The 54,748-nt window shown below is 71.4% G+C and carries 45 protein-coding genes, 3 tRNA genes and 1 pseudogene; 25 read left to right on the top strand and 24 right to left on the bottom strand.

Features of this window, described 5'->3' with window-relative positions; genetic code table 11:
- The first annotated feature begins 69 nt into the window (after positions 1-69).
- On the top strand, positions 70-2,220 hold the full coding sequence (locus ACFWSK_RS28940) for a discoidin domain-containing protein (RefSeq protein ID WP_383792300.1): 2,151 nt from the start codon (positions 70-72) through the stop codon (positions 2,218-2,220).
- 36 nt (positions 2,221-2,256) lie between these two features.
- Positions 2,257-3,345: a DUF1996 domain-containing protein gene (locus tag ACFWSK_RS28935; protein ID WP_383792297.1), complete on the top strand. Its 1,089-nt coding sequence runs from the start codon at positions 2,257-2,259 to the stop codon at positions 3,343-3,345.
- Positions 3,346-3,398: 53 nt separating this feature from the next.
- Here ACFWSK_RS28935 and ACFWSK_RS28930 read toward each other — a convergent pair whose 3' ends face one another.
- Positions 3,399-4,721: an ROK family protein gene (locus tag ACFWSK_RS28930; RefSeq protein ID WP_383792294.1), complete on the bottom strand. Its 1,323-nt coding sequence runs from the start codon at positions 4,719-4,721 to the stop codon at positions 3,399-3,401.
- A 187-nt stretch (positions 4,722-4,908) separates the two neighbouring features.
- Between ACFWSK_RS28930 and ACFWSK_RS28925 the strand changes: the two genes are divergently transcribed.
- From ACFWSK_RS28925 to ACFWSK_RS28910, 4 genes are read left to right on the top strand one after another with little or no spacing between them, the layout of a single operon-like run.
- Positions 4,909-6,225, top strand: coding sequence for an ABC transporter substrate-binding protein (locus tag ACFWSK_RS28925; protein WP_383792291.1), 1,317 nt, complete (start codon positions 4,909-4,911; stop codon positions 6,223-6,225).
- A 14-nt stretch (positions 6,226-6,239) separates the two neighbouring features.
- A complete protein-coding gene (locus ACFWSK_RS28920; RefSeq protein WP_383792288.1) occupies positions 6,240-7,238 on the top strand; it encodes a carbohydrate ABC transporter permease in 999 nt (332 codons plus the stop codon).
- Positions 7,239-7,266: 28 nt separating this feature from the next.
- Positions 7,267-8,106: a carbohydrate ABC transporter permease gene (locus ACFWSK_RS28915; RefSeq protein ID WP_383792303.1), complete on the top strand. Its 840-nt coding sequence runs from the start codon at positions 7,267-7,269 to the stop codon at positions 8,104-8,106.
- A gap of 54 nt (positions 8,107-8,160) precedes the next feature.
- Positions 8,161-9,516, top strand: a complete 1,356-nt coding sequence (locus ACFWSK_RS28910) for a GH1 family beta-glucosidase (protein WP_383792286.1) — start codon at positions 8,161-8,163, stop codon at positions 9,514-9,516.
- Positions 9,517-9,541: 25 nt separating this feature from the next.
- Here ACFWSK_RS28910 and ACFWSK_RS28905 read toward each other — a convergent pair whose 3' ends face one another.
- A complete protein-coding gene (locus ACFWSK_RS28905; protein WP_383792284.1) occupies positions 9,542-10,561 on the bottom strand; it encodes a LacI family DNA-binding transcriptional regulator in 1,020 nt (339 codons plus the stop codon).
- Between the two features lie 134 nt (positions 10,562-10,695).
- Here ACFWSK_RS28905 and ACFWSK_RS28900 point away from each other — a divergent pair, with 134 nt between their 5' ends.
- The 3 genes from ACFWSK_RS28900 (at position 10,696) to ACFWSK_RS28890 (ending at position 12,904) form a co-directional block, all read left to right on the top strand.
- Complete coding sequence (locus ACFWSK_RS28900; RefSeq protein WP_383792281.1) at positions 10,696-11,025, top strand: DUF6412 domain-containing protein; 330 nt, start codon at positions 10,696-10,698, stop codon at positions 11,023-11,025.
- A 113-nt stretch (positions 11,026-11,138) separates the two neighbouring features.
- Complete coding sequence (locus tag ACFWSK_RS28895; protein WP_383792279.1) at positions 11,139-11,909, top strand: YidC/Oxa1 family membrane protein insertase; 771 nt, start codon at positions 11,139-11,141, stop codon at positions 11,907-11,909.
- A gap of 137 nt (positions 11,910-12,046) precedes the next feature.
- Positions 12,047-12,904 carry a fumarylacetoacetate hydrolase family protein gene (locus tag ACFWSK_RS28890; protein WP_383792276.1) on the top strand — a complete coding sequence of 286 codons (858 nt, stop codon included), beginning with the start codon at positions 12,047-12,049 and terminating at the stop codon, positions 12,902-12,904.
- 331 nt (positions 12,905-13,235) lie between these two features.
- On the opposite strand, the gene ACFWSK_RS28885 is transcribed toward ACFWSK_RS28890, so the two are convergent.
- Both ACFWSK_RS28885 and ACFWSK_RS28880 read right to left on the bottom strand, forming a co-directional pair.
- Positions 13,236-13,715 (bottom strand): heme-degrading domain-containing protein, encoded by a 480-nt coding sequence (locus ACFWSK_RS28885; protein WP_383792273.1) that lies wholly within the window; start codon positions 13,713-13,715, stop codon positions 13,236-13,238.
- Positions 13,712-14,824 carry a Gfo/Idh/MocA family oxidoreductase gene (locus tag ACFWSK_RS28880; RefSeq protein ID WP_383792270.1) on the bottom strand — a complete coding sequence of 371 codons (1,113 nt, stop codon included), beginning with the start codon at positions 14,822-14,824 and terminating at the stop codon, positions 13,712-13,714. The genes ACFWSK_RS28885 and ACFWSK_RS28880 overlap by 4 nt, the downstream gene beginning before the upstream one ends.
- A gap of 56 nt (positions 14,825-14,880) precedes the next feature.
- On the opposite strand from ACFWSK_RS28880, the gene ACFWSK_RS28875 reads away from it, so the two are divergent.
- The 7 genes and pseudogenes from ACFWSK_RS28875 (at position 14,881) to ACFWSK_RS28845 (ending at position 21,880) form a co-directional block, all read left to right on the top strand.
- Entirely contained in the window at positions 14,881-16,023 is a 1,143-nt protein-coding gene (locus tag ACFWSK_RS28875; protein ID WP_383792266.1) for an ROK family protein, read from the top strand.
- A 316-nt stretch (positions 16,024-16,339) separates the two neighbouring features.
- On the top strand, positions 16,340-17,452 hold the full coding sequence (locus ACFWSK_RS28870) for a hypothetical protein (RefSeq protein WP_383792263.1): 1,113 nt from the start codon (positions 16,340-16,342) through the stop codon (positions 17,450-17,452).
- Between the two features lie 63 nt (positions 17,453-17,515).
- Positions 17,516-18,217, top strand: a pseudogene (locus ACFWSK_RS28865) (GntR family transcriptional regulator); the annotation flags it as partial.
- Between the two features lie 188 nt (positions 18,218-18,405).
- Positions 18,406-19,194: an HAD-IIA family hydrolase gene (locus tag ACFWSK_RS28860; protein ID WP_383792260.1), complete on the top strand. Its 789-nt coding sequence runs from the start codon at positions 18,406-18,408 to the stop codon at positions 19,192-19,194.
- A 104-nt stretch (positions 19,195-19,298) separates the two neighbouring features.
- Complete coding sequence (locus ACFWSK_RS28855; RefSeq protein WP_383792257.1) at positions 19,299-19,838, top strand: hypothetical protein; 540 nt, start codon at positions 19,299-19,301, stop codon at positions 19,836-19,838.
- A 1-nt stretch (position 19,839) separates the two neighbouring features.
- The gene (locus tag ACFWSK_RS28850) at positions 19,840-20,526 is read left to right on the top strand and encodes a class F sortase (RefSeq protein WP_383792254.1); all 687 of its coding nucleotides are present in this window, start codon (positions 19,840-19,842) and stop codon (positions 20,524-20,526) included.
- Between the two features lie 313 nt (positions 20,527-20,839).
- On the top strand, positions 20,840-21,880 hold the full coding sequence (locus tag ACFWSK_RS28845; RefSeq protein ID WP_383792252.1) for a glycoside hydrolase family 6 protein: 1,041 nt from the start codon (positions 20,840-20,842) through the stop codon (positions 21,878-21,880).
- Positions 21,881-21,947: 67 nt separating this feature from the next.
- Here ACFWSK_RS28845 and ACFWSK_RS28840 read toward each other — a convergent pair whose 3' ends face one another.
- The 3 genes from ACFWSK_RS28840 to ACFWSK_RS28830 form a co-directional block, all read right to left on the bottom strand.
- Entirely contained in the window at positions 21,948-23,882 is a 1,935-nt protein-coding gene (locus ACFWSK_RS28840) for a galactose oxidase-like domain-containing protein (RefSeq protein WP_383792249.1), read from the bottom strand.
- On the bottom strand, positions 23,879-25,801 hold the full coding sequence (locus tag ACFWSK_RS28835) for a glycosyltransferase family 2 protein (RefSeq protein ID WP_383792246.1): 1,923 nt from the start codon (positions 25,799-25,801) through the stop codon (positions 23,879-23,881). Before ACFWSK_RS28835 ends, ACFWSK_RS28840 begins: the two co-directional genes overlap by 4 nt.
- Positions 25,802-26,315: 514 nt before the next feature.
- Positions 26,316-26,389 (bottom strand) — tRNA-Lys (locus tag ACFWSK_RS28830).
- Between the two features lie 185 nt (positions 26,390-26,574).
- Between ACFWSK_RS28830 and ACFWSK_RS28825 the strand changes: the two genes are divergently transcribed.
- The 3 genes from ACFWSK_RS28825 (at position 26,575) to ACFWSK_RS28815 (ending at position 30,466) form a co-directional block, all read left to right on the top strand.
- Complete coding sequence (locus ACFWSK_RS28825; protein WP_383792243.1) at positions 26,575-27,867, top strand: peptidoglycan-binding protein; 1,293 nt, start codon at positions 26,575-26,577, stop codon at positions 27,865-27,867.
- Between the two features lie 25 nt (positions 27,868-27,892).
- On the top strand, positions 27,893-29,716 hold the full coding sequence (locus ACFWSK_RS28820; protein ID WP_383792241.1) for an SPFH domain-containing protein: 1,824 nt from the start codon (positions 27,893-27,895) through the stop codon (positions 29,714-29,716).
- 159 nt (positions 29,717-29,875) lie between these two features.
- Positions 29,876-30,466: a lytic polysaccharide monooxygenase gene (locus ACFWSK_RS28815; RefSeq protein ID WP_383792238.1), complete on the top strand. Its 591-nt coding sequence runs from the start codon at positions 29,876-29,878 to the stop codon at positions 30,464-30,466.
- A gap of 116 nt (positions 30,467-30,582) precedes the next feature.
- Here the strand turns inward: ACFWSK_RS28815 and ACFWSK_RS28810 are convergent, their stop codons facing one another.
- The 8 genes from ACFWSK_RS28810 to ACFWSK_RS28775 all read right to left on the bottom strand — a co-directional run bounded on the left by ACFWSK_RS28810 (position 30,583) and on the right by ACFWSK_RS28775 (position 38,472).
- Positions 30,583-32,547 carry a HelD family protein gene (locus ACFWSK_RS28810; RefSeq protein WP_383792236.1) on the bottom strand — a complete coding sequence of 655 codons (1,965 nt, stop codon included), beginning with the start codon at positions 32,545-32,547 and terminating at the stop codon, positions 30,583-30,585.
- Between the two features lie 494 nt (positions 32,548-33,041).
- Positions 33,042-33,115 (bottom strand) — tRNA-Lys (locus tag ACFWSK_RS28805).
- Between the two features lie 119 nt (positions 33,116-33,234).
- Positions 33,235-33,993: an IclR family transcriptional regulator gene (locus ACFWSK_RS28800; protein WP_383792234.1), complete on the bottom strand. Its 759-nt coding sequence runs from the start codon at positions 33,991-33,993 to the stop codon at positions 33,235-33,237.
- Between the two features lie 167 nt (positions 33,994-34,160).
- Complete coding sequence (gene ehuA, locus ACFWSK_RS28795) at positions 34,161-34,994, bottom strand: ectoine/hydroxyectoine ABC transporter ATP-binding protein EhuA (RefSeq protein ID WP_383792231.1); 834 nt, start codon at positions 34,992-34,994, stop codon at positions 34,161-34,163.
- Positions 34,984-35,625: an ectoine/hydroxyectoine ABC transporter permease subunit EhuD gene (gene ehuD / locus ACFWSK_RS28790; protein ID WP_383792228.1), complete on the bottom strand. Its 642-nt coding sequence runs from the start codon at positions 35,623-35,625 to the stop codon at positions 34,984-34,986. The genes ehuA and ehuD overlap by 11 nt, the downstream gene beginning before the upstream one ends.
- Positions 35,622-36,353 carry an ectoine/hydroxyectoine ABC transporter permease subunit EhuC gene (gene ehuC / locus ACFWSK_RS28785; RefSeq protein ID WP_383792225.1) on the bottom strand — a complete coding sequence of 244 codons (732 nt, stop codon included), beginning with the start codon at positions 36,351-36,353 and terminating at the stop codon, positions 35,622-35,624. Before ehuC ends, ehuD begins: the two co-directional genes overlap by 4 nt.
- Positions 36,354-36,372: 19 nt before the next feature.
- The gene (ehuB, locus tag ACFWSK_RS28780) at positions 36,373-37,275 is read right to left on the bottom strand and encodes an ectoine/hydroxyectoine ABC transporter substrate-binding protein EhuB (RefSeq protein ID WP_383792222.1); all 903 of its coding nucleotides are present in this window, start codon (positions 37,273-37,275) and stop codon (positions 36,373-36,375) included.
- A 195-nt stretch (positions 37,276-37,470) separates the two neighbouring features.
- On the bottom strand, positions 37,471-38,472 hold the full coding sequence (locus tag ACFWSK_RS28775; RefSeq protein WP_383792219.1) for a D-2-hydroxyacid dehydrogenase: 1,002 nt from the start codon (positions 38,470-38,472) through the stop codon (positions 37,471-37,473).
- A 192-nt stretch (positions 38,473-38,664) separates the two neighbouring features.
- Here ACFWSK_RS28775 and ACFWSK_RS28770 point away from each other — a divergent pair, with 192 nt between their 5' ends.
- Positions 38,665-39,429: a decarboxylase gene (locus tag ACFWSK_RS28770; RefSeq protein ID WP_383792216.1), complete on the top strand. Its 765-nt coding sequence runs from the start codon at positions 38,665-38,667 to the stop codon at positions 39,427-39,429.
- Positions 39,430-39,490: 61 nt separating this feature from the next.
- Entirely contained in the window at positions 39,491-40,585 is a 1,095-nt protein-coding gene (locus ACFWSK_RS28765) for an LLM class flavin-dependent oxidoreductase (protein ID WP_383792212.1), read from the top strand.
- Positions 40,586-40,615: 30 nt separating this feature from the next.
- Here ACFWSK_RS28765 and ACFWSK_RS28760 read toward each other — a convergent pair whose 3' ends face one another.
- The gene (locus tag ACFWSK_RS28760) at positions 40,616-42,490 is read right to left on the bottom strand and encodes a putative bifunctional diguanylate cyclase/phosphodiesterase (RefSeq protein ID WP_383792209.1); all 1,875 of its coding nucleotides are present in this window, start codon (positions 42,488-42,490) and stop codon (positions 40,616-40,618) included.
- A gap of 384 nt (positions 42,491-42,874) precedes the next feature.
- On the opposite strand from ACFWSK_RS28760, the gene ACFWSK_RS28755 reads away from it, so the two are divergent.
- Positions 42,875-44,116, top strand: coding sequence for a M6 family metalloprotease domain-containing protein (locus ACFWSK_RS28755; protein WP_383792206.1), 1,242 nt, complete (start codon positions 42,875-42,877; stop codon positions 44,114-44,116).
- A 57-nt stretch (positions 44,117-44,173) separates the two neighbouring features.
- On the opposite strand, the gene ACFWSK_RS28750 is transcribed toward ACFWSK_RS28755, so the two are convergent.
- From ACFWSK_RS28750 to ACFWSK_RS28720, 7 genes are all read right to left on the bottom strand, one after another.
- Positions 44,174-44,247 (bottom strand) — tRNA-Lys (locus tag ACFWSK_RS28750).
- On the bottom strand, positions 44,238-44,927 hold the full coding sequence (locus ACFWSK_RS28745; protein ID WP_383792203.1) for a hypothetical protein: 690 nt from the start codon (positions 44,925-44,927) through the stop codon (positions 44,238-44,240). The genes ACFWSK_RS28750 and ACFWSK_RS28745 overlap by 10 nt, the downstream gene beginning before the upstream one ends.
- 138 nt (positions 44,928-45,065) lie before the next feature.
- The gene (locus ACFWSK_RS28740) at positions 45,066-45,407 is read right to left on the bottom strand and encodes a hypothetical protein (protein ID WP_383792201.1); all 342 of its coding nucleotides are present in this window, start codon (positions 45,405-45,407) and stop codon (positions 45,066-45,068) included.
- Between the two features lie 105 nt (positions 45,408-45,512).
- On the bottom strand, positions 45,513-46,856 hold the full coding sequence (locus tag ACFWSK_RS28735) for an AAA domain-containing protein (RefSeq protein WP_383792198.1): 1,344 nt from the start codon (positions 46,854-46,856) through the stop codon (positions 45,513-45,515).
- Positions 46,853-48,472, bottom strand: coding sequence for a hypothetical protein (locus tag ACFWSK_RS28730; protein ID WP_383792195.1), 1,620 nt, complete (start codon positions 48,470-48,472; stop codon positions 46,853-46,855). The genes ACFWSK_RS28735 and ACFWSK_RS28730 overlap by 4 nt, the downstream gene beginning before the upstream one ends.
- Positions 48,463-49,626: a hypothetical protein gene (locus ACFWSK_RS28725; protein ID WP_383792193.1), complete on the bottom strand. Its 1,164-nt coding sequence runs from the start codon at positions 49,624-49,626 to the stop codon at positions 48,463-48,465. Before ACFWSK_RS28725 ends, ACFWSK_RS28730 begins: the two co-directional genes overlap by 10 nt.
- Positions 49,535-50,467: a phosphatase PAP2 family protein gene (locus tag ACFWSK_RS28720; RefSeq protein WP_383792190.1), complete on the bottom strand. Its 933-nt coding sequence runs from the start codon at positions 50,465-50,467 to the stop codon at positions 49,535-49,537. Before ACFWSK_RS28720 ends, ACFWSK_RS28725 begins: the two co-directional genes overlap by 92 nt.
- Positions 50,468-50,796: 329 nt before the next feature.
- On the opposite strand from ACFWSK_RS28720, the gene ACFWSK_RS28715 reads away from it, so the two are divergent.
- Positions 50,797-51,393 carry a histidine phosphatase family protein gene (locus ACFWSK_RS28715; RefSeq protein WP_383792188.1) on the top strand — a complete coding sequence of 199 codons (597 nt, stop codon included), beginning with the start codon at positions 50,797-50,799 and terminating at the stop codon, positions 51,391-51,393.
- A gap of 20 nt (positions 51,394-51,413) precedes the next feature.
- Here the strand turns inward: ACFWSK_RS28715 and ACFWSK_RS28710 are convergent, their stop codons facing one another.
- Positions 51,414-52,826, bottom strand: a complete 1,413-nt coding sequence (locus tag ACFWSK_RS28710; RefSeq protein WP_383792185.1) for a tetratricopeptide repeat protein — start codon at positions 52,824-52,826, stop codon at positions 51,414-51,416.
- Positions 52,827-53,048: 222 nt separating this feature from the next.
- Between ACFWSK_RS28710 and ACFWSK_RS28705 the strand changes: the two genes are divergently transcribed.
- Together ACFWSK_RS28705 and ACFWSK_RS28700 are read left to right on the top strand one after the other, a co-directional pair.
- Positions 53,049-53,516, top strand: coding sequence for a hypothetical protein (locus tag ACFWSK_RS28705; protein WP_383792182.1), 468 nt, complete (start codon positions 53,049-53,051; stop codon positions 53,514-53,516).
- 83 nt (positions 53,517-53,599) lie between these two features.
- A complete protein-coding gene (locus ACFWSK_RS28700) occupies positions 53,600-54,490 on the top strand; it encodes a spermidine synthase (RefSeq protein ID WP_383792180.1) in 891 nt (296 codons plus the stop codon).
- Positions 54,491-54,748: the final 258 nt, after the last annotated feature.

The raw sequence follows: 54,748 nt of genomic DNA, 5'->3' as shown, positions 1-54,748 counted from the left end.
GCGGGGGGGGGCCCCCCCCCCCCCCGCGCCGCCCCCCCCCCGGCCCCCCCACCCCCCACTGGAGCCGCCATGCTCTCCCTGCGCAGACCCGCTCTCACCCTCACCCTCGCCGCGCTGCTGGCCACCTCCCTCGCCGTCGTCGCCCAGCCGACCGAGGCCCGCGCCGCCGACCAGCTCCTCTCCCAGGGCAAGGCCGTCACCGCCTCCTCCTCCGAGGGCGACGGATACTCCGCCGCGCTGGCCGTGGACGGCAACCTCACCGGCACCCGCTGGGCCAGCCAGTGGTCCGACCCCCAGTGGATACGCGTGGACCTGGGGAAGAAGGCCAACCTCAGCCGTGCCGTGCTCAGTTGGGAGGGCGCCTACGGCAAGGCGTACGAGATCCAGGTCTCGGACAACGGCACCGACTGGACCACCGCCAGGAAGGTCACCGACTCCGACGGCGGCACCGACGACCTCGCCCTCACCGGCTCCGGCCGCTACGTCCGGATGCTCGGCACCACCCGCTCCGGCGGTTACGGCTACTCCCTGTGGGAGTTCCAGGTCTACGGCAGCGAGGGCACCACCCCGCCACCCACCGGCGGCGCCGTGCGCGTGGCCGGTTCCCAGGGGAACTGGCAGCTCACCGTCGGCGGTGCGCCCTACACCGTCAAAGGGCTGACCTGGGGGCCCGCCATCGCCGACGCCCCGAAGTACCTCCCCGACGTACGGTCGATGGGCGTCAACACCATCCGTACGTGGGGCACGGACGCCGGCACGAAGCCGCTCCTCGACTCGGCGGCGGTGAACGGCCTCCGGGTCGTCAACGGCTTCTGGCTCCAGCCCGGCGGTGGCCCCGGCAGCGGCGGCTGCGCGAACTACGTCACCGACACGGCGTACAAGAACACCATGCTCACCGAGATCGCGAAGTGGGTGGAGGCCTACCGCAGCCACCCCGCGACCCTCATGTGGAACGTCGGCAACGAGTCGGTCCTCGGGCTCCAGAACTGCTACGGCGGTACGGAGCTCGAAGCGCAGCGCAACGCGTACACCACCTTCGTCAACGACGTCGCTAAGAAGATCCACACGATCGACCCGGACCACCCGGTCACCTCGACCGACGCCTGGACCGGTGCCTGGCCGTACTACAAGCGCAACGCGCCGGACCTCGACCTGTACTCCATGAACGCCTACGGCGACATCTGCGGAGTGCGGCAGGACTGGATCGACGGCGGTTACACCAAGCCCTACCTGATCACCGAGGCGGGCCCGGCCGGTGAGTGGGAGGTCCCCGACGACGCGAACGGTGTGCCCGCCGAGCCGACCGACGTGCAGAAGGCCGCCGGATACACGCAGGCGTGGAACTGTGTCACCGGCCACCAGGGAGTCGCCCTGGGCGCCACGCTCTTCCACTACGGGACCGAGCACGACTTCGGCGGTGTCTGGTTCAACCTCGTCCCCGACGGGCTCAAGAGGCTCTCGTACTACGCGGTGAAGAAGGCGTACACGGGCACGAACGCCGGTGACAACCTCCCGCCGGTGATCAACGACATGACGGTCACGCCGGCCGGATCGGCCCCGACGGGCAAGGAGTTCACGGTCCGCGCGAACGTCGCCGACCCGGACAACGACCGGATCACGTACAAGATCTTCCTCAGCGGGAACTACGCCGGCGGCGACAAGCGGCTCGTCGAGGCCCAGTGGAGGTCCACCGGCAACGGGACCTTCGCGGTGACCGCGCCCGAGAAGCTCGGCGTGTGGAAGGTCTACATCCAGGCCGAGGACGGCCGGGGCAACGCGGGCATCGAGACCAAGTCGGTGAAGGTCGTCGCCCCGCCGATGACCGGCACCAACGTGGCCCTGAACAAGCCCACCACCGCATCCAGCGCGCAGGCTTCGTACGGCGACTGCCCGTGCCCCGCCTCTAAGGCCACCGACGGCGACACCGGCACTCGGTGGGCCGGCGACTGGAGCGACCCGCAGTGGATCTCGGTCGACCTGGGCGCACGCGTCCCGGTACGAACCCTCCAGCTCGTCTGGGACCCGGCGTACGCGAAGGCGTACGAGGTCCGGGTCTCGGACGACGGCACCACCTGGCGGACGGTCCACACCACGACGACCGGCAACGGTGACGTGGACACGATCGCGCTGAACGAGACGGCCCGCCACGTACGGCTCCACCTCACCGCACGCGGCACCGGCTGGGGCTACTCCCTCTACGAGTTCGGTGTCTACGGCTGACCGCACCGACCCGACCGAAAGGCAGGAGAACCTTCCATGACATCACGTACGAGACGACTCCCCGCACTCCTCCTGGGCACCGCACTCGTCGCGGGCGTCCTCGGCATCGGCACGATCGCGACCGCCGCGGGTCCGGGCGACGGCGCGGGCCCGCGCACGACCGCGGCAGCCGGGGTCCACGCCGGGCACACCATGGCGGTGTCCACCCGGGCATCGGGTGCCGACGCCGACGGGGACGGCTACATACCGGCCGTTCCCCCGGTCACCGGGGTGACACCGTCCACGGCGACACCTCCGCCGCGCTACTTCCACGAGTTCCAGGCCAACTGCGCGGTCACGCACACCGCACCGGACGACCCGATCGTCTACCCGGGCCAGCCGGGGAGGTCCCACGACCACACGTTCATGGGGAACAGGTCGACGAACGCGCACAGCACCACCGATTCGCTCCACGGCACCGCCACCACCTGCAAGGCACCGGCCGACGCGTCCGCGTACTGGATGCCCTCCCTCTACAAGGGCGAGCGGAAGATCCTGCCCGTCGGACCGCAGGTCATCTACTACAAGGCGGGCGTCACCGACTACACCAGCGTGCGGCCCTTCCCCAAGGGGCTGCGGTTCGTGGTCGGCAACCCGGCGCAGAGCGCGCAGCAGTTCCGCGAGCACCGGGGCTGGGTCGAGGGCTGGGAGTGCGGGGAGAGCTTCAGGAACGTCGACTTCCCGTCGAACTGTCCGTCCGGCTCGCAGCTCAACCTGCGTATGCAGGCGCCCAGTTGCTGGAACGGCCAGTACCTGGACACTCCCGATCACCAGAGCCACATGGCCTATCCGGTGATCAAGCCGGGGACCAACGACAACGTGTGCCCCACCAGCCATCCGGTCGCCCTGCCCATGGTCGAGTTCAAGATGGCGTTCCCGGTAGACGGTGACATGTCACAGGTCAGGCTGGCGAGCGGGCGCGGCTACTCCTTCCACTACGACTTCTTCAACGCCTGGGAGGAGCGCACCCTGAAGGCCATGGTCGACCACTGCGTCGTGGGCGGCCTCCAGTGCGACCCGCGCGGCTACGACCAGTCGCATCCGGAGAGGGGCGCGGTCCTGAACGCGGAGTACCGGCTGCCCTGATCCGCCATGAGCCCGGCCGTCCCCTCCTTCACCTCGGGAGGGGACGGCCGCCGTCAGTGGGCCGCCCGCTGCTGGAGGGTGGCCCGCCAGGCGGGGGCCGGCTCCTCCGGGCCGGTCTCCTGCGCCCGGCCGCCGCGTGCGAAGAAGTCGGCGAGCGGCAGGATCGCCGCCCCGACGGTCACGGCGTCCGGTCCCAGGGTGCCGAGGTCGATGCGCACGTGGGAGGCCGGGTACGACAGGGCGTACGAGGTGGCGTGGGTCCGTACGGACTCCAGGAAGCGCGCACCGAGCTGGAGCCCCGCCCAGCCGCCGACGAGGATCCGCTCGGGCTGGAACAGGTTGATGAGGTCGGAGAAGCCCGCGCCGAGGTACTCCGCGGTCTCCTCCAGGACGGCCAGTGCCGTGGCATCGGCCTCGGGGGGCGTGCCCACGTCGTCCGCGGCGGGATAGGCGGCGGCGAGCATCGCGGTGAGCGCCGTCTCCTCGTCCGCGCCCTCGGGCGGCTGCCCGCCCGCCTCCGCCCAGCGCTGGAGGAGCGCCTCGGCTCCCGCGTACGCCTCCAGGCAGCCCTGGGCTCCGCAACGGCATCGGCGTCCGCGGACGCGTACCGTCAGGTGCCCCCACTCCACGGCCCGTCCCGGCCGCATGGAGTCGGAGACCACGCAGGCGCCCACGCCGGAGCCGAAGAGCACGACCACCGCGCTCTGCGCGCCGCGGCCGGCCCCGAACCACATCTCGGCCTGGCCGAGCGTCTTGGCGCCGTTGTCGATGTAGTACGGCACGGTCTCGGGCAGCAGACCGGACTCGCGCAGCAGCCGCTCCAGCGGCACGGCGTCCCAGCCGATGGTCTGGCCGTGCACCACGGCCCCGTCCTCGGGGGTCCGCGCGACGATGCCGGGCACCCCGATGCCGACCCCGAGCAGCCGGTCCGTGGGGATGTCGGCCCGCTCCAGGACCTCGGCGATGCCGTCGAGGAGGTGGCCGACGACGACGTCGACGTCGTAACGGGTGTTGCGGCCGACGCGGTCGCCCGTGAGCGGCTTCTCGACCCGGGCGAGCTCGGTGAGGGCGAGGTCGAAGAGTTCGATCCGTACGCGGGTCTCCCCGACGTCGACGCCGATCATGTAGCCGCACCGGGGACTGATGCGCACCAGGATGCGCGGACGTCCGCCGCCGGAGTCGACGCTCCCGGCCTCCTCCACGAGCCCTTCCGCGACCAGCTCCGCCACCACGTTGCTGACCGAGCCGGAGCTGAGGCCGGTGGCGGGACCGAGCGAGAAGCGGCTCAGGGGCCCGTCGAAATACAACCGTTGCAGAACGGCGGTGCGGTTTTCCCGCCGCAGGTCACGCACCGTACGGCCACTGCGCACTTTCACCCTGCCCCCTCTTCCTGAAGTTCCTACCCGCAACCTACAGGTGCCAAGACCCTTGACGCGACCTTCGCTTGAGGTTTAACTCACATCCTAAATTAAGTCGTGGGGGCCTTCAGGGTCCGAACGCGGGGCGCTGCTCCGACCCAACTCCCCGACGACACACGCCACTTCCCGAAAGGCCCCTGTCGTCATGCGCAGAAGCCGAGCCGCGGCCGTCGGTGCCGTCACCCTCTCGCTCGTTCTCACCGCGGCTGCCTGTGGCGGCGGATCGGCCGGTGCGGGCGGCTCCAACGAACAGCCCAAGACCCTCACCTACTGGGCCTCCAACCAGGGTGCCAGCCTCGAAGTCGACAAGAAGGTCCTCCAGCCGGAGCTCGACAAGTTCGAGAAGGAGACCGGCATCAAGGTGAAGCTGGAGGTGGTGCCCTGGGGTGACCTGCTCAACCGCATCCTCACGGCGACCACCTCGGGCCAGGGCCCCGACGTCCTCAACATCGGCAACACCTGGAGCGCCTCGCTCCAGGCCAGCGGTGCGCTGCTGCCCTGGGACGCGAAGAACTTCGACAAGATCGGCGGCAAGGACCGCTTCGTCGAGTCGGCGCTCGGCTCGACCGGCGTCCAGGGCCAGGACCCCGCGGCCGTACCGCTCTACTCCATGGCGTACGCGCTCTACTACAACAAGAAGATGTTCGAGGACGCGGGCATCGCCAAGCCGCCCGCGACCTGGGACGAGGTCGCCGCAGCGGGCAAGGAGCTGTCCGAGGACGGCAAGTGGGGCCTCGGCGCCGAGGGGTCGAACCTCTCCAACAACATCCACCAGGTCTTCGTCCTCGGCAAGCAGCACGGCGCCGACTTCTTCACCCCCGACGGCAAGGCGGACTTCACCTCGGACGGGGCCGTCGCCGCCGTCAAGCAGTACGTCGACCTGATGGCCAAGGACAAGATCATCGCGCCCGGCAACGCCGAGTACGCCCAGAACCAGTCCCTCAGCGACTTCGCCACCGACAAGACCGCGATGGTGCTGTGGCAGACCGCGTCCGCCACCTTCGAGTCCCAGGGCATGAACGAGGACGAGTGGGGAGTCGCGCCCGCACCGGTCCAGTCCGGCGCACCCGGCCAGGGCACCGCCGTCAACTCCATGGTGGCCGGCATCAACATGGCCGTCTTCAAGAACACCAAGAACATCGACGGCGCCACGAAGTTCGTGAAGTTCATGACCGGTGACGAGGAGCAGACGATCCTCAACAAGGCGTACGGCTCCATTCCGCCGGTCAAGGCCGCTCAGGAAGACCCCGCGTTCAACGGCCCCGCGCTCTCGGTGCTCAGGGAGACCCTCGCCACCAGTGCCGCCGCGCTGCCCCAGGTCCCCGAGGAGTCACAGTTCGAGACCGTCGTCGGGACCGTGGTCAAGGAGCTCTTCGCCGACGCCGCCGCCGGACGCCCGGTGACCGAGGCATCGGTCAGGGCCAAGCTCGACAAGGCCCAGCAGCAGATGCCCAAGAAGTGAACGCGGACACCACCATGACCACCACCGCTGCCCCCGACCACACGGGCGCGCGGACAGCGCCGAAGGACCACCCCGGAGCGGAGCCCCGCAGGCGCCGCTCCGGGCGGCTGCGCCGCATCGGCCTGCCCTACCTGCTGCTGCTTCCCGCCGTCCTGCTGGAACTCCTCGTCCACCTGGTGCCGATGGTCATCGGCATCGTCGTCAGCTTCAGGGAACTCACCCAGTTCTACCTCCGCGACTGGACCACCGCGCCCTGGGCCGGCCTGGACAACTACGCCCTCGCGGTCGACTTCGACGCCCCCGTTGGCGAGGCGCTGCTCAAGTCCTTCGTCACCACCTGCGTCTTCACCGTGGCCTCGGTCGCCCTCTGCTGGCTCCTCGGCACGGCCGCCGCGATCTTCATGCAGGAGAGCTTCCGCGGCCGGGGCTTCCTGCGCACCCTGTTCCTCGTGCCGTACGCGCTGCCCGTCTACGCGGCGGTCATCACCTGGGCGTTCATGTTCCAGCGGGACAACGGCCTGATCAACCACGTGATCCACGACCAGCTGGGGCTCACCGACAGCCCGCCGTTCTGGCTGATCGGTGAGAACAGCTTCGTCACCCTGCTCGTCGTGGCGGTGTGGAAGGGCTGGCCGTTCGCCTTCCTCATCATGATGGCCGGGCTCCAGAACATCCCCCGGGAGATCTACGAGGCCGCCGCACTCGACGGGGCGGGCGTCTGGCAGCAGATCCGCCGCATCACGCTGCCCTCGCTGCGCCCGGTCAACCAGGTCCTGGTCCTCGTCCTGTTCCTGTGGACCTTCAACGACTTCAATACGCCGTTCGTGCTCTTCGGCAAGTCGGCGCCCGAGTCGGCGGACCTGATCTCGATCCACATCTACCAGTCCTCGTTCCAGACCTGGAACTTCGGCACGGGCTCCGCCATGTCGGTCCTGCTGCTCCTGTTCCTGCTGGTCGTCACGGGGCTCTACCTCCTCTTCACCTCACGGGGAAGGAAGGCCACCGATGTCTAGCCACTCCCGGCAGCGGCCCCGCTCGCCCATGGCGCCACCGCAGTCGTTCCTGTGGAGCCGGCGGATCTTCCTGTCGCTCCTCACCGTGTTCGTGGTGCTGCCGGTCTTCGTGATGGTCTCCAGCTCGCTCAAGCCGCTCCAGGACGTCTCGGGGAAGTTCCAGTGGGTCCCCTCGGGGCTCACCGTGCGCCCCTACTTCGACATCTGGGAGACCGTCCCGCTCGCCGACTACTTCGTGAACTCGCTGATCGTGGCCGGCTCCGCGACCGTCCTGTCCGTGGTCATCGCCGTCTTCGCGGCCTACGCCGTCAGCCGCTACACCTTCCGCGGCAAACGCGTCTTCACCGTGACCGTGCTGTCGACCCAGATGTTCCCCGGCATCCTCTTCCTGCTGCCGCTCTTCCTCATCTACGTCAACATCGGCAACGCCACCGGCATCGCGCTCTTCGGTTCACGGGCCGGGCTGATCCTCACCTACCTGACCTTCTCGCTGCCGTTCTCCATCTGGATGCTCATCGGGTACTTCGACTCCGTACCCCGGGATCTCGACGAGGCGGCCAAGGTCGACGGATGCGGACCGCTCGGGGCGCTGTTCCGCGTCATCGTGCCCGCCGCGATCCCTGGCATCGTCGCCGTCGCCGTCTACGCGTTCATGACCGCCTGGGGCGAAGTGCTCTTCGCCTCCGTCATGACCAACGACGCCACCCGGACGCTCGCCGTCGGCCTCCAGGGCTACTCCACCCAGAACGACGTGTACTGGAACCAGATCATGGCCGCCTCCCTCGTCGTGAGCGTGCCCGTCGTCGCCGGATTCCTCCTCCTCCAGCGCTACCTCGTCTCCGGCCTGACCGCCGGCGCCGTCAAGTAGCCGCAGCGGTCCCGCGCCCCTGCCTCCCGCCTGAACAACCCAGAGAGGTCCTCTGTGTCCGCACCCATCGACCTTGCCGCTTTCCCCCGCGACTTCGCCTGGGGGACCGCCACCTCCGCCTACCAGATCGAGGGCGCCGTCACGGCGGACGGCCGGGGCCCCTCCATCTGGGACACGTTCTCCCACACCCCCGGGAAGACCGGCAACGGCGACCACGGGGACGAGGCATGTGACCACTACCACCGGTGGCCCGAGGACATCTCCCTCATGAAACGGCTCGGCACCGACACCTACCGCCTCTCCCTCGCCTGGCCCCGGGTCCTCCCCGGCGGGGACGGGCCGGTCAACGACGCCGGACTCGACTTCTACGACCGCCTCGTCGACGGGCTCCTCGACGCCGGCATCACCCCGTCGGTCACCGTCTACCACTGGGACCTTCCCCAGGCGCTCCAGGACCGGGGCGGCTGGGCGGAACGCGACACGGCCGAACACCTCGGCGCGTACGCCTCCGTCGTCGCCGGACGCCTCGGCGACCGGGTCACCCAGTGGGCCACCCTGAACGAGCCGCTCTGCTCCGCCTGGATCGGCCACCTCGAAGGCCGGATGGCCCCGGGCATCACCGACCTCACGACCGCCGTCCGGTCCTCGTACCACCTGCTGCTCGCCCACGGCCTCGCCACCCAGGCGATCCGCGCGGCGGCCCCCGGCGCGCAGATCGGCCTCGTCACCAACCACTCGACGGTGGCCGCGGCCTCCACCCGCTCCGAGGACATCGCGGCGGCCGTCCGCATGGACGGGCACACCAACCGCTGGTGGCTGGACCCCGTGTACGGCAGGGGCTTCCCCGCGGACATGCGCGAGGTGTACGGGGTCGACCTCCCCGAGCGCCCCGGGGACCTCGGCACGATCGCCGAGCCCCTCGACTGGCACGGACTCAACTACTACTTCCCCGCGACCGTCACCGACGACCCCGAGGGGCCCGCCCCGTACGCCCGGGAGATCCGCCTGCCGGACGTGCCGCGCACCGGGCTCGACTGGCAGATCGACGCCGACGGCCTGGAGGCGCTGCTGATGCGCCTCACGGACGACTACGGAGCCGGCCGGATCTACGTCACCGAGAACGGCTCGGCCTTCCCGGACAGCCGGAGCCCCGACGGCGCCGTCCACGACCCCGAAAGGACCCACTACCTGGAGCAGCACGTGGCCGCCTGCGCCCGTGCCGTCCGCAAGGGGGCGCCGCTGGCCGGGTACTACGCCTGGTCCCTGCTCGACAACTTCGAGTGGGCGTACGGCTACGAGCCGCGCTTCGGTCTCGTCCACGTCGACTACCCCACGCAGACCCGCACCATCAAGAGCAGCGGTCACCGGTACGCCGAGCTCATCCGCGCCCACCGGCAGGCGCACGCCTGACAGCCGCCGGGCGGGCCGGCCGGGTTCAGGCGGACTCGCGGACGACCAGTTCCGGGGCGAAGACCGTGGACGTGGGCTCGCCGCGCAGACCCCGTACATGCTCTTCGAGCAGCTGGGCCATGGTCGCCGCCATCCGCTCGACCGGCTGGCGCACCGTGGTCAGCGGCGGCCGGCACGTCACGGCGATGCTCGAATCGTCGAAGCCGATGACCGCCACGTCCTGCGGGATGCGCCTGCCCTGCTCCCGCAGGACCTGGCAGGCGCCCTGCGCCATCAGATCGTTGGCCGCGAACACCCCGTCGATGCCGGGGTGTTCCGCCAGCAGCCGGGCCATCGCCACGGCGCCGCTGTCGAGGGTGAAGCTGCCCTCGGCGACCGGAGGGTGCTGCTGCCCGGCCAGGGCCAATGTGTCCCGGAAGCCGTCGAGCCGGGCGCGCGCGGCCGGGATGTCCAGGGGAGCGCGGATCGTGGCGATCCGGCGGCACCCCCTGGCCAGCAGGTGCTCGGCCGCCAGCCGGGCGCCGGCGTAGTGGTCCAGGTCGACGAAGCTGACCGGCTGCGGCCGGTCCGGACGGGCGAACAGGACGGTGGGCACCCCGGCGGCGGTCAACAGGTGCGGCAGGGGATCGGCGGTCTGGATGGAGACCACCAGCGCGCCGTCCGCGCCGCCCTGCCGCAGATAGTCGACGGCCTGCTCCCGGGCCTGCTCCGACTCGGCGAACATCAGCACCGGATGCGTGCCGTGGGCCCGCAGGTGTCCCAGGACCCCGCTGACGACCCGGCCGAAGAACGGGTCGGCGAAGACCCGGGCGGCGAACGCGTCCCCCGCGCCCGAGACGATGAGCGCCACGGTCCCGGCGCGCCGGGTGACCAGGGCCCTGGCCGCCCGGTTGGGGGCGTATCCCGTCCGGTCGATCGCGTGCCGGACCAGATCCTGGATGCCGGGGTCGACGTTGCGTACCCCGTTCACGACCCGCGACACCGTCGCCCGGGACACCCCCGCCTCCCGCGCGACGTCTTCGAGCGTCGGGCCCCGTCTGCTCATGGCTTGAACCTTAAAGGGCTCGCGGGAGCGGCCGGGCCCGGCCGCGGCATCGTGTATAACGGCGTGAGGGGCGAACGCGTGTGCGCGCGCCCCACAGGACCGTGACCGTGGTGACTGTGGTGAGGGAGGGGCCGATGGGCGACGCGAACCGTCTCCGTGGCGCCTTCGCCCGGCTGCTCCGGCCCCTCGGTCTGATCGTGCTCTTCCTCACCGAGGTCCTCCTCGCCGAAGGCGGCAGCCTCTCCGCCGCGGTCGCGCTCGCCGCGACCGCCGCAGCCGGTACCGCCCTCCTCGCCTCCGCCGTCATCAGCGCGCGCTGCGCCGCCCCCGTGCCCCGCACCCGGGTCCGCACAGCCATCCGCGACCGGGAGAAACGCACCGCGTTCCTGCCCCAGCGGGACCCCGACGCACGGGGCCGCACCAGGCCCCGGGCGCCCGGCCGCGCCCTCCTGACGGCCACGTAGGGGCTTCACCGCACCAAGAAGTCGCACCGAGCACCACACGTGCACCCCACGTGGGCCGTCCTGCCGAGTCCGTACGTACTCCCGGCACGACGAGACCCCCGGAGGGCTCACCCATGTCCGCATTCATGTCCGCCTTCGCGAGCCTGGTCGGCTCGCTCGCCGACCTGCTCCAGCCGTTCTTCCAGACGGCGTCCACCGCCGCCGCGATCGTCCTGTTCACCGCGCTCGTACGGCTGGCCGTGCACCCCCTGTCCCGGGCGGCCGCCCGTGGGCAGAAGGCGCGGACCAGGCTCCAGCCGCAGATCACCGCACTGCGCAAGAAGCACGCCAAGAACCCCGAGCGGATGCAGAAGGCGCTCATGGAACTGCACGCCGCGGAGAAGGTCTCCCCGCTCTCCGGATGCCTCCCGAGCCTGCTCCAGGCGCCCGCGTTCTTCCTGCTCTACCACCTGTTCTCCAGCGCGCGGATCGGCGGCGAGCCCAACGCCCTCCTCGGGCACCGGCTCTTCGAGTCCCCGCTCGGCGCCCGCTGGCACGACGCGCTCGGCGAGGGCGGTGTGTTCGGTGCGCAGGGGCTCGTCTACCTGGCGCTCTTCGTGATCGTCGCGGCCGTCGCCACCTTCAGCTACGGACGTACGAAGCGTCAGTTGGCCGCCACCCCGATGATGCCCGCCACGGGCCCCGACGGGCAGCCGGTGCCGGGCGTGGCCGCGATGACGAAGCTGATGCCGCTGATGTCCTTCATGACGCTCTTCACCGTGGCCTTCGTACCGCTCGCCGCCGCCCTCTACGTGGTGACCAGCACCACCTGGACCGCGATCGAACGGGCCTGCCTGTACCGCGACATGACGGCTCCGGGCACCGCCGTCACGACCGCGGCGTGAGTAGCCGGGGCGGCTGCGCCGGTCCAGTGTGTGAACAGGGTCTTGCCAGGTGATCCGATGTCTTGGAGGATCGGCCAAGCCCATTCGATGGCCGCAACCACCGGCGGGCTCGATCTCGACCAAGGGGAGATGGACCGTTGAAGCTGCTTCGTGTCGGTACGGCGGGCGCGGAACGCCCTGCGCTGCTTGACCAGGACGGAACCCTGCGCGACCTGTCGGGCCTCGTCGGCGACATCGACGGCGGGCTGCTCGCCGACGCGCCGGCGCTCGCCCGGATACGGGCCGCGGCCGGGGCGGGCGAGCTGCCCGTGCTCGCCGCGGAGGGGCTGCGGGTCGGACCACCGCTCGCCCGGATCGGCAAGATCGTGTGCATCGGGCTGAACTACCACGACCACGCCACGGAGACCGGTGCGGCGATCCCGTCGGAGCCGATCCTGTTCTTCAAGGCGCCGGACACCGTCGTGGGTCCGCAGGACACGGTGCTGGTGCCGCGCGGCTCCCGCAAGACCGACTGGGAGGTCGAGCTCGCGGTCGTCATCGGACGGACCGCCCGCTACCTGGAGTCGGCCGAGGAGGGGCTCGCGCACGTGGCCGGGTACGCGACGGCGCACGACGTCTCCGAGCGCGAGTTCCAGATCGAGCGCGGCGGCACCTGGGACAAGGGCAAGAACTGCGAGACGTTCAACCCGCTGGGTCCCTGGCTGGTGACCGCCGACGAGGTGCCGGACCCGCAGGCGCTGTCGCTGAGGCTCTGGGTCAACGGAGAGCTGAAGCAGGACGGCAGCACCGCCGACCAGATCTTCCCGGTGGGGGAGGTCGTCCGCTATCTCAGCCACTTCATGACGCTGTACCCGGGTGACGTCATCAACACCGGTACGCCGGCGGGGGTCGCCATGGGGCAGCCCGAGCCCAAGCCGTATCTGAAGGCGGGCGACGTCGTCGAGCTGGAGATCGAGGGGCTCGGACGGCAGCGGCAGGAACTGAAGGACGCCTGACGGCCCTTGTGGGCAGTCGCGTGAGCAAGGAAAGATCGGAGGGGTGAGGGCCTCTTCGTATGCAGGTGGGCGGGCCGGGAAGCGCACAGGCTTCCGGCCCGCCCGCCGGTCCGCCGACTGGGGTGTCGACCCACCCAGGCCGTTGTTGCAAGTTGCTTGCAACAACAATCACGATGCAACACTATGGATTCGGGCGGGGCCGGCCCGTCAGCTTTCGCGAGGCCGGCGCCTCGGCGTGCTGTCCTTCCGACAGGTGATCGTCTTCCACCGGCGCCCGCCGGCCCGGTCGGCCCCGCCCACCGCTCTCCCGGTTCCTGCTCTCCCGCGCGGGTCAGCCGCCGAGCTTCGTGGCGAACTGCTCCAGTGCCTCGACGACCAGCGCGTGATCCTCGGCCTGCGGCAGACCGGAGACCGTGACCGAGCCGATCACACCCGCGCCCTCGACCGCGATCGGGAACGAACCGCCGTGCGCGGCGTAGACGTCCGGGTCCAGGCGCGAGGACTCCTCGAACGTGGTGCCCTTCGCCCGGAAGCGGGTGCCGACCAGGTACGAACTCTCCGCGTACCGCTCGACGACCCGGCGCTTACGGTCGATCCAGGCGTCGTTGTCAGCGGTCGAACCGGGCAGTGCCGCATGGAACAGCTGCTGCGCGCCGCGCCGGATGTCGATCGCGACCGGGGCGTGCCGGGCGCGCGCCAGCGCGACGAGCAGACCGCCGAGTGCGTACGCGTCGTCGTAACCGAAGTGCGGCAGCGTCAGGCTGCGCTCCTGGGCGATGAGCTCGGAGATGGTCGGAGCGGTGGGGTTCATACGGAGTGCTCCTCGTCGGGGTGGGGGAGAAGGGTCACGGAGGTGCCCTCGCGCGCGGAGCGGCGGGCGGCCTCCAGGACGTCCAGGGCGGCCGCGGCCTGGAGAGCGGTCACCGGATTCTCGCCGGTGCCGCGCAGGGCGGCGGTCACCGCCGCGTAGTACGCGGGGTAGTCGCCCGGGAGGGAACGGACCGGGTCGCCGCCGTCGGTCAGGGGCGACTCGCCCGAACCGAGCCGGCCCCACAGCTCCTGCGGCTCCTCGCCCCAGGGCTCGCCCGCGGCGGGGCGCAGGCCCTCGCGGAGGGCGGCCTCCTGCGGGTCCAGGCCGTACTTCACGTACCCGGCCCTGGAGCCGAGCACGCGGAAGCGGGGACCGAGCTGGGCCGTGGTGGCGCTGACGTAGAGATGCGAGCGCACCCCGTTGGCGTGCGTGATCGCGACGAAGGTGTCGTCGTCGGCCGAAGCACCCGGACGGCGTACGTCGCACTCCGCGTACACCTGCACCGCGGGCCCGAACAGGGTGAGCGCCTGGTCGACGACATGGCTGCCCAGGTCGTACAGCAGCCCGCCGATCTCCAACGGGTCGCCGGACTCGCGCCAGCCGCCCTTGGTCTGCGGGCGCCACCGCTCGAACCGGGACTCGAAGCGCTGCACGTCGCCGAGCTCACCGTCGGCGATCAGGCGGGCGAGGGTGCGGAAGTCGTTGTCCCAGCGGCGGTTCTGGAAGACCGAGAGCAGCAGGCCGCGTTCGTCGGCGAGCGCGGCGAGCTCCCGCGCCTCGGCGGCGGTGCCCGCGATCGGCTTGTCCACCACCACTGGCAGACCGGCCTGGAGCGCGGCCTTCGCGAGCGCGACGTGGGTCTTGTTGGGAGAGGCGATCACGATCAGGTCGAGCTCGTCCGCGCGCGGCCAGAGCTCGTCGGGCGAGGCGGCGAACCGTACGTCAGGGAACTCGGCGCGGGCCTGTGCCCGCCGCTCCTCGTTCGACGTGACGACCGTGTCCAGGACGAGACCCTCGGTCGTGGCGATCAGCGGGGCGTGGAAGACGGAGCCGGCCAGGCCGTATCCGACGAGTGCGACCCGGAGTGGGGCATTGGGGTTCCCAGTCATGCCTGCCACTTAAGCAACGCTGTTGCCAAAGTGCAAGCGGCGGGGACAATGGGGCCGTGAACAGAAGCAATACCAGGAGCGGCAGCGGAGCCAACCTCCCGACACTGCGCCACCACAACGCCGCGCTCGTGCTGGATCTGCTGCGCGCGGCGGGCGAGCGCGGGATCAGCCGGCTGGAACTGGCCGAGCGGACGGGGCTCACCCCGCAGGCCGTCAGCAAGATCACCACCCGGCTGCGGGCGGAGGGGATGGCGGCGGAGGCGGGCCACCGCGCGTCCACGGGCGGCAAACCGCGCACGGTGCTCCGGCTGGTCCCGGACGCGGGGTACGCGGTGGGGCTCCACCTGGACCGCGACGAGCTGACGGCCGTCCTGGTCGACCTGGCCGGCACGCCGGTGGCCGCCCGGACGTCACCCCTCGACCTCGGCGCCCCGGCGGACGAGGTGGTCGCGGACGCGGCGGAGGCGGCGGACGCGGTACGGGGGCAGCGGCCGGTGTTCGGGCTGGGTGTCGCCATGCCGGGGCCGCTGGACCACCGGGGCGGGGTGCTGCACCGGGTGACGGGGTTTCCGCAGTGGGACGGCTATCCGCTGCGGGACGCGCTGGCCGCGCGGACCGGACTGCCGGTCGTCGTCGACAAGGACACCAACGCGGCGGCGCTCGGGCTGGCCCTGCGGGAGCCGGGCGGAAGCGACTTCGCGTACCTCCACCTGGGGACCGGCCTCGGCGCGGGGCTCGTCCTGGGCGGCGCACTGCACCGGGGGGCGCGTACGGGGGCGGGGGAGTTCGGCCACCAGACGCTGCAACTGGACGGACCGCTGTGCGAGTGCGGGGGCCGCGGCTGCATCGAGGCCCTGTGCCTGGCCGCGGTGGCACGCGGCGATGTCGCGGAGGCGGTGCGGGTGCTGGGGGCGGGTGCGGCGAACCTGGTCGGGCTGCTCGACATCGACCGGGTGGTCCTGGGCGGGCGGATCGTGGCGGCGGACGAGGAGGCGTACGTACGGGGCGTCCGGGCGGTGATCGAGGACCGGGCCCGCCGCGAGGGAACCGGCCGCCCGACTCCGGTGGCCGTCGCCGGCGGGGGTGACCGTCCGGTCGCGGAGGGAGCAGCCCAGTTGGTGCTGGCACCGGTGTTCGGCCGGGTGAACGAGGCGGGGGCCCCGCCGGAGGCCGTGTCCTCGATCGCTGGACGGGCTTGATCTTGCTGGTCGTGTGGGAAAAGGGTGGGTGCTGCGGCCCCGCGGTGCCCTCTCGGCCCGTCCGGCGTCCGAGGACCGAAGCGTTGCCATGAGGGGGCGGCGCGATGAAAGTCCAGCCCGTCCGCGAAGACCTCGGCCCGTCCGGCCGGAGGCCGACGCGGGGCCGGACGCGGGGCCGGACGAGGGGCGCAAGGGCTCCGTACGGACGACCGCACCGGCATGTCGGCCCGCTTCGCCCGCGCGCGCGTGGCAGCGTCGCCGACCACAGCCGAGGCCCCCGCCCCGGTCGTTCGCGAGCAGCAAAGGGTGACCCCCTATGCCCCCCAAGCCCCCCGCACGGCTGCGCGACGGCCGTGCCCTCATCACTCTCGGGACCTTCGGCCCCGCGGCCGGCATCGCCGCGGCGGCCGTCCTCCTCGTCGGAGCCGCCCCCGCCGGCGCCGCCGCGTCCTCCGTCAGTGCCGGCCGGCAACCCGGCTGCGGCGACCCGAACGCCGACGAGTTCCCCATCGAGACCCGGATCCACGGCGGCCCCGACACGTACGCCTCCGGCGGCGGATACGGGATCTGGTTCCTCGACCTCACCAACACCACGTCCGAGCCGTGCCGGGCCGTCCACCCGGTCCTCGTGCTGACCGATCAGGACCGGAAGCTCGCCGCCGACCAGATCCGGCTGGAGTTCTCCGAGCGGACCAAGCGCGCCGACCCCGACGCGGAGTACCGCGTCACGTGGGAGACCACGGACCGGGACGAGCAGATCGGCGTCTTCGGAGGGGGCGAGGAGGACGAGGACTTCCCCGGCTTCACCGTGCCCGCCGGACGTACGGTCACCGTCCAGGTCCGGATGGCCTTCACCTCCGACACCGAACCGGGCAAGGTCACCGTCAACGCCGCCGTCGTCCACCGGCACAAGGGCGGCGACGGCAGGGACGGCGAATGGGTCGGGGAGTCCGGCGGATACCCCTTCGTCATCGTCGACGGAGACGTGGACGGAGACGGAGAGGCGGACGTGGGCGAGGACGTGGGCGAGGACGTGGACGTGGACGTGGACGCCGGAAGCGACAGCGGCACCGACGACGACCGGGAAGCCGGCACCGACGACGACCGGGAAGCCGGCACCGACACCGGCACCGGCACCGGCACCGACACCGGCACGGGCACCGACACCGGCACCGGCACCGCCCCCGACACCGACACCCGCACCGCCCCCGGCACCGACACTGACACCGGCACCGGCACCCGCACCGCCCCCGATCCCGACCCAGGCACCGGAACAGCCCCCCGCGACGTCGCGGGCAACCCCCTCCCCGAGCTGGCCCGCACCGGACAGGACCCGGTCCTGCCGCTCGGATTCGTCACCGGCGTGCTGATCATCGGCGGGGCCGCCGTCGTGACCCGGGCGGAACGCGCCCGCCGCGAGCAGGACTGACCCCGGGACCGGCCCCCGTCCGTCCGCACCGTCGCGTTCATATGCGTCTGCCACCATCGGGCCGTGGACTATCCGAACGACCAGGCACCTGGCGCACCGATCCGCTCCGGTATTCCGGAGCACGGCCGTATCCCCAAGTGCTACGCCGTCAAAGCTCATGTCTCCGTCCTGATCGACGAGTTGGGCGAAGGCGGTTCGCTGCCCACCGAGCGCGACCTGGCCCTGCGCTACGAGGTATCGCGCGAGACCGTGCGGCAGGCACTGCGCGAACTGCTGCTGGAGGGGCGGCTGCGCCGCCGCGGCCGCGGCACCGTCGTCGCCGGGCCCAAGCTGGAGCAGCCGCTGTCGCTCGCCAGCTACACCGAGGGCGTCCGCCGTCAGGGCCGCAGGCCCGGCCGTACGCTCATCGGCCTCGACCGGTTCCCCTGCCCCGAGGCGCTCGCCGCCGAAATCGGAGTCACCCGCGGCGAACCGGTCTGGCATCTGGAGCGCGTCCTGCTCGCCGACGACGAACGGGTCGGCCTGGAGAGCACCTACGTCTCCGTCGCCCGTGTCCCGCGCCTGGACTCGGAGTTCGACCCCGACTCCTCCTTCTACGCCTACCTCCACGACTGCCTGGGCATCTCCTTCGGCGACGGTGACGAGCGCATCGAGACCGTACTGGCCACCCCGCGCGAGGCCCTGCTGATCGGCACCCCGCCCGCGCTGCCGATGCTCCTGATCCACCGGGTCTCCCGGGACACCTCGGGCCTGCCGCTGGAGCGGGGTTCCGCTACACGGCGGGCAACAACTGGTACTGGGTGGTGGACGGAGTCAAGATCAGTTCCTCGTGACCCGCCCGTTCCGCCCGGTCGCACGGGCGGCCTAAAATCGGGACGTCGGCGCTGCACAGCGCGGTGCCGCCGGCGTCCCCGCACATCGCGTGCACAGTACGTACGGCAGGAGCCCGTCACATGGCAGAGCGCAAGCCGATCGAATCCTGGCTGACCGACATGGACGGCGTCCTCATTCATGAGGGCACACCGATTCCCGGCGCGGACGCCTTCATCAAGCGGTTGCGGGACTCCGGGCTGCCCTTCCTGGTCCTCACCAACAACTCCATCTACACGGCACGCGACCTGCACGCCCGGCTCAAGCGCATGGGCCTGGACGTCCCCGTGGCGAACATCTGGACCTCGGCCCTGGCCACCGCCCAGTTCCTGGACGACCAGCGGCCGGGCGGCACGGCGTACGTCATCGGCGAGGCCGGGCTCACCACCGCCCTGCACGACATCGGCTACGTCCTCACGGACCACGCACCCGATTACGTAGTGCTCGGAGAGACGCGTACGTACAGCTTCGAGGCGCTCACCAAGGCGATCCGGCTGATCAACGGCGGCGCCCGCTTCATCTGCACGAACCCGGACGAGACCGGCCCCTCCGCCGAGGGCCCGCTGCCCGCCACCGGCTCGGTCGCCGCCCTGATCACCAAGGCCACCGGCAAGGAGCCGTACTTCGCGGGCAAGCCCAACCCGCTGATGATGCGGACCGGGCTCAACGCCATCGGCGCCCACTCCGAGACCAGCGCCATGATCGGCGACCGGATGGACACCGACGTCCTGGCGGGCCTGGAGGCGGGCATGCAGACCTTCCTCGTCCTCACCGGCCTCACCACCCTGGCCGACATCGACCGGTACCCCTTCCGGCCCTCCACCGTCGTCGACTCCATCGCCGACCTGGTCGACCTCGTCGACCTGCCCTGACACCGGTCCGCGGGGGCCGCGGCGACTCGTGTCGCGACCGGCCTCCGCGTCCTGCGGATGCGAAATGCCGACGCACGGGCGAACCTGCCTTAAGGAGGTTCACCATGCGTTCACTACCCCTCACGTTCTGTGCCGCAGCGGCGGCCGCGGCGACTCTGCTGCCCACGACCGCCGCGCTGGCCGACTCCGAGCCCCAGGGAAGGGTCTCGGTGACCCCGTCCGCCATAGCCCCCGGCGGGGAGGTGGAGCTCTGGGTCGACATCTGCGGCAGAGGCAGGGAGGCCAAGGGCAACTCGGACGCCTTCGTCTCGGAGGCCCACTTCGCCCCCGCCGACGACAAGGGTCTGTTCGCCAAGGCCAAGATCCGCTCCGACGCCGAACCCGGCGACTACGACGTCTGGGTCAACTGCAAGGGCGGCAAGGGCAAGGCGACCGGCAAGCTCACGGTCGTCCACCACCGGCAGCCCTCGCCCATCGCACCCGTCAGGGCCGGCGGCGGTGGCACCGCCAACCTCGCCGACCAGGCAGCCGAGCAGGACGGCCCCGGCACACGGCACGCCGTGACCGGGCTGGTCCTGGGGGCCGTCGCGGTCGTCGCCGTCGCCTTCCGCAGCGTACGGCGCCGTCGCTCGGCCGCGGACTGACGTGTCCGCCTCGGACCGCCCGGCAGGCACCGGGCGGTTGCTCACCGGAGTCGCCTGGGCCGTTCTCCTGCTGGGCCTGTGGCTCTGGGGCCGCGAGATCACGGACGGTCCGGGCGGCAGTTCCGCACCGACGACCGGTGACGTCGCGGCGGTCGGGCGCCCCCTGGGCGTACCGCTGCCCCCGGCGCACAAGCCGCTCGACGGCGCCGAGCCCGAGCGGGTCGAGATCCCCTCGATAGGGGTCGAGGCCCCCGTCGTCCGGCGCGGTCTGGACGAGGGCGGGGGAATCGACCCGCCGCCGTACGCGAAGCCGCAGACCGTCGGCTGGTACGGCAGCGGCACCGAGCCGGGCACCGAGGGCGCCGCGCTCTTCGTCGGCCATGTCGACACGGAGACGAAGCCCGCCGTGTTCTACGGGCTCAGCGCGGCGCGCCCCGGCGAGAAGGTCAGGGTGACCAGGGCCGACGGCACGATCGCGGTGTTCACCATCGACGACGTCCAGGTCTTCACCCGGGAGCGTTTCGACGCCCGTAAGGCGTACGGTCCCCGCGAGGACGGCCGGGCGGAGCTCCGGCTGATCACCTGCGGCGGCACGTACGACCGGAAGTCGCGGTCCTACACGGCCAATGTGGTCGTCTCGGCCTATCTGACGGGCCAGGACAGCGAGGGCGCGAAGCGCCCCGCCTGACGAACGGCACACCGTGAACACCGGGCCCGGCCGGCATCCCCGCTCCCCCTCGGAGCCGTCGGCCGGGCCGGTCCTCGACCGCTGGTGCCCGGGCTGCGGGAGAAGCCGGGCACGGCACGGGAGGTTCGGATGCCTGCCCGACACTGTAGGCACGGAGCTGCCTGCTTACCACGGAACTTGTGACGGGATGTCCTGATATCGAGGTCGCGGCGGGCGCCCGTGCCGCTGTGTCAGGATGGACGGGACCGGGAGTACATCGGCGCGGCCGGAAACGGGCGCGACCAGTGCGACCAGTGCAGCCGAGGGGGAGTGGATGTACGGCAGTTACACCGGCCGGTCCGGCGCGCGCACGCGCCCGGGAACCGGTCTGCGGACCGGTACGGCGGCCGCGATCGGCGCCGTCCTGCTCCTGGCGGGATGCTCCTCGTCCGACGACGGGGAGAAGGACGGCCCGTCCGCCGCCATCGGCCAGCAGCCCAAGGGCGGCGCCCCGTTCTGGGTCGACCCCGACGGCACCGCGGCCCGGCAGGCCGCCGGCTACGCGGAGTACGGCGACGACAGGAACGCCGAGCTGATCAGGAAGATCGCCCGGCAGCCCGTCGGCGAGTGGATCGGCCCGGACAACGCCGAGGACGAGGTGAAGGGCGTCACCGAGGCGGCCGAGAAGGCCGACCGGGAGGCCCTGCTGGTCCTCTACAACATCCCGCACCGCGACTGCGGGCAGTTCTCCAAGGGGGGAGCCTCCGACGGGAACACCTACCGGGCCTGGCTGGAGAACGTGGCCAAGGGCATCGGCGACCGCCGGGCCACGGTGATCCTGGAACCGGACGCGCTGCTGCACCTGGTCGACGGCTGCACACCGCAGGAGTTCCACGAGGAGCGCTACGACCTGCTCAAGGGCGCGGTGCAGCGGCTGAAGCAGCAGCCGGGGACCACGGTCTACGTGGACGCGGGCAACGCGGGCTGGCAGAGCCCCGACGCGCTGTTCGAGCCGCTCCAGCGGGCGGGCGTGGGGGAGGCCGACGGCTTCGCGGTCAATGTGTCCAACTTCCAGACCACGGCGGCCAGTACGGACTTCGGCAAGCGGCTGTCGGCGAAGGTCGGCAACAAGCCCTTCGTGATCGACACCAGCCGCAACGGCAACGGCCCCTACGACGGCGGCGACCCGGCGGAGAACTGGTGCAACCCACCGGGCCGCGCCCTGGGTGAGACGCCGACGACGCGGACCGGTGACGACCTGATCGACGCCTACCTCTGGATCAAGCGCCCCGGCGAATCGGACGGCAATTGCAAGGGCGGCCCGAACGCGGGCGAATGGTGGCCGGAGTACGCGCTCGGCCTGGCCGGCCAGTAGGACGGCCAGGGCACCTTCGAGCCCGCCCGGCGATCGGATGCGGACCGACCGCCGGGCGGCCGGGTGCCTACGGCACCTCCACCCACGTGCCCTCGGACGGTGTGCCCCGGTCGTCGGTCACGAAGAGCATGTACCACCCCGAGGGAACCAGCGCCCGGTTCTTCGGCACCGTCACCGTGACCCCGTCCGCCGACGTCCTGAGATCCAGCGCGACCGTCCGCTGGTCCGTGTCCGTGACGTGCGTGACCGCGCTCGGCCGCATCAGCTTCGCCGACTTCAGGGACGAAGCCTGCCGCGTCGTGAACGTCCCCGTACCGCCGCGCGAGATCCGCTTCGGCCCGCCCGTCAGCTCCGGGCGGCCCGCGCGGTACAGATACGGCGGCGTGTAGATCTCGATGCGCTGCTCGAACGTACCCGGCCGCGTGTTGCCCCGGTCCGAGTACAGCGAGTCCGAGCCGAAGATCATGACCCGGCCGTCCGGCAGCAGGACCGAGCCCGAGTGGTAGTTGCGGCCCACAGCGGGGTCCGCCACCCGCTCGTACGTGTCCGACTTCGCGTCGTACAGCCGCGCCTGGAGCACGTCGGAGCCGTCGCGCCCGCGGTAGTCCTCGGAGCCGCCGGTGACGAGCAGGGAGTCGTCGGGCAGCAGCGAGGCGCTCGGATAGCGGGTGCCGTCCGACAGGGCCGCGCCGTCCACGAACCGCGGCTTCTCGGCCCCGAGGTCGACCAGCCGGGACTTCTCGCTGGACTTCTCGGACTCGCCGACGCCGCCCCCGCCGATGACCATGAACTTCTCGTCCTGGGCGGGTGGCAGCCGTACGGTCGCCGAGGTCTCCATCCTGTCCGGGTCGCTGAGCCCGGGAATCTTCTTGAACGTGTTCGTCCCCAGGTCCCAGACGCCGGGGGCGCGGCCCACGCTCGCGGGCCCGTACCCGGCGTTGGAGCCGGAGTAGAAGAGCTTGCCGTCGTTGAGGAGGAAGACCGCCGGGTAGGTGGGGAACTTCCGGACGATGCCCGTGTACTCCCACTTCTTGGTCTCGGGGTCGTAGATCTCGTCCTTGCCGGGCACGATCTGCCCGATCTCGTCCAGTCCGGAGAGCGCGAGGACCTTGCCGTCCTTCAGGGTGGTCAGCGTGGGGTACCAGCGGGCCTCGTTCATCGGGTCGACGGTGATGTACTTCTCCGCGACCGGGTCGAACTCGTAGGCTTCCCTGATGCCCTGGAAGTCCTTCTTGTCCAGGGCGAGTTTCTGCGCGATCCCGTACACGTTACGGGTGTCGGAGCCGGACAGACCGGCGATCCGGTAGTTGTCCTCGGTGCCCGTCTCGTACTTCATGCCGGACTTCCGGGCCTCGACGTAGATCCGCCCGCGGCCGGGTTCGTTGCGCACGAAGGCCCCGGTGCGCTTGTCGAAGACCTTGGTGGCCTTCTCGACCAGCACGGGGTCCTTGGAGACGAACGTCCTGCCGTTCTCCTTGCCCGTGAACCGGGTGCCGGCCGGCAGGGTGACGGGCTTGTCCGGGTCCTCGTTGTGGACGATCATCAGGCCGCCGGCCTTGGTGACGTCGCCCTCCAGCTTCTCGTACCGCTTGGTGCCGCCGGCTATCAGGAGCTTGCCGTCGGGCAGCTGGGTGTGACCGGCGCAGAACATGTCCTTGGGCGTGGGTATGTTCTTGAACCCGTTCGTCTTCGGGTCCCACAGCACCGACCGGAAGCTCTTCGCGTCGAAGTTCTTCTGGTTGTTGCCCGAGCCCGCGACGAGCAGCACCTTGCCGGTGTGCAGCAGTGCCGCGTGGATCGTGTTGATCCGGAACTCGGCGGGGACGTCGAGGAAGTCCCAGTGACCGTTCGCGGCCTTGTACTCCGCGGTGTTGATCTCGTACGTGTGATAGCGCTCGGTGCCGAAGCGGTACAGCCACGGTCCGTTCGCTCCCGCGAGTGCGAGAACCACCGCCGTACTGATCGCCAGTCGGCGGGTACGGCGGCTCGGACGGTACTTCATTTCTTACGTCCCCCAAGGGCGATCTGCATGGTCTGTTCGTTGTCGGCCGCGCCGGGCCGCTCCTGCGGCAGGGGTCCCGGCCGCGGGGCGGGCGCCCCTCCGTCCGGCGGTCCCGCCCGGCGCTTCCTCCGCTCGGCGCGGACGGTGTGCCGCCACCCGAAGATCGGCGCCGCGGTGATGAGCAGGGCGAGGCAGGCCCAGGTCAGCATCGCGGGATGGCTGTGGCCGAGGAAGAAGGAGGCGGCGATGGAGCCGCCGAAGACGAGAAGGAAGAAGAGGTGGATGCGGAAGGTGCCGAAGAGGGTGTCGGGGCTCGACGAGTCGCCCTTGGGCGTCACCACGAAGGAGCTCTTACGGCGCAGGACGGCGTCCAGCAGGGAGCGTGCGTAGATCGGCGCGGAGAGCGCCGACATCATCATCCCGGCGAGTCCGCCGGAGCCCTCGGGCTCGTGGGGCGAGACGTTGTGGCGGCGGTTCCAGATGTAGAGACCGATCTGGAGAGCGGAGGCGTTGCCGTAGAGCATCATCCAGATCGTCGGGTCGATCTGCACACCGGAGGCGCCCATGCCGAGGAACAGCGCACAACTGAGTGCGGCGAGGATCCAGTTCAGCGCCGACATCGGGTAGAAGATGATCATCATCGTGTAGTTGAAGAGCTTGCCCGCGGGGAGCGAGAACCAGCCCTTCCAGTACTGCTTGAGGATCGTCTCGTACGTCCCGCGCGACCAGCGCAGCTGCTGCGTGAAGAAGTCCGTCCAGGCGGTGGGGCCCTCGCCGACGGCCAGTACGTCGGGGGTGTAGACCGAGCGCCACTTCTTGCCTGTCAGGGGGTTGCGGGCGCGGTGGATCTCGAAGCCGGTCGCCATGTCCTCGGTGATCGAGTCGTAGAGACCGCCGATCTGCTTGAGGGTCGAGATCCGCACGGCGTTGCTCGTGCCGACGAACATGGGGGCGCCGTAGCGGTTGCCGGCGCGCTGGATCAGCGCGTGGAAGAGGAACTGCTGCGACTCGGCGGCCTTCGTGACGAACGTGTCGTAGTTGCCGTAGACCTGCGGACCGATGACGAAACCGACGTCCGGGTCGCGGAAGTAGCCGAGCATCCGCTCCAGATAGTTGGGCAGCGGTACGTGGTCGGTGTCGACGGAGGCGAAGAAGTCGTAGTCCCCGCCGTGCGCGTCGAGCCAGGCGTTGTAGTTGCCGTGCTTCGTCTTCGCGCGGTGCGGGCCCTTCGCCTGGTTCCAGCGCGCGACGCCCTTGCGGGAGAAGTGGTGCACACCGAGCCGCGCGCACACCTCCTTCACCGCGGGATCGTCGCCCTCGTCGAGCAGCCAGACGTGCAGGAGCCCGCGGTGCCGGATGCGCACTGCCGCCTCCAGCGTCTTCGTCACCATCTCCAGGGGCTCCTTGCCCGGCACGAAGGAGGTGAGGAAAGCGACCTTGGTGCCCGTCTCCGGCACCACGGGCACCGGGTCACGGGCCACCAGCGTCGCGTGCGCGTTGGAGAGGACGTTCATCGTGCGGAAGAGCTCGATCAGACCGATCGAGACCAGCATGACGATGTCGAGGATCAGCAGTGTGTCGTTCTCGAGGTTCGGATCGCGCTCCGTCCAGTGCGCCGGCTGCATCAGCCAGGCGAAGAGGCCGAGTGAAACCAGAGGAGCCGCGCCGAGGAGCAGCGCGGCCCTGAAGCGGTGCGGTTCCTGCGAGAGGAGGGAGCGGTAGCGGACCGTGTAGGGACGGCCCGGGTCGGGCTGGGTCAGGGGCCCGGCGAGCCGGCTGTAGTGCTCGTAGTCGTAGCGCGGCAGCGCCTTGTTCGTCTGGCGCCGTCGCTGGCCGGTCCGTAGCTGCGGGGGTATCCGTAGCTGGGTGGTCCGGGACGAGTCGTTGTCCTGCCGGGCGCCTGGCGGCGTCGACGTCATGGGTCATCCCCCCGCACGCATGGTCAGTGCGCGATTGATCGGTCAGTCGTGTGCGGTGGAGCCCCCTGGATCACCGCGCACGCACACAGTGGCGGGCCACCCTCCCACAGACACGGAAAGGAGTCCCTCCGGTTGCATGATGCCCCCTCGGCATTTGTCCGTGAGCGGGACCCCCATCCCGCGGTACACGCAACCGGTCCATCACGCTCCGCCGCCCAACTGCCTGGGTGCGGCGGCCCCCTTGGAGTTGACGGCTCCAGGACAGGTTGTCCGACTTGTCGTGTGATCGCAAGGGTGAAACACGGTGTTTAGCAGGCATGCGCACGGTTTGGCCGATGTGTGCGGAGTGAGAGGGTGGGGCGTGAGGGCGGGGCGTGAGGGGCGCCCGCGCGGGCGCTCGCGAACCGCCCGCCCGCCGCCTCCGTGACGATCCGAAGGGTGCGGGGCGCCGCGCGGGTGCCCGCGCGCACGAACAAGACCCCCTCACGCTCGGTGAGGGGGTCTTGACTCTGCGTGCGCCGTCAGGGACTCGAACCCCGGACCCGCTGATTAAGAGTCAGCTGCTCTAACCAACTGAGCTAACGGCGCCTGCTGACCTGGAGAACTCTACCCGATGGGACACGGTGCCTCTGACCAATTCCGCCGCGCCACGCCCTGTGGGATGGTCGTTTTTTCTCTTTGATCCGTCAAAATGCGTTATGTCAGGAGAGTTGAGACACTGACGCCCGTTGCGGATGCGCCCAAAGATCTTGACGAGCGCGGAGGGGAATCGCATGACTGTGCTGGTCTTCGAGGAGTACGAACCCGCTGTCGACTGCACCTGTGCGGGGTGTGCCGCGCAGCGGCGTACCGCTGCCAGGGCCCTGCCGACGAGGGACGGCGGACATCCGGCAGCGCACGGCGCGCGCCGTGCGCTGGTGCTGGTGACGGCCGCCGGAGTGGTCCTGTCCAGCGGGGCCGCCGAGGCGGCGACCGCGACGGGACACGCCGCGGGACCCGCGCGGACGGACGCGCCGGCCGATCCCGAACCGGCCACCCCGCAGGGGGAGAGAGGTCCGCTCAACGGGGTCGGGTCCTCGGGCCCACCGACCTCGGCGCCGACGTACCGTGCGACGACGCGGGCCGCCATCATCAACCGGGCCAAGGTCTGGGTCTCCGCGCAGGTCCCGTACGGCATGGGGAAGTACTGGTCGGACGGCTATCGACAGGACTGTTCGGGCTACGTCTCGATGGCGTGGGACCTGGGCCGCAACGAGTGGACGGGCAGCCTCGCCCAGTTCGGAACGCGGATCGCCCGGGCGGAGCTGCAGCCCGGCGACATCCTGCTCTTCCACAATACGGCGGACCCGGCCAAGGGCTCGCACGTCACGATCTTCGGCGGCTGGACCGATTACCGGCACACCCACTACACCGCCTACGAGCTCACACGTCCGCGTACGCGCAAGCAGGCGACGCCCATGGCGTACTGGAGCAACTCCGCCCGGTACGTGGCATACCGCTACCGGGGTCTCACGGGCGGGGCGGCCGGCAGCGGCTCATCGACGGCCTTCCCCGGGGCGGGGAAGTTCGGGCCCGGAGCCAACAACACGTACGTCACCCGGCTCGGCAAGTTGCTCGTGGCACGGGGCGGCAAGCGCTTCTACACCCAGGGGCCGGGGCCGCGCTGGGGCGAGGCGGACAGGCGTGCGACCCAGGCGTTCCAGGCGGCCCAGGGCTGGAAGGGCAGGGAGGCCGACGGCATCCCCGGCCCGGACACCTGGCGCCTTCTGGTCACCGGCACGGGGCGCAGCATCCCCGCAGCCGGTACGGGCGGCAGTCCGAATACGGCCCCGGCCTTCCCGGGCCGCGGCTATTTCAAGCCGGGTCAGTACAACAGGCATGTCGCACGGCTCGGCACGCGGTTGGTGAGAAAGGGATACGGCAAGCACTACGTGTCGGGCCCCGGCCCCAGGTGGACCGAGGCGGACCGCCGCAATGTCGAGGCATTCCAGCGGTCCCTGGGCTGGCGCGGCGGCGCGGCCGACGGCTATCCGGGGCCGGAAACCTGGCGGCGGCTCTTCACGTGACGGCACGGACATGACGGAGGCAGGAATGAGACCCACGGTGTCGGACAGCTCCGGATCCCCGGAGAACGGAAAGGCAGGGCAGCCGGTGAACGGACACGAGGACGCGACCGAGGTCCCCGTCATGAGTACCCCGGGCGGGGCCGGTCCGGTTCCGGGCACCCCGTCGGGGGGACCGGAACCCGGCCGCGCGGCAGGGACGGCCTCGCTCCGGGGCGCGTCTCCGCAGGAGCCGGCCCCGGGCCGGCCGGTGCGGGGGGAGGAGTCCGGGGCCGCTGCGGACCGGGCCGGCCTGTCGCCGGAGCCGGTCCCGGAGCCGGGCTTCCGTGCGGCGCCGGACGAGGGTCCGCGTGCGGCGAAGGACGCGGACGGGCGGGACGGGCGCGGGTCCGGCGCCGGTGCCGGGGTGAGCGAAGTGCCGGCCGGCGCGCGATCGGAGCAGTGCGCCGACACAGTGGTGAACCTGGTGCTCGACCTGGCCCCGGCGGACGCCGTCGTCGGGGCGTCCGTCCCGGTGCCGGTCCAAGGGTCGGACGGTGCCTCCATGTCGGGTGACGGCGTCGTGTCGAACGGCTCGCCCGCATCCGTGCACACGACCGGAGTCGTCAGCCCGCCGGGGCCGGGAGGCAAGGGCGGGACCGCCGAGCCCGAAGGCCGGTGGGACACCAGGCGGCGGCACTCCGTCATCGCCAACGAGGCCACGGCCTCCATCCCCGTACACCTGCTCTTCCGCGACGACCGCGACGCACATGACGCGCGTGAAGGGCGCGAGGCACTCGACGTACGCGACGCGCGAGAGGCGCCTGACCCCGGCAAGGGACCGGAGCACGGCGATCCGGGTGCGCTTCCCGACTTCGTGACCCGGCGCACGCGGCCCGCCCGACGGACGCCCATGCCGCGCTCCCCGCAGACCGAGGTACGGGCGCCGACCAGGCCGGCCCCGCTCGGCGACCCCCGGCTGTCCGAGCGTCCCGGGCCCGCTCTGCCCGGCTGGGCCGCGCTGCTCACCGGGGCGGTCGGAACCCTGGCCGGTCTCGCCACCCTCTGGTGGTGCGGGGCGCTCCCCGCCACCGTGCTCGGCCCCATCGGGATGGGCTCCCGCCCGTACGACGGCATCGGCGTCGGGGCCTGGGCGCTCCTCGCCTTCCTGGTCACGGTGGTCCTGTTCGCGCTCGGCGGTCTCGGCCGGGGCCGGGTCGGGCACGCCTGGGTACTCACCCTCTTCGGCGACTACCGGGGGAGCGTCCGCCGCACCGGCCTGGTCTGGGTCTCCCCGCTCCTGCTGCGCCGCCGCGTCGACGTACGGCTGCGGCACTGGCGCAGCGAACCGCTGCCCTCCGTGGACTCCAACGGCACGGCACTGCGCGTGGTCGTCCTCGTCGTGTGGCGGACCAAGGACACCGTGCGGGCCACCCTCGGCGTCGCCGACCACGAGGAGTACCTGCGCCGGCAGGTCGAGGCCGCGACGGCCCGGGTGCTCTCGCAGCTGCCGGCCGACGCCTTCGACGAGGACACACACACCCTGCGCAACGCCGAGGCGGTCGGTGACGCGCTGACCCGGATGCTGAAGGCGGACTGCGAACCCGTGGGCATCGAGGTGTACTCGGCGCAGCCGACCGGTATCGAGTACGCCCCCGAGGTCGCCGCCGCGATGCAGCGGCGCAGGATCGCCGCGATCGACGCCAAGCACCGGGACAGCGTGCTGACATCCGTGGTCGACGCCGTGGACGACACCGTGCACCGGCTCACCTCGCGCGGCATCGTGGAGCTCGACGACTACGAGCGAAAGGCACTGGTGAAGGACCTGACGGTGGCCTTCTACACCGGTCGCAGCGGTACGGACGGCGCCTGACAGGCGCCCCGCGGCACCCGCCGGTGAACCGGAATCGGACGCTCATTGGTCTGGACATGTTCATGCCCCGTCAATAACCTATGACTTGGTCTAGACCGCACAACACGCGCGCAGAGCAGAGCTCATGGAACCTCCCCCACGTTCTCGAGGAGCAAAAGCATGCGGAAAAGGGCAAGCGCGGCCGTGATCGGCCTGGCGATAGCGGGCGCGTCCATGTTCGCGACCAGCAGCGCCAGCAGTCACGGCTACACCGACTCCCCGATCAGCCGTCAGAAACTGTGTGCCAACGGCACGGTGACCGGCTGCGGCGCCATCCAGTGGGAGCCGCAGAGCGTCGAGGGCCCGAAGGGCTTCCCGGCGGCCGGTCCGGCGGACGGCAAGATCTGCTCCGCCGGAAACGGCAGCTTCGCGGCGCTGGACGACCCGCGCGGCGGCAACTGGCCCGCGACCAAGGTCACCGGCGGCCAGGGCTACAGCTTCCGCTGGCAGTTCACCGCCCGGCACTCCACCAGCGACTTCCGGTACTACATCACCAAGAACGGCTGGAACACCACCCAGCCGCTCACCCGGGCCGCCCTGGAGTCCCAGCCGTTCATGACGGTGCCGTACGGGAACCAGCAGCCCCCGTCGACGCTGACCCATCAGGGCACCATCCCCACCCAGAAGACCGGTAAGCACATCATCCTCGCCGTCTGGAACGTCGCGGACACCGGCAACGCGTTCTACGCCTGCTCGGACGTGCAGTTCTGACCTTCGGTCAGTACAGCGGTGCGGCGGCGGCCCGGGCGGGGGCCGCCGTTGTGCGCGCGGGCCGGTGTCTGTACCGCGCAGGGTGCGCCCGCGGCGACGACGCGGGCGCCGAGTCGTCAGGCGGGCTGGACGGTGATTGTGCAGAGGCGCTTGGTGGCCCGGGTCAGGGCTACGTACAAGTCCCTTTCCCCACCGGGGCGGGCCGTGATGATTTCCTCGGGGTTCATGACGACGACCCCGTCGAATTCCAGGCCGCGTGTTTCGGACGCCGGCACGATGCGTGCGTGGTGAGCGATGCCCTGGGCCGTCAGCTCGCTCACCCTGGTGTCCGCGCAGATCACTCCCAGAAGCTCGCCCGGGTGCGCGGTGCCCTGGGCGCGGAGTTCCTGGACGACGGCGGTGACCAACCCGTCCGGAGGTGTGGTCACGGTGCGAGGGCTCTCACCGCTTCGCAGTGACCGTGTGGGCTTCTGGTCCGGAGCGATCCGCGTGAGCAGGTCCCGGACGCTCTCCAGGATCTCCTGCGTGGTGCGGTAGCTGACGGTCAGGTTGTGCAGTCTGAACCGCGGTCCGACGTGGGGGCTCAGTGCTTCCTTCCAGTCGCGTGCTGTCGCGACCGGGCCTGCCTGGGCGAAGTCACCCACCAGCGTCATCGCCCTTGCCGGGCAGCGGCGGACGATCATCCGCCACTGCATGGCGGTCAGTTCCTGCGCCTCGTCGACGACGACGTGCCCGTACGTCTGCCCGGGGGGGCCGTCGACCAGGTTCGCCGCCTCGTCCAGCAACGGCACATCGGCATCGGTCCACGGGTCGTCCGGACCTCGCAGCAGAAGGGACCGCTCCTGCGCGGTCAGGCGGGGCAGGCGCTCGGCGAGAGCGCCGGCGTTCGTCAGGAGCGCCTTCACGAGGTCACCGGGTACCAGCCGCGGCCACAACACCTCGACCGCTCGGTCGACGCCGGCGTCGTCGAGGAGATCGGCTCGGATGGCGTCCAGGTCCAGCTCGTGGACCGGACCCGAGTCGGCCGCACCTTCGGCACGGCGCTGGGCGGCTCCCGTGAACCGGTCGAGGTCCATGCCCGTCATCGTGGCGGCATCGGCGTCGATCTGCTCCAGGAGGTCGCCCATGTCTCGTTGCATCGCGTCGGTGACGGCGTCGACCAAGAGCTCCCTGAACACCTGGCGCGCGGGGTTGTGCCCCGGTGCGGCTGCCACGGCGGCGTCGCGTGCCGTGGCGACTTCCTCGCCGGACAGGTGGACCAGTTCCTGTCCGACCCGCACGGTGAAGTCACCCGCGGGGGCCTGGTGGACGCGCAGCAGGCCGGCCAGGGCGTCGGCGAGGTCGGAGCTGCCCTTGAGGCGCGCCGTATCGAACGGGTCCACCGTGTCCGTGGACACTCCGGCCAGTTCCCGGCAGGTCGCCAGAACGACGTCGTTCTCTCCGAGCGAGGGGAGGACCTGGGAGATGTAGTCGAGGAACCGGGCGTTCGGGCCCACGACCAGGACACCCTCCTCCGCGGCGCGCGGGAACGCGTACAGGACATAGGCCGCCCGGTGCAGGGCGACCACCGTCTTGCCGGTGCCGGGCCCGCCCTGCACCACGGTCACCCCGCGGTGGGCGGAGCGGACGATCTCGTCCTGCTCGGCCTGCAGCGTCGCGACGGCCGCGTGCATCCTGCCCGTACGCCGTGCCGACAGGGCCTCGGTCAACGGGCCGTCCCCCACGACGTCCTCGTCTGTCGGGGCGGTCCCGTCCAGCAGCTCGTCGCTCACCGAGATGACCGTGCGCTCCTCGAGGCGCAGGTGCCGGCGCCGCCGCAGGTCCATCGGGTGGACCGGTGTCGCCTCGTAGAAGGGCCGCGCCGCGTTCGCGCGCCAGTCCACGAGCAGAGGCAGGTCATCCTCCTCCGTATGCAGTCCGATCCGCCCGATGCGCAGGGCCGTGCCATCCGTCCAGTCGATGCGCCCGAAGACCAGCCCCTTTTCGGCGCCCTCCAGCCGGCCGATTTCCTTGGCCAGACGCTCGGCGGCGATTTCTCTCTCGTATGCCTCACCGGCGCTTTCCGCCGGGGCCTTCAGCACACTCGCTCGGTGTACTCGCGCCTCGGAAAGCCGCTCGGTGAGCAACTCATATAAGGAGGACACATAATCCCGCTCCGATGCAACCGCACGCACAGCGGGATCATTCATTTTCGACAACAGGGGGCTCCTTCGATTCGAGCCACACCATAAGGTCAAAGTTCCCTTAAGGTAAGTCTTGACTTGCTTGGCAAGCCATGGCCCTGCGACTGAATCCATGACGGCTGACCGCATGGCCTAGCATTCCGCCGTTCCGTATATCGCTAATTGCGCTCCCGATGCCCGTCTGCCTTATGGCGAGCCCGCCCTTGGATGCCGGCGATGTTTTGCCGTGCTCGGGAAAAGGGGAAGTTCCGGCGAGGCGACCGGCGCCATCGAGCTCGCTGCCAGAACAGTTGTCTCTTACAGCTGTATAAAACGTGCGTATGGATGTGCGGGCAGCAAAAAACGCAGTGGGCGGTTTCCGGAACATCGGAAACCGCCCACTGCGTTGTCTGTGCGCCGTCAGGGACTCGAACCCCGGACCCGCTGATTAAGAGTCAGCTGCTCTAACCAACTGAGCTAACGGCGCCTGGTGACTCGAAAATAATACCTGCTCTCCGGGGGTGCTGGCGACACGCGTCGGCCACCCCCGGACCCGGGGCCGTTTTGCCCGCAAACGTACGGAGATAGGAGTCCTCCGTGACAGTCCTAGAGCGCCAGCGACAGGAGCACCGGCGCCGCACGCCGGTTCAGGGTGTCCGCAGCCGACCGCAGCCGGTGCGCGTCCTCGATCGGCAGCGAGAGCGCCAGGCATCCCGCCGACGCCCCGGCGGTCAGCGGCACCGCCGCGCAGACGGTGCCCAGCGCGTACTCCTGGAGGTCCAGCATCGGAACCGTCGCGGGCTGGCTGTCCAGTCTGGAGAAGAGGACCTTCTCGCTGGTGATGGTCCGCGAGGTGAGCCGGGCGGTCTTGTGCCGCGAGATGTGGTCGCGTCGCCCGTTCTGGTCGAGCTGGGTCAGCAGGCACTTCCCGATCGCGCTGGCGTGCGCCGCCGACCGGAAGTCCACCCACTCGTTGACCGCGGGCGTGCGGGGACCGGCCGCCACCTGTGTGACCCGGATCTCGCCGTCGACGTACCGGCTGAGGTAGACCGCGGCGCCGACGGAGTCGCGCAGCTGCACCAGGGTCTGCTGGAGCTTGTCCTCCAGGGCCTGCCGGCGGGCCGCGCCGGAGCCGAGCAGCAGGAGCGAGGAACCGATGACGTAGGCCCCGTCCATGACCTGCTCGACGTACCCCTCGCGGCGCAGGGTCAGCAGCAGGGAGGCGAGGTGGCCGGTGGGCAGCCCCGTCTCGCGGGCGATCTGTACGTCGGTCACACCGGTGCCGTGCTTGGAGACCGTTTCGAGCACGCGTAGGGCGTACTGCACCGAGTGGAACGGCGCGGTCGGTTCGGGCTTCAATGCCACGGTGTCCCCCTACCAGGTTGTGACCGCGAGCTTTCGACCCACGATAGCCGCCAAGACCCCGGAAAAGGGGCGCCGTTGACGACATGATGGGGGCGCCCCGGCCCTGTCAACTGGGGCGCACCCACCTGGCATATGCCATCGTCATTGTCGGTGTGCCAACAGCGTGGTCACAGCACCGCGTTGAGGAACTCGCGCGTACGTTCGTGCTCCGGGTCCGAGAAGATTTTTTCCGGAGATCCGGACTCCACGACCCGTCCGGCGTCGAACATCAGCACCTTCTCCGAGACGTCCCGGGCGAAATTCATCTCGTGGGTCACGCAGAGCATGGTGATGTCGGTGCTCCTCGCGATGTCGGACAGCAGATCCAGCACGCCCGCCACCAACTCCGGGTCCAGCGCCGACGTCACCTCGTCGAGCAGCAGGATCTCCGGCCGCATCGCCAGGGCCCGGGCGATGGCCACCCGCTGCTGCTGGCCGCCGGAGAGCTGGGAGGGGTGCGCGTCTGTCTTCCCCGCGAGCCCGACCAGATCGAGCAGCTCGCGGGCCCGGCTCTCCGCCTCGTCGCGGTCCATGCCAAGCACACTGACCGGTGCCTCGGTGATGTTCTGCAGCACCTTCATGTTCGGGAAGAGATTGAACTGCTGGAAGACCATCCCGATCTTCATCCGCGACTCCCGCAGCTGCTTCTCGCCCGCGGGCCTCAGGGAGCCGTCCGCGGTGCGGACGTGCGACAACGGCGAGCCGTCGACCCAGATCACCCCGTCGCTGACCTTCTCCAGCGTCATCAGCAGCCGCAGGATCGTCGTCTTGCCGGAGCCGCTCGGACCGATCAGGGTGACGTGCTCACCGCGCCGCACGGTGAAGTCCAGCTCGTCCAGGACCACATGGTCGCCGTACCGCTTCACGACCCGGTCGAAGCGGACCAGCGGTTCGACGCCGGTCGTCACCTGGTCCGGGGCCACGTCCGCGGGCTCCTTCAGGGGGGCAGATTCAGTGGCCAAGGCGCTTCTCCAGCTTTCTCATCAGTAGCGAGGTCGGGTAGCTCGCGACCAGGAAGACCAGGCCGGCGAGCGTGAACGCCTCGGTGTACGCGAAGTGTTCGGCTCCGTACTTCCGGGCCTCGAAGACCATTTCCTGCACCGTGATCACGGCGAGGAACGGGGTCTCCTTGAACATCGAGATGGCGTAGTTACCGAGCGCGGGCAGCACGTTGCGCACCGCCTGCGGCAGGATCACGGCCTGCCAGGTCCGCCGGGCCGGGAGCGAGAGCGCCCGCGCGGCCTCCCACTGGCCCTTCGGTACGCCGTCGATCCCGGCGCGGTACACCTCGGAGGTGTACGTGGCGTAGTGGATGCCCAGCACCACGATGCCGACGGTCAGCGGCTCCACGGAGCTGAAGACCGCCGCCGCGCCCACCAGCTGGACCAGCAGCGGGGTGGCGCGGACGAACTCCATCACGGCCCGCACCGGCACGGTGACGAGTTTGCTGGGCGCCCGTCCGGCGACCGCGATGGCCAGCCCCAGGACGGCGGCCACGAGGGTGCCGAGCACCGTCGCGAGCAGGGTGACCTTGAAGCCTTCGAGCAGCAGGGGCAGGGCGTCCCCGGCGGCGTTCCAGTCGAAGCCGTTCACCGGGCACCTCCGACGGTGGTGGCCGCGGCGCTGCGGCTCTTCAGCAGACTGCCCGCGCCGGTCTCCAGGCCGAGCCGCCGTTTGGCGGTCCGTTCCAGCAGATTCATCAGCAGGGTCAGCGCGTAGGCCAGCACGAAGTAGGCGGCCAGCAGCGTCAGATACGCGGTGAGGGTCTCACCGGTGCGGTCGCGCACCTGCTGGATCACCGTCATCAGGTCGGCGGCCGAGATCAGCCAGAGGAGCGGGGTGCACTTCAGGAGCTGGATCAGCAGGTTGGTGAAGGAGGGGATCATCTGCACCCACGCCTGCGGAAGGATCACCTTGCGCAGACGCCGGGCCGGGGTGAGGTTCAGCGCGAGGGCCGCCTCGTACTGCCCGCGCGGTACGGAGTTGACGGCGCCGCGCACCACTTCGGAGCCGTACGCCCCGAAGTTGAGGCCGAAGGCGACGACGCCGCAGAGCAGCGGCGTCAGTTCGTAGCCGGTCAGGGGAGGCATCGCGTAGTACAGCCAGAACAGCTGGATGTAGAGCGAGGTGCCGCGGAAGAATTCGACGACCGTCCGCGAGACCCCGCGCACCAGGACCAGCCGGCTGCCGGCCATCAGGCCGAGGGCGAAGGACAGGGTCAGGGCCAGCAGGGATCCGAGCACGGTGGCCTGGAGCGTGACCCACAGACCGGCGCGGACCTGGGGGAGTTCGTCGAGGAGAGTGGAGAAGAAGTCACTCATACGGTGTGGTCCGCCCCCGTCAGCCCTTGCACAGATCGGCGGTCTTCAGCGTGGCGGGCGGGATCTCCGTGGCCCCGAAGCCGTACGGCTCCAGAAGGCTCACATAGCGCGATCGGTCCGAGACGATCTTCTTCAGTTCGCGGTTGAAGGCGTCCCGCAGGTCCTCGTTGCCCTGGCGGAACACCGCGCCGCCGGGGGAGTACTGCTTCTTCCCGTCCAGCTCCGGCAGGAACGCCTCGGTGACCTCGGTGGCCGGGTTGGTCCCGGCGAGCCAGCGCAGCGAGATGCCGGTGAGCAGGAAGGCGTCGATGCGCCCGCCCTTGACGGCGTCGGCGCCGTCCTGTGGCTTCTGCAGGGTCTTGATCCTGTCCTCGGCGATGCCCGCGCCCTTGGCGTACGAGCCCTCGACGGCACCCGACATCACACCGACGGTGATCCCGGCGGCCTTGGCGGAGGCCAGGTCGGTGACCTTCCTCGGGTTGCCCTTCTTCACCATCAGGGCCGTGGGGGAGATGAACTCCGGCTCGGAGAAGATGGCGTTGGCGCAACGCTCGGGGGTGATCGCCATGCCCGCGCTGACCACGTCGTACTTGCCTGCCTGGAGTCCGGGAATCAGGCCGTCCCACTCGGAGAGGGTGGGTTTGAGCTCGTCGACGCCGAGCGCCTTGAATATCTCCCGGTGCAGCGTGGGTGCTTCGCCCTTGAGCTCCTTGCCCTCCAGGTAGCCGTACGGGGCCTCGTTCGCGTACGCGACCCGCACGAAGCCCTGCTTGCGGAGCTTTGCGAGGGCGCCTTCGCCTCCCACCGCCCCGGCATCGGTCTTGCTGCACGCGGAGAGCAGGCCGGGAACGACGAGCGATCCCCCCACGGCTGCCGATCGGTTGAGGAAACCCCGGCGGGACAGATTCGGGAAGTCAGCCATGGTTCGCGATCTCCTGGAGGTCGAACAGTCCGGACAAGGTGAGCGCCTGCCCGATCCCGTACGTCTATGCGGGACGGGACGGCATGTAACCCAAAGGTGGCCGGAGGGTGACCCTTTCGTGCCCTGTGGCGGGCAGAGCGCGACCAGGTATGTGCGGGGCGTATTCCCGGGCGGCAAACGGGAGGTGACGGAACGTCAGGAGTCCGGGGTGCGGTGGTCTCGGTCGGTGCGGTCGGTGCGGTCGGTGCGGTCGGGGGAGGGGACGTATCCCAGTTCTTTGTCCACCACGTTCGGCAGCGGCAGACCGGCCGCCCACCGCTCGTACATCTCCACGAACTGCTCGCCCAGCCGGTCGCGCCAGCCGGCCGTGTCACCGCTCATGTGCGGCGAGACCACCAGACCGGGCACGTCCCACAGCGGGCTCTCCGGTCCGAGGGGCTCCCGCTGGAACACGTCGAGCGCGGCCCCCGCGATCCAGCGCCTGCGCAGGGCGTCCGCCAGATCCGCCTCGACGACCATGGGGCCGCGCCCCACGTTGACGAACACGGCCGAGGGCTGGAGCAGGCCGAAGAAGCGGGCGTCGAACATCCCGCGCGTCGACTCCGTCAGCGGCGCCGCGCAGATCACCCAGTCGGCGCGGGCGGCCAGCCGGTCCAGGTCCGCGATGCCGTGGATGGTGCGCCGGGCCGTCCGCGCCACCAGTGCCACCCGCACCCCGAGGCCGTGCAGCAGCCGGGTGATCTCCCGGCCGATGGGGCCCGCGCCGACGACGACCGCACGGGTGCCGGAGAGCTGCCGGACCTCGCGGTGGCGCCAGTGGTGGAGCCGCTGGAGCTCCAGCGTCCCCGGCAGGTCCTTGGCGAAGGCGAGCACCAGCCCCGCGACGTACTCCGCGATGGGCAGTTCGAAGACGCCCCGCGCATTGGTCACCACCGTGCCGGACGCGGCCAGCGCGGGGCAGAGCAGCCGGTCCACCCCCGCGCTCGCCGCGTGCACCCAGCCCGGGCGGGGGCCGTCGCCCGGCCAGGCCGCGCGCACCGCGTCCGAGGTGAAGTCCCACACCAGCAGGGCGTCCGCGGACGGGAGGTGCCGGGCAAGCCCCCGCTCATCGGTGTACTGGACGCGGACCCGGCCGGTCAGCCGGCCGAGGCGCGGCGACGGTTCGGCGTCCAGGACGAGGAGGACGGGCTCTGACATCACTCACCACGCTCGCACCGGAACGCCGCCGCGTCAACGGAGCCATGCGGTCACGCTCCGTGCGGCCTACGTGGTGCGGCCATCGGGGGAATACTTGTGGGTGTCGAGGGCAGCGGTGACGGGGTCACGCGCTCGGCGGGATGCCGGGCCGCTCGGCTCGCCCGGTGCTCCGGACGTACAGGAAGGGTGGACATGACGACCATCGGACTTCTCTACCCCGGCCACTCCGCGGAGGACGACTTCCCGCGGATCGAGATCACGCTCGACAGCGACATCAGACTGCCCCTGTTCCACACCGCGGTCGGGGAGGACGTCCACCGCGTCGAGGCCATGCGCGAGATGGGCTCCCCCGAGCGGCTCGCGGCGGGCGTGGAGGACCTGCGCCTCGCCGGTGCGGAGGCGCTCGTCTGGGCCTGCACAGGTGGAAGCTTCGTTTACGGCTGGGACGGCGCCCACGAGCAGATCGCGACCCTGGCCAGGGCGGCGGGTCTGCCGGCGTCCAGTACCTCCTTCGCCTTCGCGCACGCGGTACGGGAGGTGGGGGCGACCCGTGTCGCGATCGCCGCGACCTACCCCGACGACATCGCCGGGCTCTTCGCCCGCTTCCTGGAGGCCGCGGGCATCGAGGTGGTGGCCACCCGGGGGAGCGGCATCATCACCGCCGCCGAGGTGGGTGCCTGGGACGCGCGGCTCGTGAAGGAGCTGGCCGTCGCGGGGGACCACCCGGACGCCGAGGCGGTGCTGCTGCCGCACACGGCCCTGCACACCGCGGCGTACGTCAGGGAGCTGGAGGAACTGCTCGGCAAGCCGGTCCTCACGGCGAACCAGGTGACGGTCTGGGAGGGCCTGCGGCTGGTGGACCGCCGCATCTGGGAGCCGGCGCTGGGCGCCCTCTTCGCCACCCGCGAGCCGCCCCCCGGCGTCGTAGAGACCCGGGGGATCGAGGTGCGGGAATAAGCGGAGCCATCCTCCTGTTGGCTTCTTCCGTTACGTAAGCATCACCGGGAGAGGCCGAAACGTGGACGAGATCCGAGGCGACCAGATTCGCGGCACCGCAGCCGGAACGGCCTCCGTGCCGCTGTCCGTGCTCGATCTGGTGACCGTGGGACAGGGCCGCACCGCGACCCAGGCCCTGCGTACCAGCGTCGACATCGCGAAGCTCACCGAGCGCCGCGGCTTCCACCGCTTCTGGGTCGCCGAGCACCACTCCATGCCGGGCGTCGCCTCCTCGTCCCCGGCCGTGATCCTCGCCCACCTCGCCGCCCACACCGAGCGCATCCGGCTCGGCTCCGGCGGAGTGATGCTGCCCAACCACGCGCCCCTCGTGATCGCCGAGCAGTTCGGCACGCTGGAGGCCATGGCCCCGGGACGCGTCGACCTGGGACTCGGCCGCGCGCCCGGCACCGACGGCGCCACCGCCGCGGCCCTGCGCCGCACGGACCGGCTGAACGAGGGTGCCGAAGACTTCCCGCAGCAGCTGGCCGAACTGGTCCGGTTCCTGGACGACGACTTCCCCGACGGTCACCCGTACGCCAGGATCCACGCCGTACCCGGCCCCGTACAGGCGACAGCGCCCGGCGGCGTGCAGTCCGCGGCCCGCCCACCGGTCTGGCTGCTCGGCTCCTCCGGCTTCAGCGCCCGGCTGGCCGGTGTCCTCGGCCTGCCGTTCGCCTTCGCGCACCACTTCTCGGCGCAGAACACCGTTCCGGCGCTCGACCTCTACCGGGAGTCGTTCAAGCCGTCCGCGGTGCTGGACGCCCCGTACGCCGTGATCGGCGTCTCGGCCCTCGCCGCCGACGAGGAGAGCGAGGCCCGCCGCCAGGTGCTGACCGGTGCCCTGTCGATGGTCCGGCTGCGCACCGGACGCCCGGGGCTGATCCCGAGCCCGGAGGAGGCGGCCGCGTACGCCTTCAGTCCCATGGAGCGGGAGTTCGTCGACGGCTGGCTCGCCAACGTCATCCACGGCACCGCGGACGAGGTCCGTACGGGGCTCGACGACCTGGCCAAGCGGACGGGGGCGGACGAGCTGATGATCACGGCGAACGCGCACGGCGGGGACGCGAGGGTGCGCAGCTACGAGCTGATCGCCGACGCGTACGGCCTGCCTTCCTGAACGCTTCCGTCAGCGCCCTCCCCCGCGCCCTCAGAGGCGGGGGAGGGAACTCCTCGACGGGCTCGGCCGTGACTTCGCGCCGATCAGTTCCGCGATGCGTTCCGGGGCCACGGCGCGGGAGTACAGCCACCCCTGCCCCGTGTCGCAGCCGATCCTCCGCAGCCGTTCGGCCTGGCCCGCCGTCTCCACGCACTCCGCGGTGACGGTGAGGCCCAGCCGGTGGGCAAGTTGCACCATCGCCTCCACGATCGTCTCGTCGGCGGGGCTGGGGTGCGCGCCGTCGTCGTAGCGGAAACCGCGGACGAAGGAGCCGTCCAGCTTCAGTACGGAGACGGGCAGCCGGCTCAGATAGGCGAGGTTGGAGTAGCCGGTGCCGAAGTCGTCGATGGCGATCCGGACACCCATGTCGCTGAGCGCCTGGAGCGCCCGCAGCGGCCGTCCCGCTGAGCCCATCACGGCGGACTCGGTCAGCTCCAGTTGCAGCAGCCCGGCGTCGAGTCCCGTCTCGTCGAGGATCTCCGCCACATCGGCGACCAGGTCGGAGTCCCAGACCTGGCGTACGGCCACGTTGACGCTGATGAACAGCGGCGGCTCGTCGGGGTGGTCGAGCTGCCAGCGCCGGGCCTGGAGGCACGCGGCGCGCAGCACCCACCGGCCGAGCTGGACGATCGTGCCGTCCTCCTCGGCGATCGCGACGAACCGATTCGGCGCCAGCAGGCCGAACTGCGGGTGATTCCACCGCACCAGGGCCTCCACGCCCCGTACGGACCCGTCGGCCATGCACACCAGCGGCTGGTACTCCAGGGTGAACTCGCCCCGCTCGACGGCGGGCCGGAGCGTGGAGGAGAGCGCCTGCCGGGTCATGCGGTGGGCGTTGCGCTCGGGGTCGAAGAGCGTCCAGCGGGCCCTGCCGTCCTCCTTCGCCCAGTACAGCGTGGTGTCCGCGGCCTGCATCAGTCCGGTGGGCGAGGTGCCCGCGGAGGCCCGCTCGACCACCCCGATCGAGGCCGAGACGGAGAGCCGCTGTCCGGCGAGGTCGAAGGGCTGCTGGAGCGAGAGGAGCACCGCGTTCGCGAGCTCGGTGAGCTGGGGGGTGCCGGTGGAGTCCTCGACCAGGATGGCGAACTCGTCACCGCCGAGCCGGGCCACGAGGTGGCTGCCGCTGCGGTCGGAGCCGTCGCTTTCGGCGCAGTCGGTGAGCCGGCCGGCGACGGCGGCCAGGAGCCGGTCGCCCATGCGGTGCCCCATGGTGTCGTTGACCGCCTTGAAGCCGTCCAGATCCAGGTAGCAGAGCCCGATCCGGCCGTGCGGGGGCAGTGAGTCGTCCTGGAACGGCGGGGTGTCCAGGGCCGCCGAGAGCCGTTCGAAGAACAGGGTCCGGTTGGGCAGCCGGGTCACCGGGTCGTGCATCTGGAGGTGGCGCAGCCGCTTCTGGAGCTCGCGCCGGTCGCTGACGTCCGCGACCGACAGCAGTACGCCGCCGCTGACGGTGTCGGTGGACGGGGGGTCCATCGGTACGACGGTGATCTCCGCCCACAGGGAGCGCCCGTCGGGATGCTTCAGCCTGCGGGTGCAGCGGAAGCGGGAGCGCCGGCCGTGCAGCACCTCGCGGTACGCGTGCCAGGTGCGGTGGTCCGACGCGAGGTCGACGAGGTCGGCGGCCGGCTGGGTGGCCAGGGCGGCGGCGTCGGTGCCGAGCAGCCCGGCCAGGGCGTCGTTCGCGCTGACGATCTGGCCCTCGGGGTCGAGGACGGCCATGGCGAGAACGGATGCCTGGAAGGCGGCCCGGTAGTCGCGCAGCTCGGAGGGGCTCGCTCCCGCCGCATGACGCTCCGTGACCGGCGGTCGCACGGTGCCGGGGGCTCTGCCTGCCGGGGGCCCCGGCCCTTCGGAGGTTCCGCTCACCGCGTGCTCCCGCTGTGCAGATCGTCGTGAACAGGTGTGGTCGGACAGGCCACCGTGTGGAGTCCCCGTCGTCAGGGACCGTATCCACGCGGGAAAGCGTGGTGAAGCATAGAGGGTGGTGAGTCGGCCGTTCCAGCTCGCCGGCCGATGGCGCCTCTCCGTACCCGCATGGCCGCTGCTCCGGGCTTCCATCCGGTTTGCCCCTTACTGATCGTTTCTGTGTACTCCTGTGAGGTCGCTTCGTCGTAATGATCGATTGTGACTGTCCGTGAAAGGGATGCGGGCGCGGTCCCCTGACCCGAGTGGGGCAGCTCAACAGGACGTACGGCCCCGGATCGGCACAGGGTGGGTGGGGTGTCCCGTGTTTCCCACCCGGAGGTAGACGTGCCGCGACAGCGCAGACCCGGGAGAGTGGAGAGGCCGAGTCTGCGTGGCGTGGCAGCCGCTCTGACCTCCCTCATGGCGCTCGCAGCCACGTCCCTCGTGGCAGGTCCCGCCGTGGCCACCACGGGGGACGCGGGCCCGTGTGCCCTGCCCAGGACCGGGGCCCACCACTCCCTGGGCCTCGACACCTGGAACGGTGCCTACCCCCGCCCCGACCGCGCCCTCGACGCGGTCATGATCTTCCTTTCGTTCCCCGACTCCGAGCCCGCGGTCACCCCCGCCGTACTCACCGCCGACTACTTCCCCTCCACCACCCGTTTCTTCGAGCGTGCCTCGTACGGGAAGTTCGCGCTGCGCCCGCACTCCCTGCGGCAGTGGATCGAGATGCCACGCCCCTCCACCTGGTACGGCATAGAGCGCGACTGGGACTCGGGGCGGCGCAGCGCGTATCTGCGCGACGCGATCGGCGCGGCCGACGTGACGGTCGACTTCTCGGCGTACGACATCGTCTATCTGGTCGCCGACCCGGACGCGCCGGGCGTCGACTCCGACGCCACCAAGGTCGTCAACTTCGACCGGCCGCTGCGGGCCGACGGTGCGGACATCAGGCGCGTCGTCACCCTCTTCGAGCAGCACCCGCCGGACCGGAACGTCCTCGCGCACGAGACCGGGCACGTCTTCGACCTGGCGGACCTCTACCACCGGCCGACGGACGGCAAGGGCGACTGGGACACCTACGTCGGTGACTGGGACGTCATGGGCAGCCAGTTCGGGCTCGCCCCCGAACTGTTCGGCTGGCACAAGTGGAAGCTCGGCTGGCTCGACCACCGCCAGGTCACGTGCGTGCAGGGCGACGCCGACCTCACCCTGGAACCCGTCTCCGCCGCGCCCGCGCCCGGCGGGTCCATCGGCACGCGGCTCGCGGTGATCAGGACCGGTGAGGACAGCGCCCTGGCCGTCGAGGCCCGCAGCGCCACCGGCAACGACAGGGCGACCTGCACCGAAGGCGTGCTGATCTACCGGATTCGCAACGAGACCCCGTCCGGCGGCGGTCCCGTCGAGGTCCTGGACACCCACCCCGACACCGATGCCTGCTGGGACCGCTCGGTCTACCCGCCGCTCGCCGACGCCCCGCTGGCCGAGGGCGAGACGTACACCGTGCCCGGCGAGCGCACCAGGATCAAGGTCGCGGACCGGACACCTTCCGGGTCCTGGACGGTCCGGATCGCCACGGGCACGTAGGAGCCCCTCGCACACGAAGAAGCCCCCTCGCTCTCGCGAGGGGGCTTCCTCCGTCTGTGCGCCGTCAGGGACTCGAACCCCGGACCCGCTGATTAAGAGTCAGCTGCTCTAACCAACTGAGCTAACGGCGCCTGGTGACGTCGTAGACATTAGCACCCGGATCGGCGGGAGGAAAAATCGAATACCCGGAGGCCGGGGAGGGCTGTGACCTGGCCACCCGTACACAGGCCCACAGCAGCACGTCGGGGCCGGGGAGCCACGGGTCACGGGTGTCGGGGGCGACCACCCAGCGGGGGCCGGTGCCCTCGGAGCGGCCGGCCGGCGGCGGCACGGTCACCGCGTCACCGGTGCCGTGACAGAGCAGCGGGGGCACGGCGGCCCGGTGCGCCCCGGGCCGCCCGGGACCGCTGGTGCCCCACTCCTCCCAGCCGAGCAGGGAGGGCAGCCGCTGGGCCGTGCCGGGGGCGGCGAACAGGAGCATGCGGCCCCGGTGCGTGGCGACCGGGCCGGAGCCCGGCCCCTGCGACCAGAGCTGCTCCAGCATGCGCCGCCCGAACAGCACGGGCACGTTCACCACGTCGAAGACGGTCCCGCACGGCAGGACGCCCGGGGAGTCGGGACGCGCCTGCCACTGGGAGAGCGTGCTGCGCGGACAGGCCGAGGCGCGGGCGAGCCAGGCGGCCCCGGCGGCGGTCACCTGGGCGGCCTGGTGCCGGGGCTGGTCCCGCAGCAGAGCGAGGATGTCGACGGCTCGGTGGGAGGCCCCCGCGGCTGCGGGGCGGGTCGTTTCGTCTTTCAGCCAAGCGCTCATGCAGACAGGTCTACAGGGAGTGACGGCACTGATTCCGAGAGTTGCGGGAAACGGGGACAGCGCGGGGCGTGGAGGAGTATCTTGCGCGCGGGCATATGCCAGCGGCGGTACCCGGATCCAGGGCCGGCCCGGTCCCGGTCAGGGGCCGGCGTTCCTGAGCAGCGATCTGCCGAACTCGATCATTTTCTTGGCATAGTCCTCGGTCCACTCCGCGCGCTCCGCGACATCGGCCGCCGTCAGCCGGTCGAAGCGGCGCGGATCCGCGAGCTGGGCGGCGGCCACCGCCTGGAATTCGACGGCCCGGTCGGCCGCCGCGCGGAAGGCGTGCGTCAGCTCCGTGGCACGGGCCAGCAGCTCCCCGGGGTCCTCCATCGCGTCGAGGTCGAAGAAGTGCTCGGGGTCGGCTGCCGCCTCCGACGGCTCGAAGAGCAGCGGTGCGGGACGCATCCGCTGCCGCTCGTTCCGCTCGGGTTGTGCCATGGGGTGCTCCTCCTTCGGGTGGCCGGATGACCACCCTCCATTGTCCAACCCGGCGCAAGGGGGCCGCCGCGTGTCCGGCGGACCGCGGCCGGGTCCCTGTCCGGATCAAGGCCGCCAGCGCACCCGGTGTTCCGCGAGATGGGCCAGTACCGAGTGATTCGCGTCCCATCCGTCCGGGAATTTGACCGTGACGCCCAGCTGGACCGGTTCCGTCGACGGGTGCTCGTCCAGCAGGTCCGCGACGCCCTCCCGGCACACGACCACGCAGGCGTGGCGGTGCCGGGAGGCCAGGACGCACAGGCGGCCCGTCTCCAGATGGAAGGCCGTGGCGTCCGGGCGGCCGGACAGGGGGTGCAGGACCACCGTCACGTCGAACTCGCGGCCCTGCAGCCGGTTCGCCGTGTCCACGGCCACGCCCGTGACCCCCAGCTCGGCCAGCGCGGCCCGGACCGCCGCGGCCTGGTCGCGGTGGGCCGTGCCGACCGCCACCCGGTCCGCCGTCACCGGGACCGGGTCGGGGGAGCGCTCGCTCGTCGAGGCGCCGCCCCGGTCCAGCAGCCGGCGCACGATCAGCGCGACGGCCCGGACCGCCTCCGGGTCGGTGCGCGGCGTGTGCCGTGCCGGAAGCTCCAGCAGGCCCCAGCCGGACTCCGCCGCCTCGTCCAGCACCCGGTCGGGGCCCGAGCCGTCCGACGGCACACCGAACGCCAGACGCCGCTCCCCGTGCTGCGTACCGCTGCGGAACGGCGTGTACGGGTAGAACGCGTCCGACACGAGCGGCGCAGCCGAGGCGGGCAGCCGCCAGGAGACGGGCAGCCGGTGCTGCGGCAGCTCGGGGTTGTGGGCGAGCAGCGTGGTCACCGCGCTCGCCGACGGGTCGTACGACAGGCCCGCCCACTGGTCGGCGCCGACGATCGAGAACGGGTCCAACTGGCCCGGGTCACCGACGAACAGAGCCCGCTCGAAGAGCCCCGCGACGGCCAGCAGCGCATCCGAGCGCATCTGGTACGCCTCGTCGACGATCGCGTGTCCCCACGGCTCCACGTTCTTCACGTGGGCCCACTTGGCGGCCGTCGAGATGACGATGTCGAGACCGGCGAGATCCGCGGCCTTCGCCGACTTCCGTACGTTGTCCAGACCGTCCAGCACCGTGTCGTACGGGTCGGAGTCGTTGCTGTGCAGACGGCCGACCGGCAGGTCGGGCGCCTTCTCGGCCAGCCGGACGACCAGGTCGTCGACCTGTGCGTTGGTCTGCGCGATCACCATCAACGGCCTTCCCGCAGCCGCCAGTTCGAGTGCGGCTCGCACCACGAGGGTGGATTTCCCGGCGCCCGGCGGAGAGTCCACCACGACGCCGCGCGAGGTACCGCGCAAGGTGTCGTGGAGGATCCGGTCGGTCGCCAGCGTCGCCGCGGCGCCCGGGTCGAACGTGGCCTTCTCCGAGGTCACAGCAGGTCCTCCGGGGTCACGGGGTCGGGTTGTCCGGCCCGTTCGGCGGCGGCGCCCGGCGGGCCGCCGTGGGTCCAGGGGGTCTCCTCCGGGTCCGGCAGTTTCGGACCCCCGCGAGGATCGTGCTCGAACAGCGTCCAGACGACGCGGTCGCCAGGCTCGGGGACCGAACCCGGCGCGGGCTCCTTGCTCCGCCCCATCCGGTCGGTGATCCGCAGCACCAGCAGGAGACCGTCCTCCGCGGACGGTTCCTGCGCCCGCGCCTCCCGGACGAACTCCGCGGTCTGGGGTTTGCCGTCCAGCGAGCGGTACACCTTCGTCCGCTCACCGAGATGCGGGTGCTCGTCCGTCCGGACCGTGACCAGGGGGCGCGGTGAGGGGCGCTTCGACTCGCTGTACGCCATCTCCACCTCCGTCACCTCTCCGACGAACGCCTCGCCGGACAGCCGGCGTCCCGCGAGCACCAGCGGGTCGTCCAGTGCCTCCTGCGCGTCGAGCTGGGCCTGGGCCGACTCACGGGAGGCCAGCTTCTGCGCCGCCGTCACCGCGTCGTCCCGGCGCGGCTGCGGGGGCTCCCCGGCCCGTACCCGGTCCCGGTGGCCCGTGAACGACCAGCGGTCCCGCGTCCAGCGGTCCTCGGCCCTGGCTCCCTCGGGCAGGTCGCCCAGCAGGTCGAGCCCCCGCCACACGGCGTCCCAGGTGGGCAGCATGACCTTCGCCAGCAGGGACCTGATCTCCCGCTCGGCACGCGTCAGTTCGGCCAGGCGGGAGTCGGCGGAGAGTCCGTCCTCCGCCGCCGCGAGCGCCGTACGCGCCCGGTCGTACGCCTCGATGGCGGGGGCCAGCAGCCGGTTGTCGAAGGCCGGGTCCGTGGCCGGTCCGGCGGGCGGGCAGAGCAACTGGCCCTCCCGGTCCCGCTCCAGCTCGGCGCGCAGGGCGGCATCGGCGCCCGAGCCACCGTCCGGAGGGGCGATCCAGGCCAGCAGCGCGCCGAGATGCTGGTCCTCCAGGCTGCTCTGGCCGGTCGCCCAGTGCCGGTTCAGCAGATCGGTCGTGGCGAGCAGCAGGGACGAGCCCGGCACCCGGGCCCGCTCCGCGTAGTGCGTCAGCCAGCGGCCCAGCAGGGGGACCCGTGCGGGCGCCGGATACGGGGTGTCCGGGTCGTCCTCCGCGGTCCGCCGGAAGCGCATCGAGCGCCCCAGGAGGCGTACGAAGTCGATGCCCGCCCGGCTCGGCACGATCAACTGGGCAGCGTCCGTGCACAGTTCGACTTCGACCTTGACCTTCTTGCCGGTCTCGGGATCGGTCTCGTTGCGCTCGGCGGGCTCGACCACGTCGGCGTACGACTCGATGTGCGGCAGCACCGCCTCGGCCAGCTCGGCGAGGAACGCGAACCGCAGATCGCGGTCGCGTGGCTGGGCCACGGCCAGCAGCCGGGGCGCCTCCCGGTCCGTACCCACCAGGGCCCCGAGCGGGGCACCCGCCTCACCGGCGGTGGTGAGCGGCACCAGCACGAGCGGCCGGCCGGTGAGATGGCGGTGGCGGACGGTGGCCATGGGCTGCGCCCGCCCGCTGTCCACCGCCTCCAGCCGGGCCAGCGTGTTGATCAGTGACATACCGCCCGGCCCTCCAGGGCTTCCGCCCGCAGCGCCGCGGCACGGCGCAGCGTGGCGACCGTCGGGTCCGAGGGGTCGCCCTCCTTGCCCGCGGCGGCGGCCAGCACCGCGCCGACCGTCGTGAGGCCGCCGAGCTCGCCCCTGACACTGCGCCCCAGCGCCTCCACCGCCCCGTGTCCCCGGGACTTCTCCCGGCAGTGGAAGGCCAGTTCGCACGCCGCCAGACACTCCGGTGCGTACGTCGCGCCGACCGCGTCGACGGCCTGGCCGAGCTCCTGCGGCGAGCACCCCGGGTCGAAGGTGGTGCCCTCGGGCAGGGTCGCGGCGATGTCCTCGATGCGCGTCAGCCTGGTCAGCTGGCGGCGGGTGACGGCCCGTTGCTTGCGGACGTCGAGGACCGAGGCGGTCGGCAGATTGGAGAAGTCCTTCGGGCAGACCAGCAGCACGCGGTGAGCGACCTCGGCGCCTTCGGTCATCGCGGCGATCCGCTCCAGCGCCAGGACGTAGACGGCGGACTGCCGGGCCGCGGCGCCGACCTTGGCCGCGTCGGCCGAACTGTCGATCATGGGGAACGACTTGATCTCGACGACCGTCCAGGTGCCGTCGGGGTGCACCACCACGGCGTCGGGCTCCAGGTAGGCGGGCGAGCCCGCGACCTCCAGCGCCAGCATCGGATGGTCGAGCAGCGCCCAGCCGCCCGCCTCCGTCGCCTCCCGCAGCGCCAGCGCCGTCCTGGCCGCACGGCCCTCGGGTCCCGCGGCCGTCAGATCCGGCACCCGCGCCTCGTGCGGTGCCTCGCAGCCGCCGCCCAGCCGCTCGTACAGCAGGCGCAGCAACTCGGTGCCGCCGTCGGCCTTCACCTTCGCCTCGAACGCGTTGCCCCGCATGAACGCGAACTGCGACTGGCCGAAGGCGGTGGGGGAGCCGAGTGCCGTGGCCAGTACGGCCTTGTTCACCCCCGCGGCGTCCAGCAGGGCCCGCCGCTTGCAGCCGGGGTTGGCGGCGAGGGCGGCCAGTGCGCGCGCGTCGAGCGGATGCGGTGCGACGGACGGGCCGCGCAGCTCAGCGAGCCGCTGCCGCAGCGTCGTCGCCGGCCGGCACGCCGGTGTCGGTGGAATCTGCGGAGGAGGTCCGCTGGCCGGGTATTCGCTCACCCGCGGAAGTCTCGCATCCGGCACTGACATCCGGGGCCTTACCGGTGTTCACGGCCGTGCGCACGGGGGTGAGACCGGCCCGGAACCGGTCCTTCAGCCGGTCCGCGAGGCGGATCACCGGCTTCGTCAGAAGGGCTCCGGCCGCCATCACGGCGACGCCCGCCACGGCGTCGAGGAAGTAGTGGTTCGCGGTACCCATCACCACGAGCGTGGTCAGCAGGGGGTAGGCGACGCCGAGGGCGCGTACGAGGGGATGGCGGCCGTGCCGCCACAGGAGGACGCCGCACCACACCGACCAGCCGACGTGCAGGCTGGGCATGGCCGCGTACTGGTTGGTCATTCCGCCGAGCCCGCGCGGGGCGCTCGCCTCGGTGCCCCACCAGCCGTACGAGCTGTACTGGGCCATCGTGTCGACGAAGCCGTGCCGTGCGTCGAGGAGCCGGGGCGGGCAGGTCGGCATCAGCGTGAAGCCGGTCAGACCGAGGAGCGTGGAGGTCATCAGCCAGGTGCGGGCCGCCCGGTAGGCGGCCTTCCGGCGCCGGAACATCCATATGAGGATGGCCGGGGTGACGAGGTAGTGCAGCGAGGCGTACGCGAAGTCGGCGGGTATGCCGAGCGCCGGGTTGGCCGTCAGCAGGCGGTTCAGGGGGTGTTCGGCGTTGAGGAAGAGCGACTGTTCCAGGCGGAGTATGGCGAGCCCGTGCTCGACGGCGGTCGACACGTCGCCGCGCACCAGCAGCCGTCCTGCCGAGTACAGCGCGTACACCACCGCGATCAGTGGCAGCTCCGTCCACCAGCGGGGGCGGTGGCCGGGTGCTGGCGCGGCGGTGGCGTGCTGCATCCGGTAGCTCTCCCCATGTTCATGCTGCCGTCGAATGGCATTCAACCGTACGGCGGTCGTCGGCCGGGATCTCCGCGGGGTCCCGGTTCCCGGCGCCCCGTTTCGCGGGTGCGGACCCGGGGCGGCGTGGCCGTGGCCGGGACCGTGCTGGAAGGGACGCGGTTACGGCCCCGGAGGTTGCCTCCCGGGCACGTGAGAGATGATGGAGCGGGAGGAACCGGCCGCGCCCCCGACGGGCCCGGGGCCGGTTGCCGACCGTCGTCGCTGTATCGGACATCGCCGTCCGGGACCTGTCGGATCACGAGATCCAAGTTCCAGGGAGAGCTTTCATGGCACCGCGCATCCTGCTCGCCCGGCACGGCCAGACCCAGTGGTCGGTGCAGGGCAATCACACCGGCAGGACGGACATTCCGCTGCTGGACACCGGCCGCGAGGGTGCCAAGCTGCTCGGTGAGCGCCTGCACCGGGAGCCGTGGGCGGGTCTGCCAGGTGTCGAGGTCAGGACCAGCCCGCTCGTCCGGGCGGCCGAGACGTGCGCGATCGCCGGGTTCGGGGAGCGTGCGGAGCCGTGGGACGCGCTGATGGAGTGGGACTACGGGGCGTATGAGGGGCTGACACCGGCCCGGATCCGGGCGGACCGGCCGGACTGGCTGATCTGGCGGGACGGGGTGCCGGAGGGCGAGACCACGTCCGAGCTGTCCGCCCGCGCGGACGAGATCGTGGACTGGGCGAGGTCGGCGGACCGCGATGTCCTGGTCTTCGCCCATGGCCACATTCTGCGGGCGCTCGGGGCACGGTGGCTGGGGGAGGACGTGTCCTTCGGCGCGCGCATCCGGCTCGACCCGACGTCCCTGTCGGTGCTGGGCTGGGCGTATGGCCTGCCGGCCGTGGAGCGCTGGAACGACACGGGCCACCTGGACCGGTAACGGTTCCCCGGTTGCCTGTGTCAAGCCCGTCCGGCGTTCGGGGACGGAACCTTCGGCCCCGGAACCGGCCGGATCGCGACCTGGTGGCGGTCCACGAAGTCCCTCACCGCCGGTGACGCGTTCTGCGCCCGCAGCACTCCCACCGCGCCGGCCAGCATCGCGCGGATGCGGGAGGACTGGACCCGGTCCAGCAGGTCCAGCACCCCGTGCCCCGCCGTCACCGCCTCGTCCGCGATGCCGCCCCGTGCCAGATCGCAGGTCAGCTGCGCCCGGTACAGCGCCAGGTTCCGCGTGAAGTGCGGGTCCTGGAGCTGCGTCGCCCGCCGTGCGTGCCGTGCGGCCCGCGGCCAGTCGCCCAGCGCCGACCAGCACTGCGCCTGGAGCATCTCCAGCTCCGCCTCGCGGAAGAAGGTCATCCACTCCGGGTCCGCCGCGGACGCCCCCCGCTCGAACGCCGCGTACGCCCGCCCGATCGCCCGGTCGCACCCGGTGCGGTCACCGAGCCCCGCCCGGCCCCCCGCCTCCCGCAGGGCCAGCAGCGCCAGCAGCCGGGCCGAGCCGAGCGGCCGGGCGGCTCGCTGGCCCGCCTCCGCCGCCCGTACCGCCTCGCGCGGCCTTCCCGTATCCCTGGCCAGGAACGACGCGTTGCAGAAGGCGTGGGCCTCCAGCGCCGGGTCGCCCGCCACCCGCGCCGTCGCCAGCGCCTCCGCGTAGTGGGAGCGGGCGTCCTCGAAGCGGCCCGAGTCATGGGCCAGCCAGCCCACCGAAATGGCCAGCTCACCGGCGCCCGCGTGCAGCCGGTCCGCGGTGGCACGGCGCGTGGTCGTCCCCGCGTCGAGCAGGGCGTACGCGGCCCGGAGCGGCTGAGAGGCCCGCCGGTAGAGCCCGTCGCCGCCATGCCGGTCGTCCAGCAGCCGGATCTGCCGCACCGCCTTCTCGACGGCGATCACTTCGGCATCGCCCACCCGGCGCTGTGCGGGCAGGCTGGTCAGGGCGGCAGCGGCTGACGCGCCGCCGAGGCCCAGGGACGCGGCCGCCACCGTGGCGGTCCCGCTGGTCATGAACATGCGACGCAGCACGTCGCTCTCCTCGTCGGTGTCGCTGTGGAGCACAGGGGGCGGTGGAGTGGTGGGGCGTGCGGGGGAGTCCGCTTCCGAGGCGCGCGCCCCCCGGCCGCGCACGGTCTCGCGGGCCGAGAAGCCCAGGTCCGCCAGGCCGGCCACGGGGAACATGTGCAGGAAGACCCGTTCGTACGCGTAGTTGGGGCAGCGGATCTCTCCGGACTCCACGCGGCCGATGTACCGGGCGTCGCAGGCGACCTGTTCGCCGATCTCCCGCGCGGCCCGGCGGACCGCCGCCGCGAACTCCCCGGCGGAGCGCTGTCCGCGCAGCCGGCGGAAGACGAGGTTGGGAACTGGCCGTGTCGACACCATGGCTGGGCCCTCTCCGGTGCAGCCGGGCGCTGGTTCTGTTGTCCCGGCGGAGCAAGAACGTACCTGCTGTGACGAGACGCACACGGAGTGTTTGCGTACAAAGCGGATATCTCGCCCGTGATCCGCCATGAACTGCCATCCTTTGCGGCGGCGTGGTGCCGTAGCCCTTGACGTGGTGGGCGCGTTGGTCCATGTGGAGACGGAGTCTGGCTCCGTTCGGCGATGAGAGGAGGGGTTCCCTTGCTGCACCTCGGCACGGAGACCGGCTCACGGACGACCGCGGCGCACCCCATGGCCGCACCACCCGCCGCACCCGCACCCGCATCGGCCGCACCCGCCGGCGAGCCGTGCGACCTCGTGACGGTCCCGGCCCGCCAGGGCCTGGAAGCCGTCGACATCCTGCGCCGCGGCGCCGACCAGGAGGCCATGGGCCCGGTCCTCCACGACGGCGCCTGCGACACCCTCGGCTTCCTGGTGCCGCCGGGCACCGCCGACGCCTGGGACGTACCCGGCAGCGCGTGTACGCGGACGAACGGCCGCGGCCTCCGCATCCCCGCCGAGCCCCCCGTCTCCGGCAGCGGCTGGCTGCTGCCGCCCGCCGCCGACGCGCCGGTGACCGACCCGGCCGTCCTCCGGGAGGCCCTGGGCCAGGCGGCCCGGCTGATCGAGGCGGCCGACAACTGCCAGTGAGCCCATAATGGCCGGACGGCCGGATCTCCCGGCGCAGCCGGTGCGGTGCCGGCCCCGGAACGTATGAGCAAGGGCGAGCAAGCGTGGCACGTCGAGGAGCGTCGGCAGGAGGCGCGAGCGCCCGGAAGCGGTCCGACCGCAAGCGGGAACCCCTCGTCGCGGAGGTGGACGGCGGTCGCGCCGAACTCGTACCCGACCGCGAGCGGCCGCGCGGCTGGACGCTGCTTCTGGACGACGCCCCGCAGTCGCATGTGGACCTGGACGATCCCTCGTACCTGTCCTTCGAGTACCAGCGCAGGATCGGCCACATGATCGATCTGGCCGCGCCCGCGCAGCAGCCCCTCCAGGTGGTGCACCTGGGCGGCGGGGCGTTCACGCTCGCCCGCTACGTCGCGGCGACCCGTCCCCGGTCCACCCAGCAGATCGTCGAGGTCGACGCGGCGCTCGTCCAACTGGTGCGCCGTGAGCTGCCGTTGGACCCGCAGGCCCGGATACGCGTCCGCTCGGCGGACGCCCGCGCCGGGCTCGGAAAGATCCAGGACGGCTGGGCCGATCTCGTCATCGCGGACGTCTTCAGTGGAGCCCGCACCCCCGCCCACCTCACCTCGACCGAATTCCTCGCCGAGGTGCGCCGCGTCCTGAAGCCCGGCGGCCAGTACGTCGCCAACCTCGCCGACGGGCCGCCGCTGACCCACCTCCGCGGCCAGATCGCCACCGCCGCCACCCTCTTCCCCGAACTTGCGCTCGCCGCCGACCCGACGGTGTGGCGCGGCCGGCGCTTCGGCAACGCGGTGTTGCTCGCCTCCGACCTGCCGCTCGCGGTCGCCGAACTCACCCGCCGCGTCGCGACCGACCCGCACCCCGGCCGGGTCGAACACGGCCGGGCGCTCGCGGACTTCACCGGAGGCGCCGCCGCCGTCACGGACGAGGGCGCCAAGCCGTCCCCGGCGCCGCCGCCCTTCACGTTCGGCTAAAGGGCTGTCCCGCAATCCCTGGCGGGCGCACGACGACAGCTACGGCACTTCGCCGCGTTGTCGGAACGCCCGAATACATCCAGTACGCGGACGTCCCTCCGCCTTGCGACGCACCGCATCTGACGCCGCGCGCTGATCCACCAGGGACTACGGGACAGCCATTACGAGCTCGTGCATGGTTAGCGGTGGCGCGTCGGGCCCTTGATCGTTGATCATGGACTGTGTGGTGGGGAACCGGGCACGTGCAGCGATCATCCG

This window comes from Streptomyces sp. NPDC058620, from assembly GCF_042717135.1.
In the GTDB taxonomy this organism is placed as follows: domain Bacteria; phylum Actinomycetota; class Actinomycetes; order Streptomycetales; family Streptomycetaceae; genus Streptomyces.
This window is presented reverse-complemented; position numbering and strand designations above follow the sequence as displayed.

Bases quoted from the DNA above. Each gene is read 5' to 3' on its own strand.
- ACFWSK_RS28940 (WP_383792300.1), top strand. From the start codon at position 70: ATGCTCTCCCTGCGCAGACCCGCTCTCACCCTCACCCTCGCCGCGCTG.
- ACFWSK_RS28935 (WP_383792297.1), top strand. From the start codon at position 2,257: ATGACATCACGTACGAGACGACTCCCCGCACTCCTCCTGGGCACCGCA.
- ACFWSK_RS28925 (WP_383792291.1), top strand. From the start codon at position 4,909: ATGCGCAGAAGCCGAGCCGCGGCCGTCGGTGCCGTCACCCTCTCGCTC.
- ACFWSK_RS28920 (WP_383792288.1), top strand. From the start codon at position 6,240: ATGACCACCACCGCTGCCCCCGACCACACGGGCGCGCGGACAGCGCCG.
- ACFWSK_RS28915 (WP_383792303.1), top strand. From the start codon at position 7,267: ATGGCGCCACCGCAGTCGTTCCTGTGGAGCCGGCGGATCTTCCTGTCG.
- ACFWSK_RS28905 (WP_383792284.1), bottom strand. From the start codon at position 10,561: ATGAGCAGACGGGGCCCGACGCTCGAAGACGTCGCGCGGGAGGCGGGG.
- ACFWSK_RS28900 (WP_383792281.1), top strand. From the start codon at position 10,696: ATGGGCGACGCGAACCGTCTCCGTGGCGCCTTCGCCCGGCTGCTCCGG.
- ACFWSK_RS28895 (WP_383792279.1), top strand. From the start codon at position 11,139: ATGTCCGCATTCATGTCCGCCTTCGCGAGCCTGGTCGGCTCGCTCGCC.
- ACFWSK_RS28885 (WP_383792273.1), bottom strand. From the start codon at position 13,715: ATGAACCCCACCGCTCCGACCATCTCCGAGCTCATCGCCCAGGAGCGC.
- ACFWSK_RS28880 (WP_383792270.1), bottom strand. From the start codon at position 14,824: ATGACTGGGAACCCCAATGCCCCACTCCGGGTCGCACTCGTCGGATAC.
- ACFWSK_RS28870 (WP_383792263.1), top strand. From the start codon at position 16,340: ATGCCCCCCAAGCCCCCCGCACGGCTGCGCGACGGCCGTGCCCTCATC.
- ACFWSK_RS28860 (WP_383792260.1), top strand. From the start codon at position 18,406: ATGGCAGAGCGCAAGCCGATCGAATCCTGGCTGACCGACATGGACGGC.
- ACFWSK_RS28855 (WP_383792257.1), top strand. From the start codon at position 19,299: ATGCGTTCACTACCCCTCACGTTCTGTGCCGCAGCGGCGGCCGCGGCG.
- ACFWSK_RS28845 (WP_383792252.1), top strand. From the start codon at position 20,840: ATGTACGGCAGTTACACCGGCCGGTCCGGCGCGCGCACGCGCCCGGGA.
- ACFWSK_RS28840 (WP_383792249.1), bottom strand. From the start codon at position 23,882: ATGAAGTACCGTCCGAGCCGCCGTACCCGCCGACTGGCGATCAGTACG.
- ACFWSK_RS28835 (WP_383792246.1), bottom strand. From the start codon at position 25,801: ATGACGTCGACGCCGCCAGGCGCCCGGCAGGACAACGACTCGTCCCGG.
- ACFWSK_RS28825 (WP_383792243.1), top strand. From the start codon at position 26,575: ATGACTGTGCTGGTCTTCGAGGAGTACGAACCCGCTGTCGACTGCACC.
- ACFWSK_RS28820 (WP_383792241.1), top strand. From the start codon at position 27,893: ATGAGACCCACGGTGTCGGACAGCTCCGGATCCCCGGAGAACGGAAAG.
- ACFWSK_RS28815 (WP_383792238.1), top strand. From the start codon at position 29,876: ATGCGGAAAAGGGCAAGCGCGGCCGTGATCGGCCTGGCGATAGCGGGC.
- ehuC (WP_383792225.1), bottom strand. From the start codon at position 36,353: ATGAGTGACTTCTTCTCCACTCTCCTCGACGAACTCCCCCAGGTCCGC.
- ehuB (WP_383792222.1), bottom strand. From the start codon at position 37,275: ATGGCTGACTTCCCGAATCTGTCCCGCCGGGGTTTCCTCAACCGATCG.
- ACFWSK_RS28775 (WP_383792219.1), bottom strand. From the start codon at position 38,472: ATGTCAGAGCCCGTCCTCCTCGTCCTGGACGCCGAACCGTCGCCGCGC.
- ACFWSK_RS28770 (WP_383792216.1), top strand. From the start codon at position 38,665: ATGACGACCATCGGACTTCTCTACCCCGGCCACTCCGCGGAGGACGAC.
- ACFWSK_RS28745 (WP_383792203.1), bottom strand. From the start codon at position 44,927: ATGAGCGCTTGGCTGAAAGACGAAACGACCCGCCCCGCAGCCGCGGGG.
- ACFWSK_RS28740 (WP_383792201.1), bottom strand. From the start codon at position 45,407: ATGGCACAACCCGAGCGGAACGAGCGGCAGCGGATGCGTCCCGCACCG.
- ACFWSK_RS28730 (WP_383792195.1), bottom strand. From the start codon at position 48,472: ATGTCACTGATCAACACGCTGGCCCGGCTGGAGGCGGTGGACAGCGGG.
- ACFWSK_RS28720 (WP_383792190.1), bottom strand. From the start codon at position 50,467: ATGCAGCACGCCACCGCCGCGCCAGCACCCGGCCACCGCCCCCGCTGG.
- ACFWSK_RS28715 (WP_383792188.1), top strand. From the start codon at position 50,797: ATGGCACCGCGCATCCTGCTCGCCCGGCACGGCCAGACCCAGTGGTCG.
- ACFWSK_RS28710 (WP_383792185.1), bottom strand. From the start codon at position 52,826: ATGGTGTCGACACGGCCAGTTCCCAACCTCGTCTTCCGCCGGCTGCGC.
- ACFWSK_RS28705 (WP_383792182.1), top strand. From the start codon at position 53,049: ATGAGAGGAGGGGTTCCCTTGCTGCACCTCGGCACGGAGACCGGCTCA.